The sequence below is a fragment of the Novosphingobium sp. genome (assembly GCF_049240505.1).
In the GTDB taxonomy this organism is placed as follows: Bacteria; Pseudomonadota; Alphaproteobacteria; order Sphingomonadales; family Sphingomonadaceae; genus Novosphingobium.
Map to the genome: position 1 here is coordinate 1 of NZ_JBMLSM010000092.1, position 55,671 is coordinate 55,671.

A 55,671-nucleotide genomic window follows, 5' to 3' on the forward strand; every position below is an offset into this window, starting at 1 on the left:
TGGATCGCGGGGTCGGCTACACGCCCTATGGCGAACACTTCATGTTCCAGTGCGGGATGGAAGTGTGCCTGCCCGATGGCCAGTTGATGCGCACCGGCATGGGGTCGATCAAGGGCAGCACGGCATGGCAGGCGTTCAAGTGGGGCTACGGGCCATATCTCGATGGCCTGTTCACGCAATCGAACTTCGGCGTGGTCACCAAGATGGGCCTGTGGTTGATGCCAAAACCCCCGGTCTACAAGCCTTTCATGGTGCGCCACGCCGAAATGGGCGATGTGCCCCGTATTATCGAAGCCATGCGCCCGCTTCGCGTCTCGAACCTCGTTGCCAACTGCAACCTGATGATGAGCGCGTCCTACCAGCTCGCCATGTTCAAGCGCCGCAACGAAATCGTGCCCGATGGCGCGATGCTGGACGAGGCTTCGCTGAAGAAAGCCGCCAAGGCCAACGGCCTTGGCATGTGGAACACCTACTTCGCGCTCTATGGCACCGAGCAGACCGTTGCGGCGGTCGAACCGATCATCCGTGCCAGCCTGACCGCCAGCGGCGGTGAAGTGCTGACCTCTGCCGAGATGGGCGACAATCCGTGGTTCCACCATCACGCCACGCTGATGGAAGGCGGGCTGAACCTTGACGAGATCGGGCTGCTGCGCTGGCGCGGGGCGGGCGGGGGCCTTGCATGGTTTGCGCCGGTTGCGGCGGCGCGCGGGATCGAGGCTGAACGCCAGACCCTGCTTGCGAAGGAAATCGTCGAAAAGCACGGCTTCGACTATACCGCCGCCTATGCCATCGGCTGGCGCGACCTGCACCACATCCTGGCGCTGCTGTTCGACAAGTCGGATGCTGAGCAGGAGAAGAAGGCCGACGCCTGTTACCGCGAACTGGTCACGCGCTTTGGCGAACAGGGCTGGGCCAGCTACCGCACCGGCGTCAATTCGATGGACCTCGTGGCGCAGCAGTACGGCGCAGTGAATCGCGAATTCAACGCGAAGATCAAGCACGCGATCGACCCCAACGGCATTCTTGCCCCCGGCAAATCAGGGATCATCTGACATGATGCGTTTCGAAGGAAAAGCCGTCCTCGTCACCGGGGCTGCCACCGGCATCGGTCGCGCCACCGCGCTCGCCTTTGCGCGGGAAGGCGCATCGGTGATGATTGGTGATGTCGATGCTCGCGCGGGCGAAACCGTGGACATGATCGTGGGCGAAGGAGGCCGCGCCGCTTTTCGTCATACCGATGTGCGCAAGGCCGCCGATCTGACCGCGCTGGTCACTGAATGCCTCGAACGCTTCGGCCGGATGGACGCAGCGTTCAACAACGCGGGCGTCCTGCCCCCGCAGCGCCCCATCCACGAAGTGCCGGAAGACGAACTCGATCTTGCCATCGATGTCGATTTCAAGGGTGTGTTCTTTGCGATGCAGGCACAGATCCGGCACTTCCTGACAGTGGGCGGCGGGGCCATCGTCAACACCGCCAGCGTCGGCGCGCTGATCGCAGACCCGAACATGAGCGCCTATTGCGCGATGAAGCACGCCGTTTCGGGCCTGACCAAAGCGGCGGCAGTGGAATATGCGCAACACGGCATCCGCGTAAACGCCATCGCGCCGGGCTTTGTCGTCACCCCGATGACCCAGCATTGGGCCGACAGCAACGAGTTCACGCAGATGTTCTTCGCCCAGAACATTTCAGGCCGCGCCGCACGGCCTGAGGAAATCGCGCCCACCGTGCTGCACCTCTGTTCCGACGGAGCCAGCTTCATCAACGGGGCAACCTTCACCATCGATGGCGGCCAGACGGCTCATTGATTTCCGCGCACGGAGGGGAGACGGATCATGCGCAAGCTTATTGCACTTCTCGCTGCATCGGCCCTGTCCATCGGGGCTGCCAGTGCCAAACCGCTGGATTACAAGGTCATCCCGACCAGCCCTCTCAGCATGGTGGCCAATGTCACGCTGATCACGGGCGAAAAGGACGCGGTGCTGGTCGATGTGCCATTCGCGCGGTCTGATGCGCTGCGCGTGGTGGCGGACATTCTGGACAGTGGGAAGACGCTGAAAACCATCATCATTACCCACGATCACCCAGATCACTTCTTTGGGCTGGACGTGCTGCAGGATGCCTTTCCCGACGCAAGAGTCGTGGCGCATCCGGTTGCTGCCAAGGACATGGAACGCTCCATTCCGATCAAGTTCAAGCGGTGGAGCGGGCAGCTTGGCGTCAATGCGCCCAAGCGTCCGGTGCAGCCCGTGGCGATGACTGGCGATAGCGTGGACATCGAAGGGCACAAGCTACAGGTGCTCGGGCCGATGCAGGGCGATCATGTGCATTCGACGGTGGTGTGGGACGCCGAAACGCGGACTCTCGTCGCAGGCGATATCCTCTACAACGGCGTTTACGTCTGGCTGGGGGAACATGGCCCAGCGCATTATGATGCGTGGCTCAAAGTGCTCGACCGACTGGAGGCGATGAACCCGGTGAAGATTGTGGCTGGCCACACCCGCCCCGGACTGCCCGACGATTCGATGAGCATCGCGTGGACGCGCGGCTACATCAAGGCCTTCGTAGATGCCCGCGCCCGCTCCAAAACGTCAAAGGAACTGGCGGCGATCATGGCGGAGAAGTATCCCAACGCGATGGAAGTCTACGGTGGCTTCCTGCTCGGCATTTCCAGCCAGGTCGGCGCGGGCGAGATTCCGCCGTGGGATGAGTGACGGGGCGCCTCACGTCGCCAGCGAGATATACCCCAACTGCGCCGCTTTGAACACGGTCTGGCTGCGGTTCACCGCGTTCAGCTTCATCGATGCGTTGTGAATGTGGAACCGCACCGTGGCGCGGCTGCGGCTCATGATCATGCTGATTTCAAGATCGGTCTTGCCGATGGCCGCCCAGCGCAGGCATTCCACTTCGCGCTTTGACAGGCGCGAACCTGAAGGCAGCGCCTGTGCCGAACCCATCGCGTGAACATAGCTGGCGATGAATGTGCGGGCGTAAATGCCAAAGGCATCGCCGTTTTCCAGAAACACGTCGTCCAGCTCGGTCATGTCCGTATCGAGCGGATTGAAGCTCACCGCGCCGATCTGGCCAAAGGGCAGATGCACCGGCACCACGATCGCCCCGCGCGTCATCGCCCGCGTTTCGAAATTGGTGAGGTCGATCGCGGTCAGGTAGTGGTTGGGCTGGCGGGTGTGGAACCCGTTGGCGTTCACCCAGAACGGTTCGCTTTCAAACCGGCAGGCCGATGTCAGCGGCGAATCGAGCGCGATGCGCGAATTGCGCCACCACACCTTTTCGTCGTTCCACCCGAACACGTCGCGCGCCAGAATGTTGCCATCGGCATCCACAGGGGTGCGTTTGTCGGCAATGTCGTGTGCAGGCGCGGCACGCATACCGGCTGCCGTGGCGATCTGATGCAAAGCCTCGGCTGCGCGGCGCACGTCCTGCGGGCCGCTGATCCTGACCGAATCGATGGATTCCACCGAAAGCTGCACAAATCTCTCCTGTCCCAATTGCCGTATCCTTACCGGTCAAGCCATTTGGAAACAACGACGGTATTGTTTCAATCGCCTAGTCATTTGCGCAGCGTGGCTGGGCGCGGGAACTTGTTACAGAATAAGTCCTTGAGGAGAGGGACGTGAATTTCGACCTGAACGAAGACGAGGAAATGCTCAAGGCACTGGCCGAGCGTTTCGTCGAAGATCACTATGATCTCGATCGCCGCCGCGCCTATCTGGCCGGGGGGAACGGGTTTTCGCCCCAGATGTGGGCACTGTTGGCCGAACTGGGCCTCGTCGCCGCGCCGCTCTCGTTCGAAAGCGGCGGGCTGGCGCTTGATGCCACTGCCATCGCCACGGTGTTCGAAGCCTTGGGCAAGGGGCTTGTCGTCGAGCCGCTGATCGAAAACGTGATGGTTGCCGCGCGTCTGTTCGAACAGGTCGCGCCTGATGCGCTTAAAGGCGAATGGATGGAAGGGCTGGCAATGGGCAGCCGTCGCCTCGCGCTCGCTCATGCCGAACAAGGATCGCGCGGAGGCAGCCTGTGGGTTGCCACTGCGGTTGGAGCCGACGGTACGCTCACCGGGGCAAAATCCTGTGTGCCGGGCGGCGCTGGCGTCGATGGCTATATTGTTACGGCGCGCGGAAGTGGGGCGCCAGCCGATGAAGCAGGCCTGGCGCTGTTCCTCGTCGCGGCCGACGCTCCGGGCCTGACGCGCACGGCGTGGCGCACGGTTGATGGTGCGCTGGCCGTCTCGCTGGAGTTCAACGCCACGCCCGCCACGCGGCTTGGCGGAAGCGCTGCCGATCTGAGCGCAAACGAAACGCTGGCCTCACTCGCCCGCTCGGCAGAGGCGCTGGGCATCATGCAGCTTCTGTTCGATGCCACACTGGATTACCTGCGCACGCGCCAGCAGTTTGGCACCACGCTGGGTTCGTTTCAGGCGATCCAGCACCGCATGGCCGCGCAATATGCCGCCATCGAACAGGCGCGCGCGCTGCTCAATCTTGCCATCGTCAGCCAAGGGTCCGAACGGTTCGCGAACGCGGTCGATGGCCTGCGCGCCTTCATTGCGCCCGCTTCGGTCGAACTGGGGCACGAGATGGTCCAGTTCCACGGCGGCATGGGCGTTACCGACGAACTGTTCATCGGCCACGGGCACAAGCGACTGCTGATGCTGTCACGCTGGCCCAATGATCCGCAAGCCGCGCTGGACCAGTTCGCCAAGGTGGCGTGAACCAATGAAAAGGCCGGGATTGCACCCGGCCTTTTCATTTGGCGATTGTATTGTTTGCAAACACATATCGTCATTGCGAGGAGGCAAAGCCGACGAAGCAATCCAGAGTTGGCTTAAACCGCCCTGGATTGCTTCTCCTCGCTACGCGAGGCTCGCAATGACGATTGCAAAAGGTGGTTGTTTGCAAAGTATATAATCGCCTTTCATTTGGGTCTATTGCGTTCAACCCTTCGCCGGTCGTTCCTTCAACCAGCCGATTCCCCGCCGCAGAAGGTCATAGAACACCGGCAGATCCCACGCGCAGCGGTCTACTGTCGGCCACCAGTCCAGCATCGGTTGCAGGTCGTAATGCCCCCGGCAATGACCCAGCGTGTTGTAGAGCACTGCACCGGCACCGTGGTCCTTCAGATACATCACCGCGTGCTTGCCCAGCGCGTCAGCCGCCTCGACAAATCCGGTGCCTTCCACCGTGCAATCCGTTTCCAGCAGCACGTGCAGCTTGCCGTGGTACTCCATGTGGTAAAGCTCGTCGGTCGTCTCGAACGGCTCAACCCCTTGCACCAGCGGATGATCCGGGTCGGCCACGGTCACCGTATAGGGCGCGATGGGCGGATGGCTGATGAACTGGCTGCCCAGCAGGTCCATCATCAGCGGCGCCCAGCGCGGCGCATCCCACAGATCCTTGTTCGGGCCTTCGGTCAGCAGGCGCAGCACCGAATTGGTGCCATGCAGCGCGTACCAGCGTCCACCCGCCTGCAGCCAGTCGCGCAGGGCTTCCTGAGCGGTCAGCGAAGGCGTGACGTCGCAGGTGTAAGTGATCAGGATATCGGCGGCGCGGATTGCCTCGATGTTCTCGTAATCCTCGAACACACGAGTGCGCACGGCGGGGTCTTCGGCCAGCAGCTTGAGCAGTTCAAGCCGCGCGAAGTCCATGTCATGCCACACCCCGCCGCAGATCAGGACGCAGTTTATGCGGGGCGGATGGGCTTCCGCGCTCATTCCGCCGTCCCCGCATTCAGATACTTGTCCAGCGTCTGGTGGAACTGGCGAATGCGGATTTCCTGATAGTCGCCCAGATTGACCTCACCGGTCTTCGACGCATGAAGGCCATCCTGCACGAACGGCAGGTTTTCCATGTCCTGTTCGAAGACATGGCCCAGCACGCCGATTTCGGGCGCATCGGTCCACTTCTGGTCCTTGCCGAGCAGCTTCATCGGCACGCCGTGCGGGATCGGGTCGCCCTTCTTCACGCGGGCGAGGATGCGCACTTCCATCAGGCAGGTGTCCGGCGTCTTTCCGGGGCGCCAGCGATAGACGATGTTCGGCATGAACCCGCCCCACGGCGCAAAGTTCGGGAACACGTTATAGACCAGCCCATCGAGCAGCTCGGCATCGGTGGCGTGATCGTGATCGTATCCCGTTTGCGCGGTATATCCTGCGCGCATGGCGGCGCCCAATGCGGCACGGGCCGTCACCCCTTCGGGCACGGTCACTGCAAAGGGATCGGCCCCTTCGTAATTGTCGCCCGAACGGCCATTGTATTTGACGAACTCGTCAACGATCCACTGCTGCGTCTTGCCTTCAGGATCGACGTGCGGAGACATGATACCGAAGGGCACATGATTGACGTTCACATTGTCGCCATAGGTCCAGTAAGCAGCGTTGGCATCGCCGGTGAAAGGCAGCAGTTGCGGGTGCGTGACGATGGTGTGCCACGCCTCCATGAAGGCTTCGGACGTGACTTTCCAGTTGGCCGCAACTTCCTTGGCCACCCAGATCACCGTGGTGCATTCCTCGTGCCGCCAGCGCTTGAAGAAGTCCGGCAGCGGGGCAAGGTATTCCTCAAGGCTCGGCCCGCCCTTTTCCTCGCGCAGGAAGATGTAACCGCCCCAGCGGCCCACTTCTGCTTCGGGCAGCGCCATCTTTTCAGGCTTCAAGTGCTTGAAATCCCACGAACAGGGCATCCCGTCAAAGCTGCCGTCCTTGTTCCAGGCAAAACCGTGGAACGGGCAGGTGAACTTGTCAGCCGTGCCGTCCTCGGTGCGCAGCTTGCGTCCGCGATGCAGGCAGACGTTGTGCATCGCCTTGACGCTGCCATCTTCCTGACGACTGATCAGCCATGAACGGCCCGCGTTTTCAAACACGGTATAATCGCCCGCTTCGGGAATGTCCTCTTCGCGCGCGGCGAACTGCCAGACATGCGGCCACATCTTTTCGCGCTCGGCTCGCGCGAAATCTTCAGAGGTATATCGCTCCGCCGCCAGTGGTTCGGACCCACGGTACTGGTAGCTTTCCTCGGTCAGCATTGCAGGCGCTGGGCGCGAATCCTGCGCCAGCAGTTCCTGCCAGCTTATCGCTTCGCAACGGGCCCTGCCGCCACCCATGTTCGGATCACTGTCAGCCATTATGATTCCTCACCCAAATTCCGGTATTACTGCCGGTTTTGCCCCTGCCATTCCCGTCCGTCACCTTGCTGAAAGCATAGGTTGCACATGCGGCTTCCGGGCGTAACCACTCTATCCATAATTGATGCGGATTCAGCTCAGGCGGATTCTTGGGAGAGAACAATTGTCGAAGAGGCTTGAAGGCAAAGTCGCGCTGATCACCGGCGGGACCACGGGCATCGGCGCGGCCACTGTCGCCCGGTTGGCGCAGGAAGGCGCAAAAGTCTGGTTCACCGGTTCGAAGGAAGAACCCGCCGCCGCGCTTTGTGCCGAAACCGGCGCTACCTTTCGCAAGCACCGCGTGCAGGATGCCGCCGCATGGGCGCCGCTGATTGACGAAATCATCGCGACCGAAGGCCGCCTCGATATCGTCTTCGCCAACGCTGGCACCGAAAGCGGCGATGGCAGCATCGAAGATGTGGGCATCGAAGGCTGGGATAATGTCGTTGCGGTCAACCAGACCGGCGTCATGCTCACGGTGCAGAACGCCATCCTTGGCATGAAACGCAATCCCGATGGGCCGAAGGGAGCGATCATCGTCAATTCCTCGATGAACGCCACGCGCCCGCTCGGCAACTATGTGACCTATTCGGTGACCAAGGCAGCCGTCTGCGCGCTGGCCAAATCGGCAGCGGTCCATTGCGGACAGCAGGGCTATGCCATCCGCGTCAATGCTATCCTGCCCGGCGTGGTGGAAACCCCGCTGATCCAGCAGATCATGAACGCACAGCCAGATCCCGCCGCCGCCCGCGCGATCTATGAAGGCATGGCTCCGCTGAAGCGGATGGCGCAATTGAACGAAGTGGCGGGCCTCGTTGCCTACCTCGCCTCTGACGAAGCCGGGTTCATCTCTGGCGCGGAATACGCGATCGACGGTGCGACCACCGCCGGCATGATGGGAGTTTGATGCACATGGAACTTTCTGCACAACGCCTGAAGGGCCGCGTCGCATTCGTATCGGGCGGCCTGCGCGGCATCGGCCTCGCCTGCGCTGAACGGTTTCTGGCCGAAGGGGCCGAAGTTGTCCTTTCCGATCTTGATGCCGATGACAGCGATACCGCGCGCGAAGTCATGGCGCGTCTGGGGCAAGCCGCCAGCTACATCAGCGCCAACGTGGCCAGGGAAGAGGATTGGCAGCGCGCGGTTGCCCTCGTCAAGGAACGCCACGGCAAATGCCACGTGCTCGTCAACAACGCCGGGATCGATCTGACCGGTCCGGTTGAAGAGCTTTCGATGGAAGGCTGGCGGCGGATCATGTCGGTCAATGTCGATGGCGTGTTCCTTGGCACCAAGCACTTTGTTCCGCTGATGGCGGCAAGCGGGGTCGATTTCCGGGGCGGTTCCTCAATCATCAACGTCAGCTCGATCATGGGCCTTGTCGGCATGAACGAGGTTTCGGCCTACAATGCCAGCAAGGGCGCGGTGCGCCTCTTTACCAAGGGCATTGCGATCGAATTTGCGCAGAAGAAGATGCCGATCCGCGCCAATTCGCTGCACCCCGGCTTTGTCGAAACGCCGCTGCTGAAGGCTGGCTTCCAGCGTTGGGTCGATCAGGGCTTTGCGGAAAAGCCTGATGATCTGGTGGCTGGCGTCGTCGGCTCCACGCCGATTGGCCGCCTTGCGCAGCCAGCGGAACTTGCCAGTGCCGCATTCTTCCTCGCCAGCGAGGATTCAAGCTACATGACCGGCGCAGAGCTGGTGATCGACGGGGGATGGACCGCACAATGACAATTGCTCTCAACGATGTGGTGGCTGTCGTCACCGGCGCAGCAGGCGGCATCGGCCGTGAACTGGTGAAGGCGCTGAAAGCCGCCAATGCCACCGTCATTGCCACCGATCTGGCGCCCGATGCGCAGATCGAAGGCGCGGACCACTACCTGAAGCATGACGTGACGAGCGAGGCCGATTGGCAGGCCGTGGCCGCGCTGGTGCAGGAAAAGTATGGTCGTCTCGATGCGCTGGTGAACAATGCGGGCTATTCGATCGTCACCAGGTTCGATGAAACCCCGCTCAGCGATTTCCACCGCGTCAATGCGATCAACGTCGATTCGATCATCATCGGCACGCAAGCCATGATGCCGCTGCTGCGGGCCGGGGGCAAAGCGCGCAAGGGCGGCGCTTCGGTCGTCAATTTCTCCAGCGTTGGGGGCCTGCGCGGCGCAGCTTTTAACGCGGCCTATTGCACCAGCAAGGCTGCGGTGAAGATGCTGTCGAAGTGCCTCGGTGCCGAATTTGCGGCGCTGGGATACAATATCCGCGTGAACTCGGTTCATCCGGGCGGGATCGACACGCCGATGCTGGGCTCGATCATGGACAAGTATGTCGAACTCGGCGCTGCCCCCTCGCGCGAGGTTGCGCAGGCGGCGATGGAAGTGCGCCACCCGATTGGCCGCATGGGTCGGCCAGAGGAAATGGGCGGCGGCGTGGTCTATCTTTGCTCGGAAGCGGCAAGTTTCGTGACCTGCACAGAATTTGTGATGGACGGGGGTTTCAGCCAGGTCTGAACTCTCTCCAGAAAGACGAAAAAGGCCTGTTTTCCGCTAGGGAAAGCAGGCCTTTTTTCGTTTCCCCCATCTGTGGTTAACGCGATTGTGCATGTTGCCGCGCTGCAACACCGTGTCACAGATCGTATCAATGCGTACCAACTTTGGTTAGCGCAGGCTTGACCGGAGCCGCCCTGAGGACGAGTGCCGCCAGTCCAACGTGTTGCAGTAATTGAAGATTCAGGGACTCGCCATGAACGCAAGAAATTCACTCCGCTCGGCCATGCTCGTTTCCGCGAGCGTGCTTTCGGTCATCGCCACGCCGACGCTGGCGCAGGAAGCACAAGTGGCCGACACCACCGCAGCGCAGAGCGCGGATGACGCGGGCGAGCAGACCATCGTCGTCACCGGCAGCCGCATCCAGCAGCGCGCAGACTACAACACGCCGAACCCCATTGTTGCGGTCACGTCTGAAACGCTGCAGCAGGCTGGCAATATCCAGATCGTTGAAACGCTGGCCCAGAACCCGGCGCTGCTCAATTCGCTTTCCGCAGGCCGCACCTCCGGCTCCAACGCCGATTTCGGCGCGGTTGGCGTCCAGCTCCTCGATCTGCGCGGTCTTGGTGAAAACCGCACGCTGACTCTGGTCAACGGTCGCCGACATGTGTCGAGCCTTGCGGGCACGGCTGCGGTCGACGTGAACTCGATCCCGACCGACCTGATCGAAAGCGTCGACGTGCTGACCGGCGGCGCATCGGCCATTTACGGTGCCGATGGGGTTTCGGGCGTGGTCAACTTCCGCCTGAAGCGCAACTTCGATGGCCTGATGGCCAGCGGCCAGATCGGCGTGTCGAGCGAAGGCGACGCAGGGCAGCGCTTTGGCTCGGTTACTTATGGCCGCAACTTTGCCGACGGTCGCGGCAATATCGCCGTTTCCTATGAATTCCGCGAAATCGATCGCGTCAACGGCACGGCGCGCGATTTCACCGGCGATCCGCAGAAGACCTTTGGCCTCGTGCGCAATCAGGCCGATTTCCCCGACAGTCCCACCGTGCCGGACCGCATCCCCACCAACGATCTGCGTTATGCCGACAGCTCGATCGATGGCGCGGTCGATCTCGATCTCGATGGCATTCCTGATTTCACCGGTTCGGGCAAGGTTTACAACCGCGGTCGCCTGCTGCGCTCCGCCGGTGGTCTGACCCAGGGCGGCGACAGCACGCCGCTGGCAGGATATCAGGGCGATCTTCAGGCCGCCAACCGCGTTCACAACGTCAACGTGCTGGCGCACTATGATTTCAGCGATGCCGTGTCGTTCTACGTCGAAGGCAAGTACGTGAAGAACCGCACCTTCACGGTGTCGCAGCCTTCGTTCGATTTCTTCACCTACCTGACGCCTGAAAACCCCTATCTGCAGGATCGTTATGCCGGTATCGCCGATACCAGCAACGGTGCGCTTATCTCGCGCGACAACTACGATCTGGGCGTGCGCGGCGAACGGAACGATCGTGAAACGATCCGCCTCGTCGCTGGCTTCGAAGGTCAGATTTCTGATCACGCACGCTATGACATCTCGTATGTCTTCGGCCAGACCAAGTCGACCATCCTCCTGACGGACTACCGCATTGCCGACCGTTACTTTGCGGCGGTCGATGCCGTGCGCGATGGTTCGGGCAACGTGGTGTGCCGCACCACGATCGATCCCACCGGCAACATTGATCCCAACAACTTCGACAGCCCGGCCACAACCTTCACCGCCGGCGCGAACAGCGGGTGTCTTCCGCTCAACCTGCTGGGCAACGGTGTGCGCAATCAGGCAGCGCTCGATTGGGTGAATGCCGACATCACCAACCGCGCGCGCATTCGCCAGCATGTCGTTTCGGGTGCGATTTCGGGCGATTTCGGCCAGTTCTTCGAACTGCCGGGCGGCCCGGTCGGCTTTGCCATCGGTGGCGAATACCGCAAGGAAAGCAGCAGCTTCACCCCTGACCAACTGCTTCAGCAGGGCGCACTGGCAGACTTCTCGCTCCAGCTTCCCGAACAGGGCGAGTTCGACGTGAAGGAAGCCTTCGCAGAACTTCAGGTTCCGGTGCTGCGCGATATGCCCTTCGCCCACAACCTGTCGTTCGGTGCGGCCATCCGCCTGTCCGACTATTCCACCGTGGGCAAGACCACAACGTGGAAGGTTGACGGCACTTATGCGCCGATCCCCGATGTCACGTTCCGTGGCACATGGTCGGAAGCGGTGCGCGCGCCGAACATCACCGAACTGTTCGCCCCGCGCAACGGTGGCTTCTCGTTCATCAGCGATCCGTGCGATCCGGTGTTCATCACCGAAGGCACGCAGTTCCGTGCGGCAAACTGTCAGGCAACGCTGACGGCGGCAGGCCTCACGCCTGCACAGATCGCAGCGTTCAATCCTGAGAACGACCCCACCGCCACGGTCAGCCTTCCCGGCTTCTCGGGCGGCAACCGCAACCTGCGCGAAGAAACCGCCCGCACCTGGACGGCAGGCGTGGTGCTGCGTCCCAGCTTCATCCCCGGCCTCGTCGCCTCGTTCGACTGGTGGGATATCAAGCTGGACAACGCGATCAACACGCCGACCGCACAGGATCTGGCTGAACTCTGCGTCGATCAGCCTGACCTGAACAACGTGTTCTGCCAGAACGTGACCCGCAATGGCAGCACCGGCTATATCTCCAGCTACTTCGTGCAGCCGGTGAACGTGGCGAACTTCCGCACGGCAGGCGCGGACTTCAAGCTGAACTACAGCTTCCGCACGGACAATTTCGGTTCGTTCAGCATCGGCTTCGTCGGTGGTTATCTTGATCGTCTGGAATTCATCCCCACGCCGGGCGCGCAGGTCGATATCGATCGTGAAGAAGCCTACAGCCCCAAGTGGAACGCCACCGGCGACATCACCTGGAAGATGGACAACTTCTCGATCAACTACGGCATTAGCTGGTTCAGCAAGACCCGTCGTTACGAGCTGGAAACGCTGGCCGCGAACCCCGATCTGGTCGCGCCTGAATACCTGTACTTCAAGGAACGCTGGCAGCACGACATGCAGATCGGCTTCGACGTGAACGACAAGTTCCGCTTCTACATCGGCGGTAACAACATCTGGAACCAGAAGCCCGATATCGCATCGCTGAACTACCCGATCAGCTATGTCGGTCGCTACCTCTACGCAGGTGCCCGCGTTAAGATGTAAGCGAAACAAAAAGACCGGCGTCCCAACAAGGACGCCGGTCTTTTTGTTTCCTCCCCTCCCGCTTGCGGGAGGGGTCGGGGGAGGGCCTGTTCACCCTCTCACAAATACACATCATCCGCGCCAACTGTCGCCATACGCACCGCAACCACCTCGATCGCTTCGGCTTTCCCACCAAAGTCCACCAGTTCGCCGTCCTCAGCCCCCATCATCGCGCGGGCAAGCGGCGCGGACCACGCGATCAGGCCCATTGCCGGATCGGCTTCGTCATCCCCCACGATGGTAACGGTGCGGTCCTTGCCATTCAGCCGGAACTGCACGGTGGAACCAAACCCCACTATGCCGTCCTCGCCAGCGTCGACCAGTTCCGCCGTCGCCTTGCGCGTGCTCCAGTAGCGGAGCGTGCGGCGCAGCTTCTTGATCTCGGCCTCGTCGGTCACGCCATCCAGCGCGGCTTTTGCTTCTGCAAGCCGCTCTGCAATCAGCGCGGCCCCGCGCACCGTAACAAGGTTCGGCCCCGGCGGGATCGGGATTTCGAACTTCGGCTCCATATGTTCGTCATCGCCTTCACGGCGAAACGCGACACTCATGCTTTATCTCCACTGGCGCTGTTCTGCGCCTTCTGCAACAAGCCGACTACTATGGCACAAGTGACGCGGGCAACCAAAGCGCTGGAACAGGCGGGCATCGCTTTCGACCTGCGCAGCTACGATTATGATCCTGCCGCCCCCAGCATCGGTCGCGCTGCGGCGGAGGCGCTTGGCGTCGAACCCGCGCAAGTGTTCAAGACGCTGATGGTGCTGGCCGACGGCAAACCTGCCTGCGCCATCGCCCCCAGCGATGGCGAGATATCATTGAAGCGCGTGGCCGCAGCGCTTGGCGCAAAGGCCGCCGCGATGATGCGCCCCGCCGATGCCGAACGCCTGACGGGTTACAAGATCGGCGGAGTCAGCCCGTTCGGCCAGATGCGCCGCGTGCCCGTGGTGATCGATGAAACCGCGCTGCTGTGGGACGCGGTGTTCCTGAACGGCGGCCAGCGCGGGCTGCAAGTTCTGGTTGACCCGAACGACGCCGTGCGAGTGCTCGAAGCAGTAATTGCCGATATTGCGGCTTCCTGAAATCCTCCCTGCCTTTGCGAAGCACAGGCGGGGAGGGGGACCGCCCGCGCAGCGGGTGGTGGAGGGGCAATAGAAGAACCCCTCCGTCATTCGCAAAAGCGAATGACACCTCCCCGTTTGTGCAGCCGCAAAAACAGGGAGGATTGTTTGCGACGCTCACCGCGTCAGATAACCGCCTTCCACCGCAAGGCTGTGCCCGGTGACATAGCTCGATGCGTCCGAACACAGCCACGCGCTCGCCTCGGCCACTTCTTCCGGCTTGCCGAAACGCCCGAACAGGCTGAGCGCTGGCGCAAAGTCGGCTTCGGTGAAGCCGGTCGTTTCCAGCGCGCCGCGCAGCATTGGCGTGTCGATGGCGCCCGGCAGCACCGCGTTCACCCGAATACCGCGCGGCGCATATTCGATGCTGCCCGTCTTGGTCAGCCCGATCACGCCGTGCTTCGCCGCAACGTATGCCGCGTTGTTGGGCTGCGGACGAACGGAACTGACAGACCCGATATTGACGATGGAACCGCTGGTGCCCTGCGCCAGAATCTGGCGGATTTCGTACTTCATGCACAGCATGACCGAACGCAGGTCCACGTTCAGAACCTTGTCGAACACCGTCATGTCGGCTTCGTGGATCGGCAGCACATCCGGCGTGATCGCGGCGTTGTTTACCGCGCAATCGAGCTTGCCGTATGTCGCCACGGCCTCGGCCACCAGCGCTTCCACCTGCGCTTCATCCGCCACATCGGTGCGCACGGCATGGGCCGTGCCGCCTGCGCTGCGTATGGCCTCGACGGTCTGCGCAGCGGTTTCCGCATTGATATCGGAAACCACCACGCTAGCCCCGCGCGCTGCCAGCAGCCGCGCAGTGGCCGCGCCCATGCCTACGCCCGCACCGGTAACGATGGCGACTTTGCCTTGCAGCGAAACGAGATCGGGATTCATGGGCGCTCCTTGGTTTTCTATGTCAGCAGGTGTGGCGGTTCAGCGCCGCCCTTCGATGTAGTCGTTGATCACTTCATGGAAACGGCGAATGCGCGTTTCCTGTTCGGCCAGATAGGCATCGTCATGGCCCAGCGAATGCAGGCCCTGTTGTTGGGTAACTGCCACTTCCAGATCCTGGATCAGGAAATCGCCCTGCTTGATTTCGGCAGTATAAGCATCGAAATCGCCGGTCTGGTGCTCTGCATCCTTCCACGGGCGCAGGCCGTAGATTGTGGGAATCTGCTGCCCTTCGATTTCGGGCGAAAGATACCAGTAATCGAAGGTGGACCAGTTCGGGTCTTCCAGATCGGGTTCGGTACGGAAAACGTGCAGTCCTTCGGGCGTGCCGGTAATGGTGAAGTTCGGGAAGCAGGTGTGATGGAACTGGTCGGTCAGTTCATCGTCGCTCAGCTTGTCGAAGTGTTTGAACCCTCGTGCCGGGCCAAGCCTGCGCCGCGCCTCCTGCAAGGCGATGCGGCCTTCCTGCGCGCGGCCTTCGAAATCGGCGGGATCAAGCTCCCATTCCTTCAGCACTTCGGCCCACAGCGGTTTGATCTGCTGCGCATCGACATAGCGGCTCGACGGTTGCAGCTTTTCGATCATGCGGTTGTGCCCGGTGGGGTACATCTCGAAGATCGTGGTGGAATAGTGATCGTCGATCATCCCTTCGAATTGCGGATGAACCGACGGGATATGATAGCTTTCGTTGAAGTTGTCAGATGCGAACTTCCAGTTGGTGTTTACGCGCAGCGTGCGCCACACCACGCGCTTCCAGTTCGCCAGATCGCGGTTCTTCAACAGCGACGGGATCGGCGCGAGATATTCTTCCAGCGGTACGGCGTTGGGATCGAAGCTGTAGAAGATGAAACCGCCCCAGACTTCGCAGGGCACTTCCTTCATGCGCAGCTTGCCGCAGGGGCTTCCCTGGCGGAAATCTTCCTCGTCCTGCACCCAATCCAGCGCCCCGTCGATGTTCCACTTCCACCCGTGATAGGGGCAGGTGAAATGTTCAGCCACCCCGCCTTCGGATGTTGAGACAAGGCGGTTGCCACGATGGCGACATACGTTGTGGAAGGCGCGGATGCCGCCATCCTTCTGACGAACCGCGATGACCGATTGGCGCAGGAAGTTGTGCGTGATGAAATCGCCCGGCTCTTCAAGCTGCGATGTGCGCCCGGCAACGTGCCAGACGTGCTTCCACATGTGCTCCCATTCCTTTTCGGCAAAATCCTTGGACCAGTAACGGTCGCCGGTGATCGCATCACCGCGTGCCTTGGGGAATTCGGCCTGCGGGTCAGTGGGATAGGTAGCCCCCGGATTGGGGATTTCGAGATATGTCGCCATGATACGGCTCTCCTGTGATCCGGTGCTGTTCTCCCCAGCGCACCGGCAAGGTTCGGTCCGACTTTTGTCGTGTTGTTCTGGTTACTTGGCGTTGTCGAGCGTGCCGCTGAGCGGCATCAGGAAATCCATCGTATAGCGCGTGGCTTTCCAGCCAGCATCAGTGCGACGCACGTCGAAATAATAGCGCCCGTTGACGGTCACGGCGCGACCATCCTTGCCTTGCCCCATGCCGATCACATAGGCGCGCATCGATGCTGTATCGCCATCGAAGGCGGTCAGGGCAAAGTTCGTCAGATAGTGGGCGTGGTGTTCCATGTTGGCGAACACATTGGTAAAAAAGGCGCGGATGCCATCATGGCCAAGCTGCGGAGCAAGGCCGATGCCCGAAAGATCGAACACCGCATCTTCGGTGAACACGTCCAGCACGGCGTCGATGTCGCTGACCGTATCGACCGCATGGGCATAGGCGACCATCAAATCCTGAATGGCGATGCGATCTTCAATAGGGCACTGCATTTATCGTTTCCTCTCAAATACTTATAATTATTCTTGCAATCCCGAAAAATGTTTCCCCGGGGAAACACGATTTGGAACATTAAGTGAACATCATCAGGAAAACAAAGGCCGTATCGGGTCGGTAACACCGTCCCAGTCAGCCGCTGCTTCGGCAATGCGGGTAAAGGCATCGGTCTGTGCGTCGTCCTGTTCCACGATCTCGATCATGCAGCCGAGCGTGTTTGACGTATCGACGTAACAGAAGCGCATCGCGCCAAATTTGCCGTCGATGGCCACGGCAAAGCCCTGATCGACATAGCGCTGGCGGCAGGCGTCATAATCTGCGGTGTAGATGCAGAAGTGATGAAAGCCTGTCTGTCCTTTGGCGATGGTATCGCGATAGGCGCTGGGCCGGTCACAATGCTGCTGGATCAGTTCGATCTGCGTGCCCCCGGACTGTGCCAGCGCAACCGAAAAGTCGATGCCTTCGGACGGCGCGCCGCGATAGGTCGCTTCGGCCAGTTCGATGTGCGGAACCAGAAAGAACGGGCCGATGCCGGTGGCGGCGATCCACGCTTTCGCCGCGGCTTCCACGTCATCGACGATGAAGGCGGCCTGCATCAGATGCGGGCCGGTCTGGCCGGGGGTGATGGTGGTGTTCATGGCATCCTCTCATACTGCATACCGCCTCTGCGCCCCCGCGCAGGCGGGGGCCTCTGTCGGTTTACGCTACCGTTCCATAACACCACCGAGGCCCCCGCCTGCGCGGGGGCGCAAGGATGGCGTGGTTTGCGTTTACCCCACCGCCGCCGTCGGATGGCCCAGCACCATGTCGTTCAGCTTTTCATGAAAACGCTGCACGCGCTTTTCCTGCCCCGGCAGCAGGCAGCCCTTGAACCCGCGTGAATTCAGGCCCTGTTGCTGCGTGGTGCCGATCGACAGATCCTGATCGGCCACATAGCCGACCGAAACGCCATCGCCGTAAGTCGAATGGCGCTGGATCGCATCGTGCCGCAGCGGGGCGGAGCCGACCGGGGTCACCACTTCGGCCATCTTGGCGTTTGGCGGATAGAGGCACCAGTGCTGGAAGATGCACTTTTCCGGGTCGGTCGGGTGCGGTTCGGTGCGCAGGATCTGACACTGTTCGGGCGACATCGTGATCGTCAGGTTGGGGAACAGCGTGCAGTGGAAGTAGTCTACCAGCTGCTGGTCGGTCATCGACGAGTAGTCATAGCCTGCTTCGGCTCCGCGCTCGCGCTTGGCCTTGATCACGGCTTCGCGGATATCGGCGGTGCGGCCGCGATATTCCTTGGGATCGATCCCCCATGCCTCTGCCGCTTCATAAAGGCCCGGCGGCACATCGCCGCTGACGTAGTCCTTGCGGCTCGTCGCCTGATGGCCGATCATCCACATCGCGTTGTGGCCGTTCTCGTACATCTCGAACATGGTCGTCGGCAGGCCATCGTTGATGAAGGTGGCCAGTTCGGGGTGGATCGTGGGGAGGTGATAGCTTTCGTTGAAGTTGTCGCGGATGATCTTCCAGTTGAAATCGCAGTCCGCCGACACGTTGAACACGCGCACCCAGTTGTCCAGCTTGTAGCCGGCCAGCCGCTCGGTATAGGGCCACAGCCATTCGTGCAGGGGGGCAACGTCATCATCCATGCACCAGAACACGAACGGCCCCCACGTTTCGCAGCGCAGTTCGGACAGTTTCACTTTGCCGCACGGGTTGCCGCCAGCAAAATCGTCCGGGTCTTGCACGTGCACCAGCGTGCCATCGGGCGAATACTGCCACCCGTGATATCCGCAGGTGATGCGCGGCGATGAACCGACATCGCCCAGCACCAGCCGGTTTCCGCGATGGGGGCAGGTGTTGTAGAACGCCTTGACCGAGCCGTCTGCCTGACGGACCATGATCACCGATTCCTTGCCGAAGTTGTGGCGGATCAGATCGCCTTCTTCCTCAAGATCGGCCAGCACGCCGCCAAGGTGCCAGACCTTCGGCCACAGGTTCTTGTTCTCAAGCTCCATCCATTCGCGCGTGATATAGCGGTCTGCGGTGATCACGTCTCCGCGCACGGCAACGTCGAACTCCGGGGAGTAGCGAGAAATCGTTTCTTGAACGGTCATTTCGGCGTCCTCATCACTTTCTTATATCGGCCAGTCGCGGGTCTGGCTGAAATCTGTTCCGCGCCTGCCTGGCCGCACCAGCGGGTTGCCTGCAAGGAAACCGTCTGCGGCCGGGTCGGTACGCGCCCAGTCCACTATTTCGCGGCGGCGGCTGATGCGCCACTGCCCATTCTTGCAGGTATACTCGTCAACATAGCGCCCGGCGACGACAAGATCCTTTGCCTCGCCATCTTCGCGCAGGCGGTGCCAGGCATAGAAATAGACTTCGCCGCTGGCGTTTTCGCCATCCACGCTGATCTGCGCCTGCCCGATGATGTGCTGGCTGCCGTCCAGATCGGCCAGAAAACCCTGCGCAAAGGCCACGAATTCGTCCGCGCTGCCCTGCATCAGCCCGCAATCCACCCATGCGTCATCGTGAAAGGCACTGCGGTGCAGTTCGGGATCGAGCCGGTCCTGCCCGCGCATGTAGCGGCAAAGCGCATCGTGGATATCGCGCCGCGCGCACAGATCGCGCAGTTCGGCTTCCATGTCGAAGGCCATGATCAGGCTTCTCCGTTCAGGTATTTGTCGATCACCATCTGGAAGTGCCGGATGCGCGATTCCTGATAGTTGCCGAGGTTCTGGACGCCGGTTGCGCTGGCGCGAAAGCCCGCCTGCTGGGCGCGCAGATTGTCGGTATCCTGATCATAGACGTGGCCCATCGCCGGGTCGAAGCCGGGCGCGCTGGCATAGCTTTCATGTTCGGCCACGCGATAGGGTTCGGGTGGTTCGGGAATGCGGCCACTTTCAGGGTTGGGCCGCAGGAACAGGATTTCGAACAGCGTGCGGTTGGGATCGGTCCCGATGGGCCGGAAGCGATAGACCATCGGCAGCGAAAGGCCGGGGAACAGCACCATGTTGGGGAATACGTGGTATTCGATGGTGTCGATCATCTCGCTGTCGGAAACGGCGGAAAGATCGCACTGGTAGGCCTCGCCCATCACTTTGCGCAGATGGCGGGCCATCACGGTGCGTGCGGTTTCACCGGGGCCGACGACAAGACCCTCGCCACGCGAATCCTTGTCGCCAAGGATCATCGTGGCGAGGAGCTGCTCCTCGCTGAGGGGGTGTGCGAGGTGGGGGGAATTGACGCCGCTGGCCGCGTAGAACCGGGTTACGTGGTCTGAATGGCAATCGTACTGCACATTGGCATCGCCCACGCCCTTCAGAAGCTGGGGATGCGTTTCCAGAACGTGGTAGGATTCAAGGAAAGCCTCCTGCGCGGTCTTCCAGTTGCAGGGCAGTTCCTTGGCGACATGGACCGACACGTGACGGTTCGCAATGTCCCAGCCCTTGAAGTGTTCGGGCAGGGGCGCGAGGAAATCTTCGAGGCTTTGCCCTTCCTGCGCAGGGTTGATGAACACGAACCCGCCCCAGTGGCCGACGCGCGCTTCAGGCAGATTGGTTTTCTTCGCATTGATATGTTTGAAATCCCACGCACAGGGGACCGAGGCGAGCGAGCCGTCGTTGTTCCAGGTCCACCCGTGATAGGGGCAGCGCAGGTTGTCGCCTGATCCGACGCCTTCGCCGCGCTTCAGCTTGGTGGAGCGGTGGAGGCAGGAATTGGCAAAGGCGCGGACCGACATGTCATCCTGTCGGACAACCACGTAGGAAAGATGGGCAACCTCGTAGGTGTAGTAATCGCCGGGTTCAGGAATGTGATCTTCACGGCAGACCCACTGCCAGGTGCGCTTCCAGATCCTTTCGATCTCGGCTTCGAAGATCGACTGATCGAAATAGCGGTCCACGCTGACGGGCGCGGTGCCGAGGAACACCGGTTCTTCCATTGCCAGCACGGGCGGCGGGGGCAGGGCATCGCCCGCGACAATCTGCTGCACGCTGGGCGCATCCGGGCACCGCACGGTAGCGAGGTCTTCCGTTTCGGAATGTTCGGGCAGGCCGTGGGCAAGAATGGCGTCCAGCATCACACTCTCCGGTGTGCTGCATCCATAAAACCGGCAGCACTGCCTGTTTTATGGATGCATAGCCGATTCGCCTCAACCTAGCGGTTGCGCTAGGTCTGCCAGACCAGTTCCACCCGTCGCAGCGCGCCCACGATGCCCGGCACGGGCGAAAGATCGCTGTCCGGCCCCAGCTGAAAATCGGGAATGCGCTTCAGCCATTCCTCCAGCGTTATCGCCACTTCCTTGCGCGCCAGTTCCTGACCCGGACACATGTGCGGGCCGGAACCGAACGTGGAATGGCGCGCGCGCTTGCGGGCGGGATCAATCGCCAGCGGATCGGGGTTAACGCGCGGGTCCAGCCCGTGGACCTGCGTGGGGATGGCGATCATGTCGCCCGCTTTCAGGCTGAGCCCATGAAATTCGATGTCGTGGCGCACCTCGCGCGCGATGGAGACGAGGCCGAAGCGGCGGAAGAGTTCGTGGACCACAGGCGTGATATCGGCCCCACGCTGACGCAGATCTGCCCGCAGGGCGGGATTTTCCGCCAGTTCCCGCATGATGAAGCCCAGCACATTGACCACCGTATCGAGGCCCGCGATCAGCACTTGCGTGACAACGGAAAGGGCTTCGTCGCGCGACAGGCGGCGGCCTTCGCCAAGATCGGCGTGCAACATCGCGCTGATCATGTCGTCGCCGGGGTTTTCGCGCCGCGCGTCCACCAGCGGGCCGACGTATTCGAAGAACACGGCCTTGGCTTCGTCAAAGGTCATGTCCATGCCGGGGCGCGTCATGCATTCGGCCCAGTGGCGGATCTTTGGCGCTTCGGCAGCATCGATGCCAACCAGCGACATGAACACGCGGATCGGGAACTGTTCGGCATATTCGGCAGAAAAATTGCAATGGCCCCGGCCTGCAAAACCTTCGATCAGATCGACAGCGGTGGCGCGGATGTTTTCGGACAGGCCCCGGATCGCGGAAGGGTTGAGATGGGCGTTGAGCAACTGGCGATAGGGCCGATGCTCCGGCGGATCGATGGTGGTGGGAATAAGCCCGTGCATTTCGCCCACCGATTTGGGCAACACGATCACGCGCGAGGAGAAGCGATCGGCATCGGACTGGACCTGCTGCAGCGCTTCACCCCCCAGCGCGATCCAGTGGCCTTCGTTGCGCGGCGTCCAGACGACAGGGGGATGCTGCGCGCACAGGTCGCTCCAGGCCTTGTGGAAGCCATCGCTTTCAAGGCCGGGTGGCATGTAGATATCGATATCGACAATGCGGTCGGCAGGCACGTGGGACGGGGGCTGCATCGAATGATCCTCTCGTTGTTATGGAGAGGATCATGCGCGCGCAGGCGGGCGCGGACGCTTGGCGTTTTGGATAGGGTGGCCGTCAGGCCCTCGTCTTGCGCCCCAGATGGCCGTCAGGCCATCGTCTCTCCATTATCGATCACGATGTTGGTGCCGGTGATGTGGCGGCCATCTTCGCAGGCGAGGTAGAGGACCATGTTGGCGATATCGCTGGGCTGGCCCATGCCGTGGTTCTGGGCCTGTTCAAGCCCGGCGTTGCCTTCGGGGAGTTCGGCCAGAGCCTGTGCGGTCATCGGCGTAACGATGCCGCCCGGCGAGATCGAATTGCAGCGGATGCGATAGACCTGTTCGCGGCAGTGGACGGCGATGGAGCGGGTCATGCCGATGATCCCGGCCTTGGCGGCGGCATAGGCGGGGATGGCGCTGATGCCCTTGATTCCGCCGACTGAGGCCATGTTGATGATCGAACCGGAGCCATCGCGGCTCATGTGCGGCAGCGCGGCCTTGCATCCCAGGAACGTGCCGCCCGCCATGACATCGGTCTGCAGCTTGTAATCGTCCCATGACATCGCCTCGACCGTGCCGAAGCGGACAAGACCGGCGTTGTTGACCAGCGTATCGAGCCTGCCGAAGCGGCGCAGCGTTTCGGCCACGACTTCGGCCCAGCGGGTTTCATCGCGCACGTCGTGCTGCAGGAATATGCAGTTCGGAATCTCGGCGGCGACCCTTTGCCCAAGGTCTTCCTGCATGTCGGTGATGACCACGCTTGCGCCTTCGCGTGCCAGCACGCGCGCGTCCTCCGCACCAAGGCCCGAAGCGCCGCCGGTGATCAGGGCGACCTTGCCATCCATCTTGCCCATCATGTTTCTCCTTATGCGGCCCAATGGGCGTAAACGGGATCCGCAGCGCCAAAGCAGCCGCGATTGGTGAGGGCTTCGTACAAACCGTCACGCTCCATCGTGGAGGGGTGCGAATGGTTCCAGTCGGCCACGAAGGTGCGGGACTGGATCAGCCACTTGCCATCGCGCTTCACGTAGCGGTCGATATAGCGCCCGCCCGTGAGAACTTCGGTGCCGGACTGGACCATTTGCGCAATCACATAATGTTCGCCCACGGCTTCGTCGCCGCGCACGTCGATCCATTCGTTGGCGACCGAGTGGAAGCACATTTCAAGGTTCTGCGATACGAAGGCGGTGATCTGCTGGGCGAAGTCCTTGCCCGATCCGTTGACCACGCCGGAAATGACGGTGGAATCTTCGGTAAAGATCGAAGCGAGCAGCGCTTCGTCGGCGCGATCGACGCCGCGGGCATAAGCCATGAGCAGATCGTGGATTTCGGCACGGGCGAGGGCGGCGTCGAGAGCGGCTTCGCGGTTTTCGGATGGCGTCATCGAAGTGTTCCTTGCGCTGGCGGCATGAAGGGCGAGCAGGGCGCGGCCCGGATCGGCAGCACCTTTGCCGCCGGAAGGCACGAAATGTTCGAAGCCCGTGGGCGGATCGTTGCGAGAGGCGCTGTTCGGGCGGTTGACGTTGCCATCGAGCACGTAAGTGCGATGGGTCAGGCGCCATTCGTCGTTCTTGTATTCGAGCTGGTCGAGATAGCGGCCCATGACCCATCGTTGCAGGTCTGCCTCTTCGACATAGGCGATGACATAGGATTCGGCCGTTGCGCGCTGGCCATCGACCTTGATCCAGCAGTTGGACGTGCGATGGAGGGTGGGCAGGGCGGTTTTCTGCGCACTTGCCAGAATATCGACCAGCGTTGCGGCAGGGCCAGCGTAGAAGCCGTAATCGACAGTGGCGTCATCGTGGTAGGCGCTGCCGAGCAGGTTGGCGTCGGCGCGGTCCACTCCCCGGCTGTGGTTTGCAAGGGCGTTCAGTATGCCGTGGCGGGCGATGAGATCGTCTGGTCCGATCAAGGCCGTCTCCGATAAAAAAGTGCCCCGGCTGCTGGTGAAGGCAGCCGGGGCCAGGGAGGATCGCGTCAGATCAGAAGTTGTAACCCACGGTCACGCCGAACTGGCGGGGCGGGGCATAGCCGACGAGGCCCATGTAGCCGGGGCTGTCGTAAACGGTGGAGATATAGCGCTTGTCGAACAGGTTCTTGCCCCACAGGCCGATGGAATAACGCTTGTCCGGGCCGTAATAGGTGAGCAGCGCATCCACATAGTAGGTGGGCTGGATCGATGAGCGCGGAGTATTGACGACGGCGGTGTAGAACTTCTGCCCGGTGTACATCCAGCTGGCGTCCGCCACGATGCTGGAACCGTTGGTGAAGTTCGCGGTGTAGTTGATCCCCAGTGTGGAGGCCCACTTCGGCGCATTCTGCAGGGCATAGCCTTCGAGACTGATCGTGGTAGCTGCTACCGGATCGAAATAGAGGAAGTCCTTGTACTTCGTATCGAGGTAGGCAAGCGAACCGCGCAGTGTCAGCCCATCGGTAGGCACAGCCTGCAGTTCCAGTTCAAAGCCCTTGATTTCGGATTCTGCGGCGTTGAGGATGCGGTTGCCCTGCACGTTGGTAGCCGGATCGAAATAGATCTGCGCAACCTGCATATCGCGGTAGCTGGTATAGAACGCGGCAAGGTTTGCGCGCAACCGGCGGTCAAGGAAGTCCGCCTTCAGGCCCACTTCAAAGGTATCGACCTTTTCCGGGTTGTAGGGCGCGTTACCATCGGCCGCCACGCCGATACGCCCGGTAAAGCCGCCCGATTTGAAGCCGCGTGCCCAGTTGGCGTAGACAAGCTGGTTCTGGCCCAGTTCGTAATCGAGGCCGATCTTCCAGCCCACATTGCTCCAGCTTTTCTTGCCGCCCACATCAAGGCTGCCGGGGAACAGAACGTCGAACTTGTCCCAGTTGGCAGACGTCAAGGCTTCGCTGCCGAGGCCGGTATCGAGCGTGGCGCGGGCATCGATGCTGTCGTGCGTGTAGCGGATGCCGGCAGACAGTTTCAGCGCGTCGGTAAGCTGGGTGTAGGTCTGCAGGAAGGCCGAGAACGATTCCGTAGCCTGATCCTGCACGTTGTACTGGATGAGGCCGGGGAGCGCGAAATCCAGATGGTACATCTGGTAATGGTTGTAATCGGTCTTCATGTAGAACAGACCGGCCACCGCATTGAAGCTTTCACCCACATCGAAAGCGCTGCGCAGTTCCTGACTGAACTGCCAGCCGCGGGTGCGGCGGCGGGTGGCGTTGTTGGTCTTCGCGGTGCCGTCCTGATCGGTATATTCGAACAGCGTGAAGTGCTTGTAGCCGGTGATGGCGGTGATATCGCCCAGTGGGGTGTTGTCGTACTGGATCGTGCCGATGAAGAACTTCGTCGTCATGTCGGACTGGTCGGGCACTTCGTTGTTGCCCGAAAAATACTTGTCCGGGGCAACGCAGGGCTGGCCTGCGGTGGCGCAGGGGCTGCGGTACATCGGCAGAACCGCGCCGTTCCAGAAGGTGCCTTCGGGCACATAGTTCGCTTCGCCCGGCAGGCCGCCGTTCACAACGATCGGCGCGCCGTTGCGCGCTTCGACATATTCGCCCTGCAGCGTGATCTTCAGATCGGCGTTGGGCGTGATGTAGAGCTGGCCGCGCACGGCGTCCACGTTCTTGCGGCCCATGTCCTCGCCGTTCCAGACATTGGTCGTCCAGCCATCGCGCTGGGTATGGATACCTGCCACCTTGACGCTGACGACATCCTTGACCAGCGGCGCTTCGATGGCGGCGTTGACGTCGAACCGGTTCCAGTTGCCATAGGTGCCGCGCACATAGCCGCCGAATTCGCCGGTGGGCTGGTTCGTCACCACGTTGACCACGCCGCCAGTGGTGTTCGCGCCGAACAGCGTGCCCTGCGGGCCGCGCAGGATTTCCACGCGATTGGAATCATAGGTATCGAGCAGCGCGCCCATCGAGAAGAACTGCGGCACGCCATCGACCACGATCGACACGGTATTGCCGGCATAGGGATCAGGCTCGATCACGCCGATGCCGCGAATGGTGAAGACGGCATTGTTGGGCGTGTTGGCGAAATTGTCGATCTGCACGTTGGGCACCGCGCCTTGCAGTGCCTGCAGCGTGGTGACGTTCATCGCGGCCAGCGTATCACCACCGACAGCCGCGATGGAAATCGGCACCGACTGGATGCTTTCCGCCTTCTTCTGCGCGGTGACGACGATTTCCGACAGGCCGCCGCTGGTGGGTGCATCTTCGGCCTGCGCTTCCTGCGCCAGTGCAGAGGCGGGCATGGTGGCCAGGGCAAGCAGCGAAAGGCTGCCAAGCAGGCGCGATGGGGCTGTTCTGATCATTTTCTATCCCTCCCGAATATGCCGGTTTTGGTTTCAGTGGCCCAATAATCCAGCGCATCCACCATAAAACAGGTGGTTCTGCCGGTTTTATGGCCGCAACCCTTGCGGTGTGGGAACTGGCGGTTTTGTCAGGAGGCCTTGAACCGTGCGGAAAGGCATGACAGGACAATGACGATGGCTGGAACCACCATGCAGAAGCGGATGCTTGCCGCGATGCGCCCCAATGGCATGGGCGAAGTGCCTGAACGCTGGCAGCAGCGCAAATCGGCGCAGACGCGGCTGAAAATGCTTGAGGCTGCGGTCGATTGCCTTGTCGAAAGCGGATATCAGGGACTGACGACAGCGCAAGTGGCCGAACGTGCCAGCGTTTCACGCGGGGCAATGCACCATCATTTTGCCACGCGCATGGATCTGGTTGCCGCCGTGGTCGAGCACGTGTTCTATCAGCGGATGCGCCTGTTTCTGGAAGATTATCTGGCCAGCATGGCGCAGGCGCGCGATGTGTTGCTGATCGATCTGGCCACGCAGGCGCACTGGCGCAGCGTGCAGACGCGCGAATATGCCGCCTATCTGGAACTGGCCGTGGCGGCGCGCACCGATGCTGAGCTGGACGCCGCGTTCGAACCCGCCGCCCGCCGTTTTGACGAGGTGTGGACGGCCGAGATGATCGAATCCTTCCCACAATGGCAGGACCAGTGGCAGGCGATGAAGCTGGGCAGCGATTTCGCCATTGCCGTCCATTCCGGCCTGCTGCTGCACCGCCCTGTATTTGGGCCAGAGCGGATCGAACAGGTGCTGCGCCTGTCGCTCGACGCAATCCGCGCGCTTTACAAGCCGGTGGCGTGAAACCGGTCACGCAGCCGGATTTCTCGCATAAAGACCAGTTCCGCCAAGGCGGCTGTCTGGCAGGATCATGGCAATTCGCGACCGGACGATCGGTTGCGCAACGGGAGAAGATGATATGGCAACCGTGGCAATTACCGGCGCGGGGCGCGGAATCGGTCTTGAACTGGCGCGGCAGCATCTGGAAGCTGGCGACCGCGTGATCGCGCTGGTGCGCAACCCCGCCAGTGCGACGAAGCTGGGTGAAATGGCCGCTGCATCCGCAGGAAAGCTGACAGTTCATGCGATGGACGTGGGCGATCAGGCTTCGGTCAGCGCGGGCGCTGCGGAAACGTCGGGTGAGGCGATCGACCTGCTCTATAACGTTGCCGGGGTGGGTGGACCCACCGCGTCCGAACTGGAAAGTTCGGATTGGGCCGAATGGAACGACGTGTTCAACATCATGGTGCAGGGGCCGCTGCGCGTGCTGCAGGCATTCCTGCCGCGCATGGGGGCAGGCGCGAAAGTCATCAACTTCTCCAGCCAGCTTGCGGCATCGACATGGCCCTATGGCGGCTATTATGCCTATGCGGCGGCAAAGGCCGCGCTGAACCGGCTGATGCGTTCGGTCGCAACCGACCTGAAGGAGCGCGGCGTGATCGTCGGGCTGGTCCATCCGGGCTGGGTGCAGACCGAAATGGGCGGTGATGGCGCAGACATTACCCCGCAGGAAAGCGCCGAAGGCATCCGCAAGGTTGCGGCCGACTGGACGCTCGACCGGTCGGGTGATTTCCTTAAGTGGAATGGCGAAACCCACGCCTGGTAAGGAGCGCGAACCGATGCCGTTTACCGGACCAATCGAGGATCGCATGGCGATCCGCGAACTCATGGATACGCACGCCCACGGCGTGATGACCAAGGATGCAGAACTGTGGGGTTCGATCTGGGCAGACGACGCCTATTGGGAGCTGCCTGACTATCCCGATCTTGGCGGCTTCACCGGCAAGGCAACCATCGTTGATGGCTGGATCGAATCGATGAAGGTCTATGGCCTGGATAATTGCACCAAGCCGATGATCTATTTCATGCAGCCCGGTTCGATCGAAGTGGTGGGCGATAGTGCAAAATCAGTGGCTTATACTATCGAAATTTTCGACGATCCCGCCACCGGAAAGCGCATCCACACCACGGGGCGCTATGACGACGAGCTGAAGCGGATCGATGGTGCGTGGAAGTTCACCCGCCGGGCCTATCGGACGGTCTATGCGGATTGAAACTATGCTGCACTGCAACGCGCCGGCATTTTGACATTTTCTGCCACTTATGTATGATAAAGCATCATCTGTATAAGTTGGTGGATATGACATGAACATGCAGCGCGGCAAATTGGTAAGCGGCGGGCGGTTGCAGGTGCCCGCCGATATTCGCCGAGCGTTGGGTTTGGCTGATGGCGATTCGGTTACGCTGCACGTTGTGGACGGGGAATTGCACGTCCGGCCTGTCCACAATGCGTTGCGCCGTGTGCAGGCCCGTCTGCGCCCGCATCTTGGCTCCGGCACCAGCCTGTCCGAAGAACTGATCGCAGATCGCAGGCACGCATCCGGCGATGAGTGAAGTGGGTTATGTGCTTGATGCCTCGGCCCTCCTTGCGGCAATGCTGGGAGAGCGCGGGGCCGATGTCATCGCAACGCATTTTTCCGACGCCTGCATCAGCGCGGTAAATTTGTCGGAAGTCGTCGCCAAACTTTCAGAGCGCGGCGTTCCCGACGATGCCATTCGCGAAAGCCTTGCCGATCTGGGCCTCGATGTTCGGGATTTTGACACCGCACAGGCTCTGCGGGCAGGGGCGTTGCGCAATGCGACCAAAGCAAAAGGGTTGTCACTTGGTGACCGGGCCTGCCTTTCCCTCGCAGGTGAACTCGGCGCTACGGCGCTGACGACCGATGCGGCATGGCAGGACACCGATGCGGCATGGCAGGACATCGATCACGGGATTGCTGTTTTGCTGGCGCGTTGATTGGCGTTTGTCAGCGCGAGGCTACAACAAAACCGAAGCGTGTTCCTCGATCCGGTATGTCCGCATCCGCGTGCGGTCGAACAACCGTTCTTCATCTGCAACGATCTCGTTCATCACGGCAGGATCGGCCATCGCGGTAAAACAGGCGTCGCAGGTCTGCTGATCGGGAAAGTCGATTTCCAGCACCACGTCGTAATCATGGTCGACAGTTGCTCCATCGAGCGGATGGAGGTGGCGGCGGACATAGCGGGTGGCCCAGCCTGACAGCACCTTTTCCCCGATAAGCCGGTGGCGCGTTTCGTAATAGGCGATGAAATCGGCCTTGCTCATGCCTGCGCGGCGCTTGAGCAGGGTCAGGACGGTGACGGTCATGCCCAAGACCTCATGTATAGTCCGCCAACCAGCGGCGCGTTGCCTCGGCCACGGCGCTGGCGCGTAGGGTGGGATGGGGGAAGGCATCGCGCAATGCGGCAGAGCGCAGTTCGATGGCCAGCGGCAGGCCCGGCGGCAGTGCGTGATAGAGCTGGCCCAGCGGAAGCGCGCCTTCGCCGCATTGCTGGCGCAGGTCGATGGCATCGTGGATCACGGCATTGAAATCGGCAGGATCAGGGCGCTGCGCCGGAGCATCGCAGAACTGCGCATAGGGCAGGAGGGCAGGATCGACCTGTGCGATTTCAGCAATGGACGAGCCGGAGCGATCGACATGGATCGGATCGATCAGCAGGGCTTTCAACGGGTGGTCTACCATATCGAGCACGGAAAGCGCGCCGCGCAGGTCTTTCACCTCGGTAAAAATGCCGAATTCCAGCGCCACGCGGATGCCGCTGCCTTCGGCATGGCGGCACAGGTCTGTCAGCCGCGCAGCGGTGCGGGCGTGATTGGGGTCTGACGATACGCACAGCACGTTGGCCGCGCCCAGTTCTGCGCCAACGTCCAGCACTTTGCGGTGATCGTCCATCGCGGAATCGGGCTTGAGCCAGACGACTTCGACGTCAAGCAGCGGCAGGCCGGTTGCCGCAAGGGCCGCACGGGCATCCCGGGTGTGTGCCGCCGTCCATTCTGCGGGATCGACCCACAGGCCCACCATATCGAAGCCACCCGCACGGGCGGCCTCAATGGTGTCAACCGGGCCAAATTCAGGCACCACGCCGGATGCAAGCGAGATCGGGTTCATGTGCCCGCCCCTTACATCTTCGGTTGGGGGAGGTCCGCGTCATCCTGCAGATACCAGTCCAGCCATTCGTGGAAATACTGGTTGCCGCGTTCGTTGCGCCCGAACACCAGTTCGTCATGCGCGCCGGTTTCAAGGCCTTTCTGGATTTCCAGGCCGATCAGGTAATCTTCCGTGTACGTCACATCGCGGAAGAAGTTCATCGCGGCTTCCACGTTCGCGCGGTCTTCCTCGTCGCGAATGGGTTCGCGGCGCAGATAGTTCAGGACGGTGCGGTTCTCACCCGGCGTCGGCCCGGGGAAAAGCTGGGCCACCTGCGTGATTTCGGGGGCGATGAAGGCCGATACGTTGGGGAACATGATCCGCACGAAATCGAAGCCGTTGTTCTCCTGGGTGCCCCAGTCTTCGCGCGGCACATCTTTCAGCGCATCTGCGATCTTGTGGTGCGGGAAGCCGATGCGCTGGTGCGGGCCGAAACCTTCGTAGTGCATACAGTTGGATGGCGTGCGCGGGAAGATCGTCTGCGGGTGAAGCGAGGCGAAGTGATAACCTTCGAGATAGCCGTCATAGGCGATCTTCCAGTTGGCGCCTTCGATCACGCGGCTGCCCATGTAGGACCAGTTGGCAAAGTCCAGCGCTTCGAAATCTTCCAGAAAGCCCTGGAAATAGGCGTCGACATCGATCGGCGCATTGGGCGTGAGCACGACGAAGATCATGCCCGCCTGTTCCTGACAGGGGAGTTCGCGCAGGCCGAGTTCGGACTTGTGAACTTCGCCGAACTTGCTGGCTTCGGAAATGCCGATCAGCTTGCCGTCCTGCCCGAATGTCCAGCCATGATACTTGCAGGTGAAGCGCGGGCAATTGCCGTGGCCTTCATTGGCCACCGGCGCGCCACGGTGCGAACAGACGTTCAGGAACGCGCGGACCTGGCCGGTCTTGTCGCGGTTGATCAGCACGGGCATCCCTACGGCATCCATCGCCTTGTAATCGCCGGGATTGGGCAGTTCCGCGGTGAAGGCCAGCATCAGCGGAACCCGCTTGAACACCAGCTCCATCTCGGCCTTCCACTGGTCAGGGTCGGTATAGCTGCGCACAGGCACGCGTTTGGTGCTTGTCGTGAGGAAGGTCTGCTTGTTTTCAACATAATCGCGCATGATTTCCGCGACTTGTCCGATACGCTCGATGCGATCCATGCTGGTATTGCCTCTCCGTGGCGCTTTGGCCGAATGTTGCTGTGACAATGCCGTGCGGGCAAGCGGTGCGAAAGCTGTGACAGGGGCTAGGTTTGGGAAATGCCAAGGCCCCAACTCGCCTTTTCACCAATTGCTGCAAGGGGGCGGCGCTTGGAACAAGAGGTCTTATGACCAAAAATAACGATAAGCCCTGGGACTGGCTGCCGATTCCCGCCCCGCATCAGCGCCGCTTTGCTGCCAGCGGCGTTTGGGCGATGAAAACGCTGGCCGATCTGGCGCGTGAACGGGCCGATGCGACGCCCGATTTCGTCTGCTTCATCGATGGTGAGGGGCAATATACCTTTGCGCAAGTCTGGGCCGAAGCCGAAGCGCTCTCGGCCTCGCTCCATGCGCGCGGATTGCGCGCCGGAGACGTGATCGCCTTTCAGGTGCCGAACTGGCGCGAGGCGGCGGTGATCAATCTGGCGGCGGCGCTTTCGGGCTTTGTCGTAAACCCGATCGTGCCGATCTATCGCGATGCCGAAATGCTGATGATGCTGGGCGATTGCCGTGCGGCGGCGATCTTCGTGCCCGATGTCTGGCGCAAGGTCGATTACGGCGCGATGGCCCGGCGTTGTGCCGATGCGCTGCCCGATTTGCGCCACGTCTTTACCGTGCGCGGCGCAGGAGAGGACGATTTTGCTGCATTGGTCGTGGCGGGGCGCGATGCAGCATTTGTTGCGCCAGATGTCGATCCGATGGGCGTAAAGATGGTGCTCTATACCTCCGGCACCACCGGACGGCCCAAGGGCGTGCTGCACAGCCATTGCACGCTGTCGCATATCGTCGCCACCAGTGGGCGGCACTGGGGCATGGTTGAGGGCGAGGCAACGCTGATGCCATCGCCGGTCACGCACGTTTCGGGCTATGCCAACGGGCTGGAAGCGCCGTTCATCTGCGGCATCCGGTCCGTGCTGATGGAGGCGTGGAACGCGGACGAAGCGCTGGCGCTGATCGAGCGACACCAGCTTGTCGGCACGGTGGCGGCCACGCCGTTTCTGGTGGAACTGGCAGCAGCGGCGCGCGCGGCGGGCACAGGTCTGCCCAGCTTCCGCTTCTTTGCCTGCGGCGGTGCGGCCGTACCGGCAGACCTGATCCCGGCGGCCAATGCGGCGTTCGAGAATGCCCGCGCCTTCCGCGTTTTCGGTGCGTCGGAAGTGCCGCTGGTAACCTTTGGCTGGCCACAGGACGAACGCCTTGCCGCAACGACCGACGGCGAGGTTGTGGATTATGACGTGCGAATCGTCGATCACGAAGACCGCGTGCTGGTAGCGGGCGAGGAAGGCGAAATCCTTGCGCGCGGGCCGGGCATGATGATGGGCTACGCCGATGCAGCACAGACCGCAGAGGCGATAACGCCCGACGGCTATTTCCGCACCGGCGACCTTGGCGTGCTGAGTGCCGGTGGCGCGGTGACGATCACCGGGCGTAAGAAAGACCTGATCATTCGCGGCGGCGAAAACATCTCTGCCAAGGAGATCGAGGACGTTCTGCACACGCACCCGGCAGTGAAGGAAGCCGCCGTGGTCGCCATGCCGCACGAACGCCTCGGCGAAGGCGTGTGCGCTTATGTAATCCTGCGCGAAGCTGCCGATGCCGCAACCCTTGCCGCACACGTCGCCGCATCGGGCATGGCCAGGCAGAAGATCCCCGAACGCTTCGAACTGGTCGAAGACTTCCCCCGCACCGCCAGCGGAAAAGTGCGCAAGGATCAGTTGCGCGCGATGATCAAGGAGAAGGTGGGGGGCTGAAGCCTCAACCCTCCGCCATCGCCTTGGCCACACTTGCGTTGATTTCCTCGCGCGTGGGATTGCGGCGCAAGGTCAGGCCGCCGTTTACCTGCAGGTTTTCGCCGGTCATGAAGCATTCGTCGCTGGCGAGGAACACGGCGGCGGCGGCGATGTCTTCCGATGTGCCCCAGCGGCCCAGCGGATATCCCGCGCGGAAGGCTTCGAACAGGCCGGGGACGGCACCGGCCTCGGCGGTCATCGGCGTGTCGGTCAGGCCCGGGGAGATCGAATTGGCGCGGATGCCTTCGTGGCCGAATTCGTGCGCGATGCAGCGGATGATGTGATCGGTGCCGGCCTTGGTGCCCATGTAGATCGCGTGATCGTTGAGCATGATCTGCGCGGTGGCGGAACTGATCGTCAGGATCGAGCCGCCACGCCCGCCCAGCGATTTTGCCATCTTGCGCACCATTGCCTGAAAGAACTGGTGCGGGCCAACGAGTTGCAGCGCGCTCATCGCGTCCAGCTCCTCGCGCGTTACATCGAGGAAGGGCTTCAGCAGACCCCATCCGGTGGCGTTCAGCGCAATGTCGATGCCGCCCATCTTCTCTACGGCGGTATCGGCCAGTGCATTGACGCTGGCTTCGTCGGTGAGATCACAGGTGGCCCAGTGGCAGGCGTTGTCTGTCGCAAACCTTTCCAGCACGTCGGCCTTGCGGCCAGCAACAAGGACTGTCGCGCCTTCATCGATAAACCGCCGCGCGATGATCTGGCCCATGTTGCCTTCGCTGCTGGCACCCAGAATGATTGCGGTCTTGCCTTCCAAGCGTCCCATGTCCTGCTCCGTCATATGTGTTTGGACGCAGGCCTATCATCATGGGGGCCATCGCATTTCCTGTTCAAAAGGGGAGTGGCTTGGGCTGACGCGCGCCTTCAAGGATGCTGCAACGGAATCTGCACGGGATAGAGGAGCGCGAATATGGATCTCGGACTCAAGGGCAAGAAGGTGATCCTTACGGGCGGCAGCCGCGGTATCGGCCGTGCGACGGTGGAAATTCTCGCCGCAGAAGGCGCGGATGTGGCGTTCTGCTCGCGCAATGCGGAACAAGTGGCGGAAACGGTGGCCAGCCTTGAAAAGCACGGGAACAAGGTGTTCGGTTCGGTTTTCGATATGGACGCCGGGCCGGATGCCTATCGCGCGTGGTTGACGCAGGCGGCAGAAAGCCTTGGCGGTTGCGATATCTTCATTCCGATGATCTCCACCAGCGGATCGGGCCAGACCGGCGATTGGCAGAAGGGCCTTGATCACGACATCATGGGGTCCGTGATCGGCGTCGAAGTGCTGGAGCCGTTCCTTGAAAAATCGGATGACGGTTCGGTGGTGATCCTTTCGTCCACGGCGGGGCTTGAAACGTTCATCGTGCCGCAGGGCTACAATGCGCTGAAGGGCGCGCTGATCGTCTATGCAGGCCAGCTGTCGCAGGCACTTGGTCCCAAGGGCATCCGCGTTAACGCGGTTTCGCCCGGCCCGATCAAGTTCCCCGGCGGCAACTGGGAAGTGATCGAAGGCGCCGTGCCCGAACTGTACAAGTCGGTGGAAGCCGGTTTCGCACTGGGTCGCTTCGGCGGGCCGGACGATGTGGCAAAGGCGGTGGTCTTCCTCGCCAGCCCGGCTTCGTCCTACACCACCGGCACCAATCTGGTGATCGACGGCGGCTTTACCAAGCGCGTCCAGTTTTAAGGCCGCGCGGATGAGCATCGGGGCAAAGGGCATCCAGCATATCGGGGTGTCCGTCCCCGATCTCGACAAGGCGCGGGAATTCTACCTCGGCCTGCTTGGCGGGGTTGAGGTAGGGCCGCCGCTGGAATGGCGCGACAATCCGTTCATTGACGAGGTTGTGGGCCTGAAGGGCAGCGCTGCGCGACAATTCATGTGCCGCCTTGGCAATGCCTGCATCGAAGTGTTCGAATACCTCGAACCCCGGTCTGAACCGCAAGACCCGGACCGGGGCGTCAACCGCTATGGCTACACCCATTTCGCCGTGCAGGTTGAAGATGTGCAGGCCTGTTACGAGCGCCTGATCGCTGCTGGCATCAGGGTTCACACTCCGCCGTCATTGGCAGGCATCACCACCGATGCCGATGGCCGCAAGCATGGCTATGCCGCCACCTATTGCCGCGATTTCTTCGGCAATGTCTTCGAGATCATGGAAATTTACGACGACGAGCAGATCCTGCCAGTCTGGCGTGCGGGCGAGGGTGTGATCGCACCGGTGTGAGGATGCGATATCACCATTAATTTCGTCATTCCCGCGCAGGCGGGAATCCAGTTTCGACGGTTGCACGCTGGATTCCCGCCTGCGCGGGAATGACGAGAGATAAAACCGGCATAATCGCCGGTTTTATCTCCAAAACGCCAGTTCCTAGCCAAAAGCAGAGGTCTTCGGCTGCCGAATCTTGACCTCGATCAAACGCAGCACAGCCCGTTCATGACACTTTCCTTTCCGTAACAAACACGGAAGAGGACAATCATGGCAGACCGCGATCCCGGCGCTTTTCACAGCGCCCGCTGCCCCGGCACAAGCTGGGAAGATATCCTGCGTGCCGACGATGTGCCGCCGCCCGCTTTCATGGCAGAGGATCGCTCGCAATATCTCGGCTCCGATCCTATCGACGCCGCGCGCTATTACAGCCCGGATTTCTTCCGTGCCGAATGCGACAAGATGTGGCCCAACGTCTGGCAGTTCGCTGCGCGTGAGGAAGATCTGCCCGAACCCGGCGATTACGTGACCTATGACAACGCGGGCCGATCCTACCTGATCGTGCGGCAGGACGATGGCAGCGTGAAGGCGTTCCACAATGTCTGCCTGCATCGCGGGCGCAAGCTGAAGACAGACAGCGGCAGTGCCGACCAGTTCATGTGCCCCTTCCACGGCTTTTCATGGAACCCGGATGGTTCCTTGCGCAATATTCCCTGCCGCTGGGACTTTGCCCATCTGACAGACCGGAAGATGCAGTTGCCCGAAGCGACGCTGGCGCAATGGGGCGGCTATATTTTTGTGCGCGACAATCCCGAAGGCCCGACGATCGAGGAATACCTCGCTCCGCTGCCCGAATTCTTCAAACGCTGGAAACACGAAGATTGCGTCACCGTGGCATGGGTGGCCAAGGTCATTCCCGCCAACTGGAAGATCGCGATGGAGGCTTTCATGGAAAGCTACCACGCCTATGTCACGCACCCGCAGCTCATGCCGTTCACCGGTGATGCCAATGCCGCCTATCATGTGCTGGGCCGCCACGTGAACGTGAACTACACCCCCTTTGGCGTTATCAGCCCGCATATCGAGGCGCAGGCCGAAGCCGAACACTGGCCGCAGCAGCGCATTATCGACGAATTCCGCAAGTACAACGGCCGCAGTGCCGATAACTATGATGCCGAGAAGGACAATTACGCCATCACCGTGCCCGAAGGCCGCACCGCGCGCGCCGCGTTGGGCGATATGATGCGCGAAGTTTCGGAAAAGCAGTTCGGTGGGGACTATTCCGGTGTCTCGGAAAGCGAATTGCTGGATGCGCTGGTTTACAACGTGTTCCCGAACTTTGCACCGTGGGGCGGGTTTATGCCCAATATTGTCTATCGCTGGCGGCCTTGGCCCGATCAGGACAAGTGCCTGATGGAAGTGCGCGTGATCGCGCGCGTGCCGCAGGGCCAGTCCCGCCTGGCAGGCGTGCCGATGCACATGCTGTCGGACGATCAGATCTGGGCTGATGCGCCTGAACTGGGCGTTCTCGGCGCGGTGCTGGATCAGGACAGCGAGAACATGTCGCTGTGCCACGAAGGGCTGAAAGTTTCCAAAAATCAGGCGGTTGAACTGGCCGATTATCAGGAAGTCCGCATCCGCCACATCCACCAGACGCTTGACAGCTATCTGAACGCTTGAGGCCGCAGCCATGACCGAACTTTATGACAAATACGCCAATGCCGCCGAGCGGATGCTGCATTTCGTCGAGACGAAAACCACCGATCAGGCCAGCGAGACGATGCGCGTGCCTGTGGCCGATTATCTGAGCGAGGAGCGCTTTGAACGCGAGATCGCCCGCATCTTCAAGCGCCTGCCGCTGATGCTGGCACTGACCATCGAACTGCCGCAGGTCAACGACTACAAGGCGCTGGACGTGATGGGCCTTCCCGTGCTGATCACGCGCGGGAAGGACGGAAAGGCGCGCGCCCTCCTCAATGTGTGCAAGCACCGCGCGATGCACTTGGCCCCCGAAGGCAAGGGCAATTGCCGGGCCTTCGCCTGCCAGTACCACGGGTGGACTTATGCGAACGACGGCAAGCTGATCGGCATTGCCGAAGCCAGCACCTTTGGCGATGTGGACCGGTCCATGCTCAACATGACCGAGCTGCCGTGCGACGAGGCGGCGGGGCTGATCTTCGTGATCCTCACGCCCAAGGACGAGGGTGGCCTGCCGATCAACGCCATCGAATGGATGGGCGGCATGTATGAGGATTTCGCCGCACTGAAGCTCGAAACGTGGTACTATCACAAGAGCAAGGCGATGAAGGGCGCGAACTGGAAAGTCGCCTATGACGGCTATCTCGAAGGCTATCACTTCCAGGCTGCGCATACCAACACCGTTGCCACCCGCAGCCCATCGAACCGCGCCAATTACGAAGGGTTCGGCCCGCACATCCGGCTTGGCTTTCCGCAGAACGCGATCACGCGCCTGCACGATCTTCCGCGTGAGCAGTGGGGGCGGCAGGAGAACAACGGCTACGACTTCATCCGAATGCTCTTCCCCAACATGAGCTTCTTCCTCGCGCCCGAAATGGGGCAGCTGGCGCAGCTCTTTCCCGGCCCGAAGGCCAACCAGAACACGACGGTGATGAACTATATCTTCCCCACCAAACCCGATACCGATGAAGGTTTGGCGGCGCTGGACCAGATGTGCGACTTCTTCTTCGATGTGGTGGAAGAGGAGGATTATTTCCTCGGCCTGAAGGTGCAGAACGGGCTGGAATCGGGCGCGATGACGCACCAGACCTTCGGTCGCAACGAGCCGGGCAACCAGTTCTTCCACAAATGGGTAGCGTACTACCTCGATGAAAGCGGCGCGACGCCTTGTCCGGTGATGAAGGAATGATCTGACACCAGCGCCGCTACGCAGGCTGGCGGCGCTGTTCGCGCGATCAGGCGATTTCCTGAAACGCCCAGAAGCGCGAGCGGGCGTGATCGATGAAGTTCCTCTCGTCCTCAAGCGCCTCAACCGCAACGTCGGAACGGGAAAGTTGGCTCACCAGCGCGGCAATGTCGGGGAAATGCACCTCGACAATCCCGTCATAGGTGGCGGCCATCGGATTGGCGACCGGTTCGCCGCCTGTCGCGTTGTGGATTTGATGGTAAGTGTATGGAGGGATCAGCCGACGACCGATATCGGCGTGATGGTTCAGCCAGTAATCCTGAAACGCTGCTCGCGTCAGCGCGGGCAGTCGGCGCAGTCCGAAAAACAATCGTATCGTATTGCGGCCCGGCAGGATTGCGTGCCGTACGCCGGTAAAGAGGCGGCTGCGCACCGGATCGGCCAGGGCCAGGAGTGCGGTGGCGTCCTGCGCCTCCGTCAGCGTCGCCACCGCATCGGGCACTTCTGCATCGCGCGTGGCGACGTGGGCCAGAGCGGGCAGTGCATCGTCGGGCAAGGCCACTGCCAGTTGCGCGCCATCGGGAAGGGCGGCCTTCAGCCCCATCTGGAAGGTGGCGGCGTCGGTTCCGATGGGTCGGAATAGCAGCAGCAGGGTTTCCACGCTCAATGTCGCACCATTGCTCCGCCATCCACCCACACGCCGTGGCCGGACATGAAGCGCGCGTCATCGCTGCACAGAAAGGCGATGACGTCCGCAATATCCTCAGGCTGGCCAAGACGGCGAAGCGGGGCCTTGTTTTCCCAGAACGTGCGGAATTCGGGCATCTGGGTGAAGGCGGGCGCGGTCATCGGTGTGGCGATGGCGCCGGGCTGCACGCAGTTCACCGTCACGCCAAACGGTCCCAGTTCTGCCGCCACCGATTTGGTCAGGCCCAGCACCGCGTGCTTCGATGCTGAATAGGCGCACAGCCCTTCGTCCCCGTGGCTTGAAGTGGTGGAACCGATGGTCACGATGCGCCCGTTTCCGGCGGTTTTAAGGTGTGGCACCGCATCGCGGATCAGGCGGAACACCGACACGACGTTCACATCCAGCACGCGCTGGAAATAGGCATCGTCATGCCCTTCGAGCGGATGAAACGCACTTATGCCAGCGCAGGGCACCAGCGTGTCCAGCCCGCCCATCGCGGCCACGGCCTGTTCGATCAGGCGCGCATTGGCATCGGGCGTGGTCAGGTCTGCCACGGAATCGACATCGCCCTGAATGTCGGCGGTAAAGACCAGCGCTCCATCGGCACGCAGCCGTGCCGCCGTGGCCGCACCGATACCCGATCCCGCGCCGGTGACGATGGCCTTGCGGCCGTGCAGACGATCAGAGGCCATCGGCGATCTTCAGCACGAGCTTGCCGGTATTCGCACCGGTGAACAGGCGCATGAAAGCGTCGTAGGCATTCTCAAGGCCGTGCTGCACGTCCTCATCGATGCGCAGACGCCCCTGCGCCATCCATTCGGCCATCACCGCGCCCCCTTCGGCAAAGCGCGGGGCATAGTCCATGATCAGATAGCCATAGAGCGTGGCCTGTTGCGCCAGTACCTGCCACAGATTGCGCACGCCGATCTTTTCGGGGGAATTGTATTCGCTGATCAATCCGCACAGGACGATGCGCGCGTGCTTCGCCAGGTTCAGAAGCTCGGCGTCCATCACATCGCCGCCCACGTTTTCGAACACCACGTCTGCACCGTTCGGCGCGGCGGCGCGGATTTCGGCGGCAAGCTGCTCCACCGATTTGCCCTTGTAATCGATGGCCACATCGAAGCCGTAATCTTCGATCAAACGGCGGCATTTGGCCTGACCACCGGCAATGCCGATGACGCGGCATCCCATGATCTTGCCGATCTGCCCCACGGCTGATCCCACTGCGCCTGCCGCGCCAGATACCAGCAGCGTTTCTCCCGCCTTGGGTTTGGCCACTTCGGTCAGCCCGAAATAGGCTGTCAGCCCCACAGCGCCCATTGCAGAAAGGAACCGCGATGGCGAATCTACCAAGCTGGTATCAACCTTCATGGTGAAACCGCCCGCTTCGTTGACCGAATAATCCTCCAGCCCATTCAGGCCCAGAACCCAGTCTCCCACGGCAAAATCCGGGGATTTCGAAGCGGCGACGATGCCGATCGTGCTGGCGCGCACCGGATCGCCCAGCGTGATCGGCGGCATGTAGCTTGGTGCGTCGTCCATCCATCCGCGCTGCGCCGGGTCGAGCGAGGCATAGCAGTTGCGCACCACGAAGTCGCCTTCGGGCGCATCGGGAACTGCTTGTTCCACAAGCGAAAAGTCCTGCGGAACAGGGGTACCATGCGGACGGCGCGCCAGCAGGAATCGGCGATTGACGGACATTTTTATCTCTCCCTCGGGACACCCAAAGGATGAAGCATGGCTGATCACAGGCACCTGTAACAAGTGGCAGTTGGTTCAAACGGCGGTGGGGTGGATGAAAGAGGGGAGCAACGGCCCGACGAGGCCGAGCGACCTTATTTTGAGGGAGGATACCATGAAGACCCCTGCCGCACGGCGTTGCATCGCTGTTGCACTTGCCACATCCGCGCTCGCGCTTTCCATGCCTGCGTTTGCTGCCGAAGCTGATGAGCCTCAGGCAGGCGCTCCGCAGGCTGATCAGGCTGATGCTGCCGAAGATACCGGCGCAATCATCGTGACCGCACGCCGTCGTTCGGAAACGCTGCAGTCCACCCCCGTCGCCATCACCGCCGTCAACACCGCAATGCTGGAAAGCAAGGCCGCCGTGAACATCGGCGATCTTCAGGGCGCAGCTCCCGGCCTGCTGATCACCCAGCAGAACTCCGGCGCGCAGGCGGCCAACATCTCGATCCGCGGCCTGACCTACGCCGACATCGAAAAGTCGCAGACGCCGACCGTCGGCGTGCTGGTCGATGGCGTGGTCATCGGCACCAACACCGGTCAGTTGCAGGATGCGTTCGACGTTGCGCAGATCGAAGTTCTGCGCGGCCCGCAGGGCACGCTCTTCGGTGCGAACACCATCGGCGGCGTGATCAATATCACCCGTTCCAAGCCCACGATGAAGCCCGGCATGAAGGCCGAAGTCAGCTATGGCCGCTGGAACACCTTCTCGGCCAAGGCAATCGCCAACTACGGCGATGACGAAAGCTGGGGCGTCAAGGCGTGGTACTTCCACAACGAAAGCGACGGCTTCTACAAGAACGTCACGCGCAATGTCAGCGCGGGCTGGAGCAATGCCGAAAACTACGGCGCAACCCTGCTGTTCAAGCCCGTCGGTTCGGGCTTCGAAGCCCAGCTTACCGTTGCGCAGGTAGAGCAGGTGTTCGATCCCGTCGTCAGCAACCTGACCAACAGCACCGAAGTGTTTTGCGGCTTCATCCCGGCGCGCGAATGCAACCGGAACAACACCACCGATCTTTACACGACCTTCGGTGACTATGCTGAAAGCACCTACAAGGCGCCCGAAGCCACGCTGGAAATGAATTACGATGCCGGCGCGGTGAAGCTCACTTCGATCACCGGTTGGCGCAAGAGCACCGAAGCCCAGACGCAGGACTTCGATGGTTCTTCGACCGATCTCTATTACGTCGATCGCCGCCAGCACTATGAACAGTGGAGCCAGGAACTGCGCGCTGCGGGTGAGCTGTTCGACGGGTTTGACTATGTTGTCGGCGGTTTCTACTTCAAATCGGAATACGATCTGACCCAGTGGTCGCGCGTGTTCGGCTTCAACGCCACCGTGCCGCCAACCACGTTCGATCTCAATTCGCAGCATGTCGAAGGCAAGACCGAAAGCTACGCCGTGTTCGGTGACTTCAACTGGAAGGTTGCCGATCAGGTCCGCATCTCGTTCGGCGGTCGCTTCAGCCACGACAAGAAGGAACTGTTCAACGGCTTCGCCGGTGGCAAGCTGATCGATCCGAATAACGTGCAGGCATCGCAGTTCGTGCCGGTTGGCACAGGCAAGGCCAGCTTCAACAAGTTCACGCCCAAGATCGGTATCGACTGGCGTCCGAACAGCGATACGATGCTCTACGCTTCGTGGTCGCGCGGCTATCGTTCGGGCGGTTTCAGCCCGCGTGCCGCAACGGCAGCCACCGCCAGCACGCCGTTCCAGCCTGAAACGGTCGATGCCTATGAAATCGGCGTGAAGCTGACGACGCTGGATGGCCGCATGGACCTCAACCTTGCGGGCTTCGTGTCCGATTACAAGGACATGCAGCAGAACCTGACCGTCCCCGGCGGCCCCACCGGCAACCAGACGATCACCGGCAACGTCCCCGGCGGCGCGCTGATCAAGGGTATCGAATTCGACACCACCCTGCGCGTGACCGACAACTTCAAGCTTACCGGCTCGATGGCCTACCTCGATTCGCACTTCCGCGACTTCGTGACCTGCGGCGCTTATGCGGGCGGGCCAGTGGCCACCAACTCGTGCGGTGCAGGTCTGGTGCCGTTCAACTACAACGCCAACCGCCTGATCTATGCGCCGAAGTTCACCGCATCGCTCAGCGCTGAATACACGATGCCCACCAGCTTCGGTGATGTGTCCACCAACGTGGGCTGGCGCCATATCTCGCCTTATGACGAACAGCTTTCGGCCGCATCGCTTACGCCGACGCTGAACGGCGCAGGCGCGGCAACGCTGGTGACTGTCAACGGCAACGATCCGCGCGTGCGCACCACCACGCAGGATCTGGTCGACGCATCGCTGACCTTCAACTTCGATCTGAACGATACCAAGGCCTATGTCCGCGTCTTCGGTCGCAACCTGCTGAACGAAAAGACCACCACGCACGCCTTCACCGTGGCAGGCCTGTGGTCGTTCGGCATGGCACTCGAACCGCGCACCTATGGCGCAACCGTTGGCTTCAAGTTCTGAAGCTGACGCATAACTGATCCACCTTGCCGGGGGGCGAGGACGGGGCGGTAACGCGCTCCGTCCAACGCCCCCGGTCCTTTTTGCGTTTATCCCGTCCGGCTCTGGAAATAGATCGCCGTCATCCTGAACTTGTTTCAGGATCCATTGTGCCAATCAAACTGCGGTTGGTTCGGATAGATGGACCCTGAGACAAGCTCAGGGTGACGAAACCTGAAAAACAGTAGGCGAACGGGACAAATTCTGTCCTTTTTCAGGAGTTCACGCGCATGGCACGTCTATCAGGCAAGATCGCTCTCATCACTGGCGGCGCTTCGGTCCCCGGCCTTGGCAGCACCACGGCGCAGCGCTTTGCCGAAGAAGGCTGCAAGGTGTGGTTGACCGACCGCGATCTGGCAGGCGCGGAAAAGGTGGCCGACGGTATCCGTGCGGCAGGCGGTCAGGCGCGTGCGATGCTGCACGACGTGACCAGTGAAGCGCAGTGGGACGAAGTGTTCGCCGCGATCGAGGCCGAGGACGGCAAGCTCGACGTATGCGTGAACAACGCGGGCATCGCTGTGCTGCGCCCGATCGAGGACATGACCAGCGCAGACTGGGCGCTCCAGAATTCGGTCAATCTCGACAGCGTGTTTCACGGCACCAAGCGCGCGGTGGCGCTGATGCGCAAGACCGGCGTGAAGGGTTCGATCATCAACATTTCATCGGTGGCCGGACTGATCGGCGTGCCCGCCTGCGGGGCCTATGCGGCGGCAAAGGGGGGCGTTCGCCTGTTCTCCAAGACCATTGCCGTGGAAGTTGCCAAGCAGGGCATCCGCGTCAACTCCGTCCACCCCGGCATGATCCTGACCAACATCCAGGGCGTCGCACTTGAAGACAACGCGGCAAACTATGACGCCACGCTGGCGCTGGTGCCGATGGGCTACATGGGCGACCCACTGGACATCGCCAACATGAACCTGTTCCTTGCGTCGGACGAAAGCCGCTATGTGACCGGCACCGAACTGGTGGTCGATGGTGGGATGACGGCGCTTTGAGCGCTTAAATCGCACCAAAACACTTTGCGCCCCCGCGCAGGCGGGGGCCTCAGCCGGTTTACGCAAGCGTTCCGTAGCAACACCGAGGCCCCCGCCTGCGCGGGGGCGCAAGTGTATTTGGGATGGGAGTTCAAGCCACCCAGCGGATCGCATTCTCCACCAACTTCCGATAATGCACATCGTCATAGGCCGACGGCCCATCGCCCGGCTGCAGGTACACCAGCCTGCTGTTCAACGCCTGCTTTGCCCAGCCGACAAGATTCGATCCCGGCGGATGCTCCCACCCTTCGCGGCTGAACATCTGCCCTTTCACCGCAAGGTCGGCAGACCAGAAATGCTCCCGATCGAACGTTGCGGATGATCGCAGCAGCGGCGTCACGCCGGCTTCAGCCACCTGGCCCAGATACAATTCATCGGTCAGCGTAAAACGCTCTGGCAGTCCTGCCGTTACCGGGTGATCCGCAGCGACTGAAATCTCGTGTGTCACATCATGGCAGTATCCACTGTCTGCCACTGCGCCGCCTTGCCACGTACCGGGGTGGTAGAAAAACTGCCCGCCCAGCCATTCATGGTAGTCCGCCCAGGTCGGCCACCCTGCCAGCGCATGATGCAGCGCCACCACGCCCTTGCCCTGCTCCAGCAGCGCCCGAAATCCAGACTTCAAGTCCGCTTCAGCTTCAAGGTAAAGCGGCGGATTATCAGGACTTTCGAAGCCCAGCCCCGGCATATCATAAAGCACCAGCACATCGAACCCGCGCATTCCATCGGGGTTCATCAGCCGGGCCGCTGCGGGCTGATCGACCATCGTGGCCGATATGCCGTCCATCGCCTGAAACATCGCGTCAAAGGCCGTCCGGTCAAACGGATGGCCGCGGACGGCAACAAGGCATTGCAGCGGCGCGCGGTGTTTGATGATCGGCATCAGGCTTGCACCTTCACGATGACCTTGCCAATCGCCTTGCCCGAAAGCATCCGGTCATAGGCTACCAGCGTGTTCTCCAGCCCTTCGGTTTCATCGAGGTTCACCGTCAGCCGCTCGGTATCCACCCATTCGCGCAACAATGGCAGGAACTCTGCCCCGCGATGCAGAAAGTCGGGAATGAAGAACCCTTCGATCCGCAGCCGCCGCATCAACACCTGATCGAACCGCGCGGGGCCGGGCAGGGGGGCGTCGTTATCGTAAGCCGCCACCATGCCGCATACCGCCACGCGCCCGTAATGCGCCATGTTGGGCAACACCGCGTCCAGCAGCGGCCCACCAACATTGTCGAAGTAGGTGTGAACTCCGCCTTCGACCTCAGCCAACCGCGCCGCCACATCCTCGTTCTTGTAATCGATGGCCATATCCACGCCGAGCTGTTCGGTCAGATAGCGGCACTTTTCCGGCCCACCGGCAATACCGATCACCCGCGCACCCAGATTGCGCCCGACCTGGCAGGCCATGCTGCCGGTCGCGCCTGCTGCTGCGGAAACCACCAGCCATTCGCCGGGCTTCACCGCCGCCACTTCCTTCACGCCCACCAGCGCGGTCCACGCATTCATGCCCAGCGCGCCAAAGTGCTGGCGCACATCGGCAAGACTGTCGTCCACCACTTCCAACCCGGACAGGGCGGGAATGACTGTCGCATGTTCCGCCCATTGCCCGAAGCCGCGCACCAGCGTCCCCACCGGATAGGCGGCATCGCGGGTTTCACTCACATGCCCCAGCACCAGCCCGGCCATCTTCGATCCCAGCGGCAGCGGCGGCTGATAGCCATCGGTGCGCGGGCTCATCCACATGCGCGTGCCCGCGTCCATCGAAAGCCAGCCCACTTTCACCCGCACTTCGCCTTCGGCAAGCGGTGGCAGTTCCTCTGCCTGCAAAGATAGCGCGGCGGCAAAATCGTTGCCTTCGGGGTGGTTGTCGAGCCGCCAGAACCGGTTGGTCGTCATCAGTGTCGCATCCTCTTTTGACCTGCGTCGCAAAGCCTGTCGTGCCCGGCAACTGGCCAATCACCGAGGTTGCCCAAATGCAAACGCCCGCTCCCTTTCGGGGGCGGGCGCAGCGTAATCAAATCGGCCGTAAGATCAGAACTCGACCTGCAACTCCACGCCCCAGGTGCGGTTCGGAATGCGGTCGCTGAACCAGAACGGCCCGGCATAGCTGGATCGCACGATGCGGCCACCGCCGTGGAACGCATCGTTGATGAACGCGGAGATCTTGTATTCCTTCAACCCGCTCATCGCGCCGGTAAAGGTGATCGCGCCGTCGATCGAGGTATGCGCCGGAATGCGTTCGCGGCGCAGACCGGAATAATCCACACTCGATTCGGTCACATAATCGCCCACATACTTCAGGTTGCTGCCCAGCATCAGCTTGTTGTCGCCACCCAGTTCGAAGGTGTAATCGCCACCGACGCTGGCGTTCCACTTCGGCGCATAGCGAAGCTGCTTGGTCGCGCTGATGTCGTTTCCGGCCTGATCGAGGAATTCCAGATAGCGCGCCTTGAGATAGCCCGCCGATCCGAACAGGTTCAGTTCGGGCACCGGGCGAAGCTGCGCTTCCAGTTCCACGCCCTGGAACCGCGCCTTGCCTGCATTTTCAACGAAGGTGATCGTCGAAGCCGGGTTCAGCGGATTGGTGCGGATCTGGTCTTCCTGCTTGTCGCGATATTCCGTCTGGAACACCGTCACGTTGAAGATCGCACGGTTATCCCAGAACTTGGTGCGCAGGCCCGCTTCGTAGCTGTCGACCGTTTCGGGATCATACGGCCCGATCGTCTGGGGGAGCGAGCCGGGGCGCCCGTTCCACCCGCCCGAACGGAACCCGCGCGACCATGAAGCATAGAGCATCACGTCATCGGCAAGGTTCTGGTCAACCGAAACGCGCGGGGTGAAGCGGTTGAACGAAAGGTGCGGATTGGCGCAGGGCGCATAGGTGGACGTCGGATCCGGGCACGAATAGGCAGGCGTGGTATAGGGCGCCGGCTTGGTAACGTGGAAATCCTTGGTTTCGTGCGTATAGCGGCCGCCCACGGTGATGCGGGTGGTCGGCGTCACCTTCCAGTATGTTTCGGCAAAGGCGGCATAGGACTTCACCGTCTGCCCGGCGTTGAACGTATCGACAAGATTGGCCGGGTTGCGCGTGCCATCGGCAACGAACACGTCCTGACGATCCAGTTCATAGGTTGATTTGAAGAAATAGACGCCCGCCACCATGTCGAACATGCCGCCGAAATCGGTGTCTACGCGCAGTTCCTGGCTGAACTGGTTGCCGTGCAGATACCGCACCGGGTGGAAGAACGGCGTGTTGGGGGCAATCGCATCGCCAATGTTGTCGATGTCGAGCGAGTCCTGATTTTCCATGTAGCCGGTGACCGACGCGATGGAGAAATTGCCCGCATCATACGTCATGTTCAGCGTTACGTTATCGGCATCAAGCGGAGCGTAGAACGGCAACCCGCCAAACGATGCGCGGAAACCGCTGCTTTCGTATTCGTCCTTATGCGCGCTGTAGCAAAGCCCCACGTCGCAGGCGAGTTCGCCCGGAATCGACTGGTTCACGGGGTTGGGATAGTGCGAACGGTCGCGCAGGTGCTCATAGGTCACCAGCGCTTCGAATTCGGGCGTCGGCGTGAACAGCAGGCTCGCCTGAATGTCCAGACGGTTGAGGCCCGGCTCATCCTTGCCGGTTGCGGCATCATAGGTAAAGCTGTTGCTGTTGATCGAGAAGACGCCAACTTTCAGCGCCAGAACGTCGCTGATTATCGGGGCGTTGAATACGCCACGATAATCGTTGCGGTTATAGGAGCCGAGCGTAACCGCCATTTTGGCACCAAGCTCGCCCGTGGGGCGCGAACGCTTGACGTTTATGATGCCGCCCACGGTGTTGCGGCCAAACAGCGTGCCTTGCGGGCCGCGCAGCACTTCGATCGATTCCACGTCGAACATGTCGACCAGCGCGCCGGTGTTCGATGCCAGGAAGATACCGTCGATCGAGGTGGCAACCGCCGGTTCGAACGACCGCTCGATATCGGCAAAGCTGATGCCACGGATCGATGCTGAAAGCGTCGCGCCGGAATACTGCACCTGACCGAGCTGGACGTTCGGAATATACTTCGCCACTGCGCGCACATCGGGCACGAAGCGCGATTCCAGCGCGGTTCCGCTGATGGCGGAAACGGCCAGCGGCACGCTCTGCACGTCTTCCACGCGCTTGCGCGCCGTCACGGTGATTTCTTCGATGCCCTGCGTCGGTGCGGCCTGATCGTCAGCCGCATCGGCTGCAAATGCCTGACCGCTGGCAAGGAAAGTTGCTGCAAGTGCCACGGCCTTGATCGTGCGCCGCGATTGGCGCGCGTCCGAAAATGTGGTCGCGTGAGTAAATTTCCTCATATTCCCCTCCCTATTCGGCAAGCAGAAACACCCCTGATCTGCCGTTCAATTATGCGGAGAGAGCGAAAAGGCGCAAAAAGCCTTCTGGATAAGCGCGCTGCTTTCCAGATATTGGCCAGAACATCGCCTTATATTGGGCAAGGCATCTGGTGACCAGAATCGGTCACCCCAACGCATCGCTCCATTTCTCTCCCGTTACATTGTGTATAATTTGGATGCCGGGAGCATGAACTGCGAAAAGTAACAGGCAGCAGTGCCGGGTTTGCGCCGGGTGCAGCCCCGCATTGCGCTTCGGCCCTGCAAGCGGCGCATGAACGCTTGTGGAAGCATTTAATTCAATTATTATTGAAATATCGAATCAAGGATTTGCCTGATGGATTCTCCCAATGTTGTCCGCGCGCTCGGCGCGCTTGCGCAGGAACATCGCCTCGCTGCCTATCGCCTGCTGGTGCAGGCCGGGCCGGATGGTCTTGCGGCAGGTGCGCTGGCAGATGCGCTTGGCATCGCACCGTCTTCGCTCAGCTTCCATATCGCGCAACTGGCGAATGCGGGGCTTGTTACCCAACGTCGCAATGGCCGCTCGATCCTTTATGCGGCGGATTTCGCGGCGATGGGCGCGCTGATGGGCTTCCTGACCGAAAACTGCTGCGGTGGTGCGGTTTGCGCACCCGTGGAACTTGCCCGACACACTTCGGAGTGCTGCTGATGGCTGTTAGGCCGTTTTCGATCCTCGTTCTGTGTACCGGCAATTCCGCCCGTTCCATTCTGGGCGAAGCAATGCTGGGGCTGAAGGGTGCAGGGCGCATCGTCGCGCACAGCGCTGGCAGCAAACCAAAGGGCGTTCCGCATCCCGGAGCGCTGCGTTTGCTGACGCGCAAGGGCATCGACATCGCACCATTCCGTTCCAAAAGCTGGAATGAGTTCGCAGCGCCGGATGCGCCGCCTGTCGATCTGGCGATCACCGTCTGCGGCAATGCAGCGGGAGAAGCGTGCCCGGTCTTCATGGGCGCGCCGCTGAAAGCGCATTGGGGCCTGCCCGATCCAGCCGATGTGGAAGGCGATGATGCGGCGATCGATGCCGCGTTCGAACAGACGTGGAACTCGCTGGAAATGCGCGTCGATGCGCTGCTCACCCTGCCGTTCGAAACGATGGAGCGTGCAGATCTGATGCGTGAACTGGGCCGCATTGGCCAGATGGAAGGAGCCGCCTGATGGCCACGCCTGCCGCCATGCAACACTCTGCCGCCGCCTCGCCGGACCGTCCGCGTCTGTCATTTCTCGATCGCTGGCTTACGCTGTGGATTTTCGGCGCGATGGCGCTTGGCATCGCGCTTGGCGCGCTTGTCCCTGCCGTGCCCCGCGCGCTCGATGCCATGTCGGTCGGGTCCACCAGCATTCCCATTGCGGCCGGGTTGATCCTGATGATGTTCCCACCGCTGGCCAAGGTGCGGTACGAAGAACTGGGGCAGGTCTTCCGCGATGGCAAGATGCTGGCGCTGTCTTTTGTGCTGTGCTGGCTCGTTGCGCCCGCTTTCATGTTCGCGCTGGCCGCGCTGACGCTGCCCAACAATCCCGAATATATGACCGGGCTGATCCTGATAGGCATCGCGCCCTGCATTGCGATGGTGCTGGTGTGGAACCAGCTTGCGGGCGGCAGCCCCGAATACGTCACTGGTCTGGTCGCGTTCAATTCGCTGTTCCAGATCGTTTTCTATGTGCCCTATGCCTGGTTCTACCTCACCGTTCTGCCGCCCGTTTTCGGGCTGCAGGGACAGGTGGTGGACATCGATTTCGGCATGATCACGCAAGCGGTGCTGACCTATCTTGGCGTGCCGTTCGTTGCCGGGTTCGCTGTGCGCAAGGCGCTGGTTTCTGCGCGCGGGCGCGATTGGTACGAAAGCCGCTTCATCCCGGCCATCAGCCCGCTCACGCTGGCAGCCTTGCTGTTCACCATCGTGGCAATGTTCAGCCTCAAAGGCGGTGAAATTCTGGCCCTGCCGATGGATGCGCTGCGTGTGGGGCTGCCGCTGGTGATATTCTTCGCCTGCATGTTCGTGGCGGCGTTCGCGGTAGGTCGTGCTATTGGCGCGGGGTATGAACGCACCGCGTCGCTGGCCTTCACCGCAGCGTCGAACAACTTCGAACTGGCCATCGCGGTCGCCATTGCCGCGTTCGGCCTCGCCTCTCCGGTGGCTTTTGCCGCCGTGATCGGCCCGCTGGTCGAAGTTCCCGTCCTGATCGCGCTGGTCAACCTTGCGCTGTGGTTCCGGCGCAACTGGTTTGCCTGATGCCGTCTCGGACGTGCGGGATCGTCCGCACGCCCGAGTCTGCTGATCAGAAATCGAAGCGCACTGCGCCCGATATCGTCCTGCCGTTCACGCTACGCGCAAAGCCCACGCCATTGGCCGGGATGGTGGACTGGTTCACTTCGAAGATGCCCATCGTATCGAACAGGTTCTGCGCGTTCAGTGTCAGGCGCAGCTTTTCGGTTGGCCGCACTTGCAGGAATGCGCCCACGGTGGTGAAGTCGGGCATTTTCAGCAGGTTGGAATCCTGCGCGTAGCTGCTTGTCAGTTTCACGATGCTGGCCCCCGCAGCCACTTTGCCGAAATCGACCTGCGGCACCGTGATGAATGTCCAGTCGGGCTGGTGGCGGGGCTCCTTGCCCGTCAGCGTCGGATCGAGCCGGTCAAGCGTGATCCTGGCCTTGGTATAGGTCGCGCCCAGCATCAGGTTGAATACGCCGCGCTGGACCGTGCCTTCCAGTTCCACGCCATCGGCCTTGTATGTGCGGTCGGTGCGGTTGGCTGAACCGTTCAGCACGTTGTGATCATCCGCCGTCACATGGAATGCCGTGGCGTTCAGCGTGATGCCGTCGTTGCGGAATTTGAAGCCGCCTTCGATCTGCTTCACCTTGTCCGCCTTGTCACGGTCATTGGCGACAGCGCCGGTGGCATTGTCCACCACCGGGGTGAACAGGATCTTGTCGGCATTGGCCCGCGCGCCCAGGCTATAGCGTGCGAAGACAGAGAACGGCTCTGCCACGCGGTAATTCACGCCAGCCGAATAGTTCAGATAGCCGTAGTTGTAGTTCACCGCCGCAGGCCGATCGAACGGCAGGAACGCAACGCGCGTTTCCGCCGTGCTGATCACGCCATCGCGGTTGATGTCCATCGACGTCAGGCCGACGCGCCCTTGGCCAAGGTCCGCACCGATCAACTGGCCACGCACGCGCCCGATGTCATAGCGCAGGCTGCCGCCGATCGCGATCTTGCCGAAGTGGTAGTTCACCGATCCATAGGGCGCGATCACGCGGTAATCCACGTCGAAGGCGCGGCGGAACAGGCTGCTGGCGCGGCCAAATGAATAGTATCCGTTGAGCGTCTGGTTCACGCCTGCCGCATTGGCGATGTTGACCATCGCGGTATCGCCATCGCCGTTGGCGTCGATGTTCATCGCGGTGTGCAGCCAGGTCGTGTGCAGGGCCTGCGTTGCCACATAGCCGCCGACCGTCGTGGTCAGCTTGCCGCCCGGCAGTTCCCACACCCGCGATGCGCGCAGGTCGTTGGTGAAATTGTTCAGGCTGCGCGCGCGAACATAGGACACGAAATAGAGCGCCAGCAACCCGTTGCCGTTGATCAGGCTGCCGCCGGGGATGGCCTGCCCGGTCAATGGCCCACTCGCATAACTGGCCGTCGCGCCTGCGCCTGCCTGCCCTGCGGCAAAGGCGGAAACGGTGTTGGCGGTGTTGGGAAAAGCGCGGCTGAAATCACCGCCATTGGACGCATAGCGTGCCTTTTCCGTCACGGTCCATCCGGCCACGTCGAACTGCGCCTCAAAGCCCAGCGATTTCGATACGGCGTGCTGGCCGGTATCCATCGGCAAGGCGGCCAACTGGTTGTTCTGATCGAGTGTGATCACCGGGCCGAGATAGGAGGACAGCACCGAATCGTGGCGCAGATCGAACCCGGCAAAGCTGCGATAGGCCGGTTTGTCGTTGGTGCCGGTAATGTTCACGACATAGGGGGCAAAAGTGGGCGAACGGTCGTCGAGATACTTCAGATAAACGCGCACATAGCCGACGCCATCGAATTCGCGCGTGACGTTCAGTTTTACCTGCCCGCCGCGCCAACCATCGAAGCCGATATTGCGCGGGCCTTCGCCTTGTCGGTAGAAGCCGCCGATATTGAAGCGAGTGTTCTTGCCCAGCCGCCCGCCATAGTTGAAATCAAGGCGTTTTTCGTCGAAGTCCAGTCCGGTTGAAACCTGCACGGTGCCGCCTTCAACGTCACCGGTGCGCGAAATCAGGTTGATCAACCCGCCCGGTGAATTCGATGCGAACGTCGATGCCGAACCGCCACGAATCGTCTCGATCTGGTTGATGGTAAAATCGTTGCGCAGGTAAACATCGGTGCCGACGTTGAACAGGTCGCCAAATTCCAGCACAGGCAGGCCGTCTTCCTGCATCTGCATGTATTTGGAACCGCCCGCAGCCAGTGGCAGGCCGCGCACGGTGTAGTTGTTGTTGCCTTCGCCAATCCCGCTTTCGACGCGCATCCCGGCCATCGCGCGCAGTACGTCACCCAGCGAACGCTGGCCGAACTTCTGGATTTCATCGCCCTTCAGCGCGCTGGTCGATGTGGCGCTGTCCAACCGGTCGCGGCCCTTGGCGACGCCTGTGGAGAAGATCTCCTTGGGCGGCGCGGCAGGGGCCTTTGCGCCGGATGCCGTTGCGGATGCCGTTGCGGATGCAGTGGCAGCGGTGCGCTCTGCGTCCTCTTCGGCAAGTGCAGGAGAAACCAGCGCAATTTGCGCGGCGAATAGAAGCAGAGCGGTCTTGTTCACGGCATCGTCCCCTCATGTCCGCCGCATGAGCGCGGCGGACAGACGTTGGTCGGATGCCGGTCTAGACCGGTGGCGTATCGGGCTGCCTAAGCGCGGCTATGGATTTGCGCTAGGCACAATTGCGCAGGGGTTCAGCAACCTTTGGGGGCGTGCTGGCGGTGGATGTTGCGGAAAGAGCGGCTCTTGAACAGCCACTTGCCGTCCACTTTTACGCAGGTGTCTTCATAGACGCCGCGATCGCGCATCGTGGTGCCGTTCTGGTCATAGACTTCGCTGGTATAGCTGCGCATCGTGGCGCTGTCGCCGTTCACTTCGATCGATCCGGGCCAGGCTTCGAACATGATGCCGGGATAGCCTTTCATGGCTTCCACCCACATCGCTTTGATCGCGGGGCGGCCCGTGGTGGTGCCGAGTTCGGGATAATCGGGGAGCGACCATTCGGCGTCTTCCGCCCAGGTTGCCGCCCAGTCGTCCGCGTGGCAGCGGGTTACGGCATCGGCATATGTTTCAAGCAGTTCGCGGATGGCAAGGCGGTCTTCTGCGGGGCCGGTGAAGGGCATTTTCTGTCTCTCCCAAGCGTGTTTTCTGAACTGCACCTAGATGCACCTAGCTGCACCTGGCGACACCTAACCCGCTCCGAACGCCCGCGAACCTGCGCTTTGGGTGAGTTCAGAGCACTACTGGCGTTTCATCCATGCCGGGCGCTTCATCCGGCACGCAAACTTCTATCGCACCACCTTCGACCCGCACCGGAAAGTTGCGCAGATCCTTGTAGGCGCCGCCGATGCAGCGTCCGGTGTTCATCTCGAACCGTGCGCCGTGCAGCGGGCACATCACCGCGCCGCGCCGGATGCGCCCGGTGGAAAGCAGCGCGGCTTGATGGGTGCAACGATCATTGACCGCGAAGAAGCCGTCGTCGGTTTTCGCCACCAGCACGTGCCATCCGCCGATTCTCGTAGCGAGCTTGCCCTCAGCAGGAAATTCGCTTTCGGAAACAAGGGTATGCCAGCTGTCAGTCACGGTATTCATCCTCAGGAAAAGCGTATCGTCTGGATCGGATCGCCGCCGCGCCAATCCTGTGCGGCCTGCGCGACCATCGCGTAGAAATCAAGCAGGACCGGCGCGGGGGCATAGAGTTCGGTCATCACGCCCAGCGTGGGCGTGGTATCGGCAAAGGCAAAGACGAAGCCGTCGGTCATCTCGGCCCGTAGCGCGCACGGCGCTCCCGTGGCGGAAAAGCGTGCGATTTCAGCGTCCACATCGTCAACGAATACCGCGACATGGTGCATCCCCCAGCGGCCTGATCCTTCGGGATAGAGATCGCGGAAGGGGGAAGGGCCGGGATTGTTCTGGGCAACGAATTCCACCATCACATCGCCCCACTGGCCGTAGGCCGACGTGTGATCAAGTTCGCGCTCTACCCCGCGATGCACGGCGCGGGCGAGTGGAATGTTGTCTGCCACGAAGAACGGTCCCGATCCGAAAGCCGCGTGGTGCGCGCGGGCCGCGGTGCGCACGTCTTCGACGAAGAACGCCACCTGACGGATAGGGAGCGCGCCGGTCATATCGATGCGCCGCCGTCCACGCGGAATTCCGCGCCGGTGGCAAAGGCGCTGGCATCGCTGGCAAGAAACACCGCCATCGCGGCGATTTCTTCGGGTTTGCCAAGGCGCTTTACCGGGTGGACATCGACAAAGCTCTGGTAAAGCGCTTGCGGATTATCGCTTTGCGCCAATACCTTGTCGATGATCGGCGTGTGGATCGCGCCGGGGTGGATGCTGTTGCAGCGGATGGCATAGCCTTTTTCCGCAAAGTGCAGCGCGCAGGACTTGGTCATATGCGTGACCGCTGCCTTGGCCGCGTTATAGGCGCAGAGATTGGCCGATGCTTTCACGCCCGAAAGCGAGGACATGTTGATGATCGAA

54 protein-coding genes (1 of these 54 only partly in view) are annotated in these 55,671 nt (G+C 61.5%); 24 read left to right on the forward strand and 30 right to left on the reverse strand.

All coding sequences use genetic code 11. The features are described 5' to 3' along the window. The 3 genes from ACOVQ0_RS07420 to ACOVQ0_RS07430 form a co-directional block, all read left to right on the forward strand. Positions 1-1,052: FAD-binding oxidoreductase (locus ACOVQ0_RS07420; RefSeq protein ID WP_421882267.1), on the forward strand; the 1,052-nt coding region annotated here is incomplete at its 5' end. 1 nt (position 1,053) lies between these two features. Beyond that, a complete protein-coding gene (locus ACOVQ0_RS07425) occupies positions 1,054-1,806 on the forward strand; it encodes an SDR family NAD(P)-dependent oxidoreductase (protein ID WP_421882270.1) in 753 nt (250 codons plus the stop codon). Positions 1,807-1,833: 27 nt separating this feature from the next. Next, positions 1,834-2,712 (forward strand): MBL fold metallo-hydrolase, encoded by an 879-nt coding sequence (locus tag ACOVQ0_RS07430; RefSeq protein WP_421882273.1) that lies wholly within the window; start codon positions 1,834-1,836, stop codon positions 2,710-2,712. A gap of 9 nt (positions 2,713-2,721) precedes the next feature. Here the strand turns inward: ACOVQ0_RS07430 and ACOVQ0_RS07435 are convergent, their stop codons facing one another. Beyond that, a complete protein-coding gene (locus tag ACOVQ0_RS07435; RefSeq protein ID WP_421882275.1) occupies positions 2,722-3,507 on the reverse strand; it encodes a helix-turn-helix transcriptional regulator in 786 nt (261 codons plus the stop codon). A 125-nt stretch (positions 3,508-3,632) separates the two neighbouring features. Between ACOVQ0_RS07435 and ACOVQ0_RS07440 the strand changes: the two genes are divergently transcribed. Then, the gene (locus ACOVQ0_RS07440) at positions 3,633-4,730 is read left to right on the forward strand and encodes an acyl-CoA dehydrogenase family protein (RefSeq protein WP_421882278.1); all 1,098 of its coding nucleotides are present in this window, start codon (positions 3,633-3,635) and stop codon (positions 4,728-4,730) included. Between the two features lie 222 nt (positions 4,731-4,952). Here ACOVQ0_RS07440 and ACOVQ0_RS07445 read toward each other — a convergent pair whose 3' ends face one another. Together ACOVQ0_RS07445 and ACOVQ0_RS07450 are read right to left on the reverse strand one after the other, a co-directional pair. Beyond that, positions 4,953-5,729 carry a ThuA domain-containing protein gene (locus ACOVQ0_RS07445; protein ID WP_421882281.1) on the reverse strand — a complete coding sequence of 259 codons (777 nt, stop codon included), beginning with the start codon at positions 5,727-5,729 and terminating at the stop codon, positions 4,953-4,955. Continuing rightward, positions 5,726-7,135: an aromatic ring-hydroxylating oxygenase subunit alpha gene (locus tag ACOVQ0_RS07450; protein WP_421882284.1), complete on the reverse strand. Its 1,410-nt coding sequence runs from the start codon at positions 7,133-7,135 to the stop codon at positions 5,726-5,728. Before ACOVQ0_RS07450 ends, ACOVQ0_RS07445 begins: the two co-directional genes overlap by 4 nt. Positions 7,136-7,298: 163 nt before the next feature. On the opposite strand from ACOVQ0_RS07450, the gene ACOVQ0_RS07455 reads away from it, so the two are divergent. The 4 genes from ACOVQ0_RS07455 (at position 7,299) to ACOVQ0_RS07470 (ending at position 12,871) form a co-directional block, all read left to right on the forward strand. After that, positions 7,299-8,081 carry an SDR family NAD(P)-dependent oxidoreductase gene (locus ACOVQ0_RS07455; RefSeq protein ID WP_421882286.1) on the forward strand — a complete coding sequence of 261 codons (783 nt, stop codon included), beginning with the start codon at positions 7,299-7,301 and terminating at the stop codon, positions 8,079-8,081. A 5-nt stretch (positions 8,082-8,086) separates the two neighbouring features. Continuing rightward, positions 8,087-8,902: an SDR family NAD(P)-dependent oxidoreductase gene (locus ACOVQ0_RS07460; RefSeq protein WP_421882289.1), complete on the forward strand. Its 816-nt coding sequence runs from the start codon at positions 8,087-8,089 to the stop codon at positions 8,900-8,902. Further along, complete coding sequence (locus tag ACOVQ0_RS07465) at positions 8,899-9,678, forward strand: SDR family NAD(P)-dependent oxidoreductase (protein ID WP_421882292.1); 780 nt, start codon at positions 8,899-8,901, stop codon at positions 9,676-9,678. Before ACOVQ0_RS07460 ends, ACOVQ0_RS07465 begins: the two co-directional genes overlap by 4 nt. Before the next feature lie 232 nt (positions 9,679-9,910). After that, positions 9,911-12,871, forward strand: coding sequence for a TonB-dependent receptor plug domain-containing protein (locus ACOVQ0_RS07470; RefSeq protein WP_421882294.1), 2,961 nt, complete (start codon positions 9,911-9,913; stop codon positions 12,869-12,871). Positions 12,872-12,969: 98 nt separating this feature from the next. On the opposite strand, the gene ACOVQ0_RS07475 is transcribed toward ACOVQ0_RS07470, so the two are convergent. Next, positions 12,970-13,458, reverse strand: coding sequence for a GreA/GreB family elongation factor (locus tag ACOVQ0_RS07475; protein ID WP_421882297.1), 489 nt, complete (start codon positions 13,456-13,458; stop codon positions 12,970-12,972). 51 nt (positions 13,459-13,509) lie between these two features. On the opposite strand from ACOVQ0_RS07475, the gene ybaK reads away from it, so the two are divergent. Then, the gene (gene ybaK / locus ACOVQ0_RS07480) at positions 13,510-13,986 is read left to right on the forward strand and encodes a Cys-tRNA(Pro) deacylase (RefSeq protein ID WP_421882299.1); all 477 of its coding nucleotides are present in this window, start codon (positions 13,510-13,512) and stop codon (positions 13,984-13,986) included. A 156-nt stretch (positions 13,987-14,142) separates the two neighbouring features. On the opposite strand, the gene ACOVQ0_RS07485 is transcribed toward ybaK, so the two are convergent. From ACOVQ0_RS07485 to ACOVQ0_RS07535, 11 genes are all read right to left on the reverse strand, one after another. Further along, positions 14,143-14,919 carry an SDR family NAD(P)-dependent oxidoreductase gene (locus ACOVQ0_RS07485; protein WP_421882302.1) on the reverse strand — a complete coding sequence of 259 codons (777 nt, stop codon included), beginning with the start codon at positions 14,917-14,919 and terminating at the stop codon, positions 14,143-14,145. A 39-nt stretch (positions 14,920-14,958) separates the two neighbouring features. Continuing rightward, the gene (locus ACOVQ0_RS07490) at positions 14,959-16,302 is read right to left on the reverse strand and encodes an aromatic ring-hydroxylating oxygenase subunit alpha (protein ID WP_421882304.1); all 1,344 of its coding nucleotides are present in this window, start codon (positions 16,300-16,302) and stop codon (positions 14,959-14,961) included. Between the two features lie 81 nt (positions 16,303-16,383). Then, the gene (locus tag ACOVQ0_RS07495; RefSeq protein WP_421882308.1) at positions 16,384-16,818 is read right to left on the reverse strand and encodes a nuclear transport factor 2 family protein; all 435 of its coding nucleotides are present in this window, start codon (positions 16,816-16,818) and stop codon (positions 16,384-16,386) included. A gap of 93 nt (positions 16,819-16,911) precedes the next feature. After that, positions 16,912-17,460, reverse strand: a complete 549-nt coding sequence (locus tag ACOVQ0_RS07500) for a VOC family protein (RefSeq protein WP_421882311.1) — start codon at positions 17,458-17,460, stop codon at positions 16,912-16,914. Positions 17,461-17,592: 132 nt separating this feature from the next. Further along, positions 17,593-18,927 (reverse strand): aromatic ring-hydroxylating oxygenase subunit alpha, encoded by a 1,335-nt coding sequence (locus ACOVQ0_RS07505; protein ID WP_421882313.1) that lies wholly within the window; start codon positions 18,925-18,927, stop codon positions 17,593-17,595. Between the two features lie 21 nt (positions 18,928-18,948). Then, positions 18,949-19,467, reverse strand: coding sequence for a nuclear transport factor 2 family protein (locus ACOVQ0_RS07510; protein WP_421882316.1), 519 nt, complete (start codon positions 19,465-19,467; stop codon positions 18,949-18,951). Between the two features lie 2 nt (positions 19,468-19,469). Continuing rightward, positions 19,470-20,891: an aromatic ring-hydroxylating oxygenase subunit alpha gene (locus ACOVQ0_RS07515; protein WP_421882320.1), complete on the reverse strand. Its 1,422-nt coding sequence runs from the start codon at positions 20,889-20,891 to the stop codon at positions 19,470-19,472. Positions 20,892-20,980: 89 nt separating this feature from the next. Next, positions 20,981-22,177, reverse strand: a complete 1,197-nt coding sequence (locus ACOVQ0_RS07520) for a cytochrome P450 (protein ID WP_421882324.1) — start codon at positions 22,175-22,177, stop codon at positions 20,981-20,983. Between the two features lie 113 nt (positions 22,178-22,290). Beyond that, the gene (locus tag ACOVQ0_RS07525) at positions 22,291-23,040 is read right to left on the reverse strand and encodes an SDR family oxidoreductase (RefSeq protein ID WP_421882327.1); all 750 of its coding nucleotides are present in this window, start codon (positions 23,038-23,040) and stop codon (positions 22,291-22,293) included. 8 nt (positions 23,041-23,048) lie between these two features. Further along, a complete protein-coding gene (locus tag ACOVQ0_RS07530) occupies positions 23,049-24,095 on the reverse strand; it encodes a nuclear transport factor 2 family protein (RefSeq protein ID WP_421882331.1) in 1,047 nt (348 codons plus the stop codon). 70 nt (positions 24,096-24,165) lie between these two features. Continuing rightward, on the reverse strand, positions 24,166-26,469 hold the full coding sequence (locus tag ACOVQ0_RS07535; protein WP_421882334.1) for a TonB-dependent receptor: 2,304 nt from the start codon (positions 26,467-26,469) through the stop codon (positions 24,166-24,168). Positions 26,470-26,643: 174 nt separating this feature from the next. Between ACOVQ0_RS07535 and ACOVQ0_RS07540 the strand changes: the two genes are divergently transcribed. The 5 genes from ACOVQ0_RS07540 (at position 26,644) to ACOVQ0_RS07560 (ending at position 29,308) form a co-directional block, all read left to right on the forward strand. Next, positions 26,644-27,315, forward strand: a complete 672-nt coding sequence (locus tag ACOVQ0_RS07540) for a TetR/AcrR family transcriptional regulator (protein ID WP_421882338.1) — start codon at positions 26,644-26,646, stop codon at positions 27,313-27,315. 115 nt (positions 27,316-27,430) lie between these two features. After that, positions 27,431-28,117: an SDR family NAD(P)-dependent oxidoreductase gene (locus tag ACOVQ0_RS07545; RefSeq protein ID WP_421882341.1), complete on the forward strand. Its 687-nt coding sequence runs from the start codon at positions 27,431-27,433 to the stop codon at positions 28,115-28,117. Continuing rightward, positions 28,095-28,565 (forward strand): nuclear transport factor 2 family protein, encoded by a 471-nt coding sequence (locus ACOVQ0_RS07550; RefSeq protein WP_421882344.1) that lies wholly within the window; start codon positions 28,095-28,097, stop codon positions 28,563-28,565. Before ACOVQ0_RS07545 ends, ACOVQ0_RS07550 begins: the two co-directional genes overlap by 23 nt. Before the next feature lie 91 nt (positions 28,566-28,656). Continuing rightward, positions 28,657-28,905, forward strand: a complete 249-nt coding sequence (locus ACOVQ0_RS07555) for an AbrB/MazE/SpoVT family DNA-binding domain-containing protein (protein ID WP_421882347.1) — start codon at positions 28,657-28,659, stop codon at positions 28,903-28,905. After that, positions 28,898-29,308: a type II toxin-antitoxin system VapC family toxin gene (locus ACOVQ0_RS07560; RefSeq protein WP_421882350.1), complete on the forward strand. Its 411-nt coding sequence runs from the start codon at positions 28,898-28,900 to the stop codon at positions 29,306-29,308. Before ACOVQ0_RS07555 ends, ACOVQ0_RS07560 begins: the two co-directional genes overlap by 8 nt. Positions 29,309-29,329: 21 nt before the next feature. Here the strand turns inward: ACOVQ0_RS07560 and ACOVQ0_RS07565 are convergent, their stop codons facing one another. From ACOVQ0_RS07565 to ACOVQ0_RS07575, 3 genes are read right to left on the reverse strand one after another with little or no spacing between them, the layout of a single operon-like run. Further along, positions 29,330-29,680 carry an EthD domain-containing protein gene (locus ACOVQ0_RS07565; protein WP_421882353.1) on the reverse strand — a complete coding sequence of 117 codons (351 nt, stop codon included), beginning with the start codon at positions 29,678-29,680 and terminating at the stop codon, positions 29,330-29,332. A 10-nt stretch (positions 29,681-29,690) separates the two neighbouring features. Then, positions 29,691-30,482: a sugar phosphate isomerase/epimerase family protein gene (locus ACOVQ0_RS07570; RefSeq protein ID WP_421882356.1), complete on the reverse strand. Its 792-nt coding sequence runs from the start codon at positions 30,480-30,482 to the stop codon at positions 29,691-29,693. An 11-nt stretch (positions 30,483-30,493) separates the two neighbouring features. Further along, positions 30,494-31,672, reverse strand: a complete 1,179-nt coding sequence (locus ACOVQ0_RS07575; protein ID WP_421882358.1) for an aromatic ring-hydroxylating oxygenase subunit alpha — start codon at positions 31,670-31,672, stop codon at positions 30,494-30,496. Positions 31,673-31,839: 167 nt separating this feature from the next. Between ACOVQ0_RS07575 and ACOVQ0_RS07580 the strand changes: the two genes are divergently transcribed. Beyond that, positions 31,840-33,462, forward strand: a complete 1,623-nt coding sequence (locus ACOVQ0_RS07580) for an AMP-binding protein (RefSeq protein ID WP_421882361.1) — start codon at positions 31,840-31,842, stop codon at positions 33,460-33,462. 4 nt (positions 33,463-33,466) lie between these two features. On the opposite strand, the gene ACOVQ0_RS07585 is transcribed toward ACOVQ0_RS07580, so the two are convergent. Continuing rightward, the gene (locus tag ACOVQ0_RS07585) at positions 33,467-34,273 is read right to left on the reverse strand and encodes an SDR family NAD(P)-dependent oxidoreductase (protein WP_421882364.1); all 807 of its coding nucleotides are present in this window, start codon (positions 34,271-34,273) and stop codon (positions 33,467-33,469) included. Positions 34,274-34,417: 144 nt separating this feature from the next. On the opposite strand from ACOVQ0_RS07585, the gene ACOVQ0_RS07590 reads away from it, so the two are divergent. The 4 genes from ACOVQ0_RS07590 (at position 34,418) to ACOVQ0_RS07605 (ending at position 38,586) form a co-directional block, all read left to right on the forward strand. Further along, on the forward strand, positions 34,418-35,179 hold the full coding sequence (locus ACOVQ0_RS07590; protein ID WP_421882367.1) for an SDR family NAD(P)-dependent oxidoreductase: 762 nt from the start codon (positions 34,418-34,420) through the stop codon (positions 35,177-35,179). Positions 35,180-35,189: 10 nt separating this feature from the next. Next, the gene (locus ACOVQ0_RS07595) at positions 35,190-35,717 is read left to right on the forward strand and encodes a VOC family protein (RefSeq protein ID WP_421882370.1); all 528 of its coding nucleotides are present in this window, start codon (positions 35,190-35,192) and stop codon (positions 35,715-35,717) included. Between the two features lie 252 nt (positions 35,718-35,969). Then, positions 35,970-37,379, forward strand: a complete 1,410-nt coding sequence (locus ACOVQ0_RS07600) for an aromatic ring-hydroxylating oxygenase subunit alpha (RefSeq protein ID WP_421882373.1) — start codon at positions 35,970-35,972, stop codon at positions 37,377-37,379. Positions 37,380-37,389: 10 nt separating this feature from the next. Further along, on the forward strand, positions 37,390-38,586 hold the full coding sequence (locus ACOVQ0_RS07605) for an aromatic ring-hydroxylating oxygenase subunit alpha (RefSeq protein ID WP_421882376.1): 1,197 nt from the start codon (positions 37,390-37,392) through the stop codon (positions 38,584-38,586). 46 nt (positions 38,587-38,632) lie between these two features. On the opposite strand, the gene ACOVQ0_RS07610 is transcribed toward ACOVQ0_RS07605, so the two are convergent. From ACOVQ0_RS07610 to ACOVQ0_RS07620, 3 genes are read right to left on the reverse strand one after another with little or no spacing between them, the layout of a single operon-like run. After that, on the reverse strand, positions 38,633-39,244 hold the full coding sequence (locus ACOVQ0_RS07610) for an EthD domain-containing protein (protein ID WP_421882444.1): 612 nt from the start codon (positions 39,242-39,244) through the stop codon (positions 38,633-38,635). A 2-nt stretch (positions 39,245-39,246) separates the two neighbouring features. Beyond that, positions 39,247-39,963 (reverse strand): SDR family NAD(P)-dependent oxidoreductase, encoded by a 717-nt coding sequence (locus ACOVQ0_RS07615; protein ID WP_421882380.1) that lies wholly within the window; start codon positions 39,961-39,963, stop codon positions 39,247-39,249. Next, positions 39,953-40,975 (reverse strand): NADP-dependent oxidoreductase, encoded by a 1,023-nt coding sequence (locus ACOVQ0_RS07620; RefSeq protein WP_421882383.1) that lies wholly within the window; start codon positions 40,973-40,975, stop codon positions 39,953-39,955. Before ACOVQ0_RS07620 ends, ACOVQ0_RS07615 begins: the two co-directional genes overlap by 11 nt. A 154-nt stretch (positions 40,976-41,129) precedes the next feature. On the opposite strand from ACOVQ0_RS07620, the gene ACOVQ0_RS07625 reads away from it, so the two are divergent. Together ACOVQ0_RS07625 and ACOVQ0_RS07630 are read left to right on the forward strand one after the other, a co-directional pair. Further along, positions 41,130-43,496 (forward strand): TonB-dependent receptor, encoded by a 2,367-nt coding sequence (locus ACOVQ0_RS07625; RefSeq protein WP_421882386.1) that lies wholly within the window; start codon positions 41,130-41,132, stop codon positions 43,494-43,496. Between the two features lie 266 nt (positions 43,497-43,762). After that, positions 43,763-44,527, forward strand: a complete 765-nt coding sequence (locus ACOVQ0_RS07630) for an SDR family NAD(P)-dependent oxidoreductase (protein WP_421882388.1) — start codon at positions 43,763-43,765, stop codon at positions 44,525-44,527. Between the two features lie 130 nt (positions 44,528-44,657). Here ACOVQ0_RS07630 and ACOVQ0_RS07635 read toward each other — a convergent pair whose 3' ends face one another. The 3 genes from ACOVQ0_RS07635 to ACOVQ0_RS07645 all read right to left on the reverse strand — a co-directional run bounded on the left by ACOVQ0_RS07635 (position 44,658) and on the right by ACOVQ0_RS07645 (position 48,901). Beyond that, on the reverse strand, positions 44,658-45,449 hold the full coding sequence (locus tag ACOVQ0_RS07635) for a ThuA domain-containing protein (RefSeq protein ID WP_421882391.1): 792 nt from the start codon (positions 45,447-45,449) through the stop codon (positions 44,658-44,660). Next, on the reverse strand, positions 45,449-46,459 hold the full coding sequence (locus tag ACOVQ0_RS07640) for an NADP-dependent oxidoreductase (RefSeq protein WP_421882395.1): 1,011 nt from the start codon (positions 46,457-46,459) through the stop codon (positions 45,449-45,451). The genes ACOVQ0_RS07635 and ACOVQ0_RS07640 overlap by 1 nt, the downstream gene beginning before the upstream one ends. Before the next feature lie 135 nt (positions 46,460-46,594). After that, complete coding sequence (locus tag ACOVQ0_RS07645; protein WP_421882398.1) at positions 46,595-48,901, reverse strand: TonB-dependent receptor; 2,307 nt, start codon at positions 48,899-48,901, stop codon at positions 46,595-46,597. A gap of 373 nt (positions 48,902-49,274) precedes the next feature. Between ACOVQ0_RS07645 and ACOVQ0_RS07650 the strand changes: the two genes are divergently transcribed. From ACOVQ0_RS07650 to arsB, 3 genes are read left to right on the forward strand one after another with little or no spacing between them, the layout of a single operon-like run. Then, positions 49,275-49,607 carry an ArsR/SmtB family transcription factor gene (locus ACOVQ0_RS07650; protein ID WP_421882401.1) on the forward strand — a complete coding sequence of 111 codons (333 nt, stop codon included), beginning with the start codon at positions 49,275-49,277 and terminating at the stop codon, positions 49,605-49,607. Then, complete coding sequence (locus tag ACOVQ0_RS07655; RefSeq protein ID WP_421882404.1) at positions 49,607-50,113, forward strand: arsenate reductase ArsC; 507 nt, start codon at positions 49,607-49,609, stop codon at positions 50,111-50,113. The genes ACOVQ0_RS07650 and ACOVQ0_RS07655 overlap by 1 nt, the downstream gene beginning before the upstream one ends. Further along, a complete protein-coding gene (gene arsB / locus ACOVQ0_RS07660) occupies positions 50,113-51,189 on the forward strand; it encodes an ACR3 family arsenite efflux transporter (RefSeq protein ID WP_421882407.1) in 1,077 nt (358 codons plus the stop codon). Before ACOVQ0_RS07655 ends, arsB begins: the two co-directional genes overlap by 1 nt. 46 nt (positions 51,190-51,235) lie before the next feature. On the opposite strand, the gene ACOVQ0_RS07665 is transcribed toward arsB, so the two are convergent. The 5 genes from ACOVQ0_RS07665 to ACOVQ0_RS07685 all read right to left on the reverse strand — a co-directional run. After that, positions 51,236-53,746 (reverse strand): TonB-dependent receptor domain-containing protein, encoded by a 2,511-nt coding sequence (locus ACOVQ0_RS07665; protein ID WP_421882410.1) that lies wholly within the window; start codon positions 53,744-53,746, stop codon positions 51,236-51,238. Between the two features lie 131 nt (positions 53,747-53,877). Continuing rightward, complete coding sequence (locus tag ACOVQ0_RS07670) at positions 53,878-54,306, reverse strand: nuclear transport factor 2 family protein (RefSeq protein WP_421882413.1); 429 nt, start codon at positions 54,304-54,306, stop codon at positions 53,878-53,880. A gap of 109 nt (positions 54,307-54,415) precedes the next feature. Next, a complete protein-coding gene (locus tag ACOVQ0_RS07675; RefSeq protein WP_421882416.1) occupies positions 54,416-54,766 on the reverse strand; it encodes a Rieske (2Fe-2S) protein in 351 nt (116 codons plus the stop codon). An 11-nt stretch (positions 54,767-54,777) separates the two neighbouring features. Further along, positions 54,778-55,311 carry a VOC family protein gene (locus tag ACOVQ0_RS07680; RefSeq protein ID WP_421882419.1) on the reverse strand — a complete coding sequence of 178 codons (534 nt, stop codon included), beginning with the start codon at positions 55,309-55,311 and terminating at the stop codon, positions 54,778-54,780. Next, positions 55,308-55,671, reverse strand: partial view of a glucose 1-dehydrogenase gene (locus tag ACOVQ0_RS07685; protein WP_421882421.1) — the 3' portion only. 374 nt of this gene lie beyond the right edge of the window; only the last 364 of its 738 coding nucleotides appear in the window; its start codon lies beyond the right edge, outside the window — the gene reads right to left on this strand; its stop codon occupies positions 55,308-55,310. Before ACOVQ0_RS07685 ends, ACOVQ0_RS07680 begins: the two co-directional genes overlap by 4 nt.

What these genes read in the sequence shown, in the direction of transcription:
- ACOVQ0_RS07540 (WP_421882338.1), top strand. Translation starts at nt 26,644, where the DNA reads ATGGCTGGAACCACCATGCAGAAGCGGATGCTTGCCGCGATGCGCCCC.
- ACOVQ0_RS07600 (WP_421882373.1), top strand. Translation starts at nt 35,970, where the DNA reads ATGGCAGACCGCGATCCCGGCGCTTTTCACAGCGCCCGCTGCCCCGGC.
- ACOVQ0_RS07645 (WP_421882398.1), bottom strand. Translation starts at nt 48,901, where the DNA reads ATGAGGAAATTTACTCACGCGACCACATTTTCGGACGCGCGCCAATCG.
- ACOVQ0_RS07445 (WP_421882281.1), bottom strand. Translation starts at nt 5,729, where the DNA reads ATGAGCGCGGAAGCCCATCCGCCCCGCATAAACTGCGTCCTGATCTGC.
- ACOVQ0_RS07570 (WP_421882356.1), bottom strand. Translation starts at nt 30,482, where the DNA reads ATGAACCCGATCTCGCTTGCATCCGGCGTGGTGCCTGAATTTGGCCCG.
- ACOVQ0_RS07485 (WP_421882302.1), bottom strand. Translation starts at nt 14,919, where the DNA reads ATGAATCCCGATCTCGTTTCGCTGCAAGGCAAAGTCGCCATCGTTACC.
- ACOVQ0_RS07615 (WP_421882380.1), bottom strand. Translation starts at nt 39,963, where the DNA reads ATGGCCTCTGATCGTCTGCACGGCCGCAAGGCCATCGTCACCGGCGCG.
- ACOVQ0_RS07450 (WP_421882284.1), bottom strand. Translation starts at nt 7,135, where the DNA reads ATGGCTGACAGTGATCCGAACATGGGTGGCGGCAGGGCCCGTTGCGAA.
- ACOVQ0_RS07590 (WP_421882367.1), top strand. Translation starts at nt 34,418, where the DNA reads ATGGATCTCGGACTCAAGGGCAAGAAGGTGATCCTTACGGGCGGCAGC.
- ACOVQ0_RS07565 (WP_421882353.1), bottom strand. Translation starts at nt 29,680, where the DNA reads ATGACCGTCACCGTCCTGACCCTGCTCAAGCGCCGCGCAGGCATGAGC.
- ACOVQ0_RS07470 (WP_421882294.1), top strand. Translation starts at nt 9,911, where the DNA reads ATGAACGCAAGAAATTCACTCCGCTCGGCCATGCTCGTTTCCGCGAGC.
- ACOVQ0_RS07620 (WP_421882383.1), bottom strand. Translation starts at nt 40,975, where the DNA reads ATGTCCGTCAATCGCCGATTCCTGCTGGCGCGCCGTCCGCATGGTACC.
- ACOVQ0_RS07490 (WP_421882304.1), bottom strand. Translation starts at nt 16,302, where the DNA reads ATGGCGACATATCTCGAAATCCCCAATCCGGGGGCTACCTATCCCACT.
- ACOVQ0_RS07500 (WP_421882311.1), bottom strand. Translation starts at nt 17,460, where the DNA reads ATGAACACCACCATCACCCCCGGCCAGACCGGCCCGCATCTGATGCAG.
- ACOVQ0_RS07560 (WP_421882350.1), top strand. Translation starts at nt 28,898, where the DNA reads ATGAGTGAAGTGGGTTATGTGCTTGATGCCTCGGCCCTCCTTGCGGCA.
- ACOVQ0_RS07580 (WP_421882361.1), top strand. Translation starts at nt 31,840, where the DNA reads ATGACCAAAAATAACGATAAGCCCTGGGACTGGCTGCCGATTCCCGCC.
- ACOVQ0_RS07650 (WP_421882401.1), top strand. Translation starts at nt 49,275, where the DNA reads ATGGATTCTCCCAATGTTGTCCGCGCGCTCGGCGCGCTTGCGCAGGAA.
- ACOVQ0_RS07605 (WP_421882376.1), top strand. Translation starts at nt 37,390, where the DNA reads ATGACCGAACTTTATGACAAATACGCCAATGCCGCCGAGCGGATGCTG.
- arsB (WP_421882407.1), top strand. Translation starts at nt 50,113, where the DNA reads ATGGCCACGCCTGCCGCCATGCAACACTCTGCCGCCGCCTCGCCGGAC.
- ACOVQ0_RS07475 (WP_421882297.1), bottom strand. Translation starts at nt 13,458, where the DNA reads ATGAGTGTCGCGTTTCGCCGTGAAGGCGATGACGAACATATGGAGCCG.
- ACOVQ0_RS07535 (WP_421882334.1), bottom strand. Translation starts at nt 26,469, where the DNA reads ATGATCAGAACAGCCCCATCGCGCCTGCTTGGCAGCCTTTCGCTGCTT.
- ACOVQ0_RS07575 (WP_421882358.1), bottom strand. Translation starts at nt 31,672, where the DNA reads ATGGATCGCATCGAGCGTATCGGACAAGTCGCGGAAATCATGCGCGAT.
- ACOVQ0_RS07460 (WP_421882289.1), top strand. Translation starts at nt 8,087, where the DNA reads ATGGAACTTTCTGCACAACGCCTGAAGGGCCGCGTCGCATTCGTATCG.
- ACOVQ0_RS07635 (WP_421882391.1), bottom strand. Translation starts at nt 45,449, where the DNA reads ATGCCGATCATCAAACACCGCGCGCCGCTGCAATGCCTTGTTGCCGTC.
- ACOVQ0_RS07495 (WP_421882308.1), bottom strand. Translation starts at nt 16,818, where the DNA reads ATGCAGTGCCCTATTGAAGATCGCATCGCCATTCAGGATTTGATGGTC.
- ACOVQ0_RS07625 (WP_421882386.1), top strand. Translation starts at nt 41,130, where the DNA reads ATGAAGACCCCTGCCGCACGGCGTTGCATCGCTGTTGCACTTGCCACA.
- ACOVQ0_RS07630 (WP_421882388.1), top strand. Translation starts at nt 43,763, where the DNA reads ATGGCACGTCTATCAGGCAAGATCGCTCTCATCACTGGCGGCGCTTCG.
- ACOVQ0_RS07595 (WP_421882370.1), top strand. Translation starts at nt 35,190, where the DNA reads ATGAGCATCGGGGCAAAGGGCATCCAGCATATCGGGGTGTCCGTCCCC.
- ACOVQ0_RS07520 (WP_421882324.1), bottom strand. Translation starts at nt 22,177, where the DNA reads ATGCAGCCCCCGTCCCACGTGCCTGCCGACCGCATTGTCGATATCGAT.
- ACOVQ0_RS07555 (WP_421882347.1), top strand. Translation starts at nt 28,657, where the DNA reads ATGAACATGCAGCGCGGCAAATTGGTAAGCGGCGGGCGGTTGCAGGTG.
- ACOVQ0_RS07505 (WP_421882313.1), bottom strand. Translation starts at nt 18,927, where the DNA reads ATGACCGTTCAAGAAACGATTTCTCGCTACTCCCCGGAGTTCGACGTT.
- ACOVQ0_RS07525 (WP_421882327.1), bottom strand. Translation starts at nt 23,040, where the DNA reads ATGATGGGCAAGATGGATGGCAAGGTCGCCCTGATCACCGGCGGCGCT.
- ACOVQ0_RS07670 (WP_421882413.1), bottom strand. Translation starts at nt 54,306, where the DNA reads ATGCCCTTCACCGGCCCCGCAGAAGACCGCCTTGCCATCCGCGAACTG.
- ACOVQ0_RS07430 (WP_421882273.1), top strand. Translation starts at nt 1,834, where the DNA reads ATGCGCAAGCTTATTGCACTTCTCGCTGCATCGGCCCTGTCCATCGGG.
- ACOVQ0_RS07655 (WP_421882404.1), top strand. Translation starts at nt 49,607, where the DNA reads ATGGCTGTTAGGCCGTTTTCGATCCTCGTTCTGTGTACCGGCAATTCC.
- ACOVQ0_RS07515 (WP_421882320.1), bottom strand. Translation starts at nt 20,891, where the DNA reads ATGCTGGACGCCATTCTTGCCCACGGCCTGCCCGAACATTCCGAAACG.
- ACOVQ0_RS07425 (WP_421882270.1), top strand. Translation starts at nt 1,054, where the DNA reads ATGATGCGTTTCGAAGGAAAAGCCGTCCTCGTCACCGGGGCTGCCACC.
- ybaK (WP_421882299.1), top strand. Translation starts at nt 13,510, where the DNA reads ATGGCACAAGTGACGCGGGCAACCAAAGCGCTGGAACAGGCGGGCATC.
- ACOVQ0_RS07640 (WP_421882395.1), bottom strand. Translation starts at nt 46,459, where the DNA reads ATGACGACCAACCGGTTCTGGCGGCTCGACAACCACCCCGAAGGCAAC.
- ACOVQ0_RS07680 (WP_421882419.1), bottom strand. Translation starts at nt 55,311, where the DNA reads ATGACCGGCGCGCTCCCTATCCGTCAGGTGGCGTTCTTCGTCGAAGAC.
- ACOVQ0_RS07585 (WP_421882364.1), bottom strand. Translation starts at nt 34,273, where the DNA reads ATGGGACGCTTGGAAGGCAAGACCGCAATCATTCTGGGTGCCAGCAGC.
- ACOVQ0_RS07550 (WP_421882344.1), top strand. Translation starts at nt 28,095, where the DNA reads ATGGCGAAACCCACGCCTGGTAAGGAGCGCGAACCGATGCCGTTTACC.
- ACOVQ0_RS07545 (WP_421882341.1), top strand. Translation starts at nt 27,431, where the DNA reads ATGGCAACCGTGGCAATTACCGGCGCGGGGCGCGGAATCGGTCTTGAA.
- ACOVQ0_RS07465 (WP_421882292.1), top strand. Translation starts at nt 8,899, where the DNA reads ATGACAATTGCTCTCAACGATGTGGTGGCTGTCGTCACCGGCGCAGCA.
- ACOVQ0_RS07510 (WP_421882316.1), bottom strand. Translation starts at nt 19,467, where the DNA reads ATGGCCTTCGACATGGAAGCCGAACTGCGCGATCTGTGCGCGCGGCGC.